This window comes from Pseudomonas extremaustralis (assembly GCF_900102035.1).
In the GTDB taxonomy this organism is placed as follows: domain Bacteria; phylum Pseudomonadota; class Gammaproteobacteria; order Pseudomonadales; family Pseudomonadaceae; genus Aquipseudomonas; species Aquipseudomonas extremaustralis.
The window spans coordinates 3,847,262-3,902,787 of the sequence record NZ_LT629689.1; the positions used below are offsets into that span (position 1 = coordinate 3,847,262).

Annotated in this window: 54 protein-coding genes, 3 pseudogenes and 1 riboswitch (1 of these 58 cut by a window edge); of the genes and pseudogenes, 24 read left to right on the forward strand and 33 right to left on the reverse strand. The window is 60.0% G+C overall.

What is annotated here, in order from left to right; translation table 11 throughout:
* Positions 1-577 precede the first annotated feature (577 nt).
* The 4 genes from BLR63_RS17755 to BLR63_RS17770 all read right to left on the reverse strand — a co-directional run bounded on the left by BLR63_RS17755 (position 578) and on the right by BLR63_RS17770 (position 8,800).
* On the reverse strand, positions 578-3,307 hold the full coding sequence (locus tag BLR63_RS17755; RefSeq protein ID WP_010565705.1) for a LuxR C-terminal-related transcriptional regulator: 2,730 nt from the start codon (positions 3,305-3,307) through the stop codon (positions 578-580).
* Between the two features lie 225 nt (positions 3,308-3,532).
* Positions 3,533-4,897, reverse strand: a complete 1,365-nt coding sequence (locus BLR63_RS17760; RefSeq protein WP_010565706.1) for a DUF1329 domain-containing protein — start codon at positions 4,895-4,897, stop codon at positions 3,533-3,535.
* Positions 4,898-4,926: 29 nt separating this feature from the next.
* Positions 4,927-6,786 (reverse strand): DUF1302 domain-containing protein, encoded by a 1,860-nt coding sequence (locus BLR63_RS17765; protein WP_010565707.1) that lies wholly within the window; start codon positions 6,784-6,786, stop codon positions 4,927-4,929.
* Positions 6,787-7,117: 331 nt separating this feature from the next.
* Positions 7,118-8,800, reverse strand: coding sequence for a fatty acid--CoA ligase (locus tag BLR63_RS17770; RefSeq protein WP_010565708.1), 1,683 nt, complete (start codon positions 8,798-8,800; stop codon positions 7,118-7,120).
* 366 nt (positions 8,801-9,166) lie between these two features.
* Here BLR63_RS17770 and BLR63_RS17775 point away from each other — a divergent pair, with 366 nt between their 5' ends.
* The gene (locus BLR63_RS17775; protein ID WP_042947021.1) at positions 9,167-10,321 is read left to right on the forward strand and encodes a DUF2515 family protein; all 1,155 of its coding nucleotides are present in this window, start codon (positions 9,167-9,169) and stop codon (positions 10,319-10,321) included.
* A complete protein-coding gene (locus BLR63_RS17780; RefSeq protein ID WP_081480373.1) occupies positions 10,321-10,950 on the forward strand; it encodes a hypothetical protein in 630 nt (209 codons plus the stop codon). Before BLR63_RS17775 ends, BLR63_RS17780 begins: the two co-directional genes overlap by 1 nt.
* Before the next feature lie 134 nt (positions 10,951-11,084).
* Here BLR63_RS17780 and BLR63_RS17785 read toward each other — a convergent pair whose 3' ends face one another.
* Positions 11,085-11,717, reverse strand: a complete 633-nt coding sequence (locus BLR63_RS17785) for a LysE family translocator (protein ID WP_010565710.1) — start codon at positions 11,715-11,717, stop codon at positions 11,085-11,087.
* A gap of 84 nt (positions 11,718-11,801) precedes the next feature.
* Between BLR63_RS17785 and BLR63_RS17790 the strand changes: the two genes are divergently transcribed.
* The 3 genes from BLR63_RS17790 to BLR63_RS17800 all read left to right on the forward strand — a co-directional run bounded on the left by BLR63_RS17790 (position 11,802) and on the right by BLR63_RS17800 (position 14,641).
* Positions 11,802-12,767, forward strand: coding sequence for a 2-hydroxyacid dehydrogenase (locus BLR63_RS17790; RefSeq protein ID WP_010565711.1), 966 nt, complete (start codon positions 11,802-11,804; stop codon positions 12,765-12,767).
* Between the two features lie 30 nt (positions 12,768-12,797).
* Positions 12,798-13,796, forward strand: a complete 999-nt coding sequence (locus BLR63_RS17795; RefSeq protein ID WP_010565712.1) for a class I SAM-dependent methyltransferase — start codon at positions 12,798-12,800, stop codon at positions 13,794-13,796.
* Between the two features lie 50 nt (positions 13,797-13,846).
* A riboswitch (yybP-ykoY riboswitch) is annotated at positions 13,847-13,968 on the forward strand.
* An 88-nt stretch (positions 13,969-14,056) separates the two neighbouring features.
* Entirely contained in the window at positions 14,057-14,641 is a 585-nt protein-coding gene (locus BLR63_RS17800; protein ID WP_010565713.1) for a TMEM165/GDT1 family protein, read from the forward strand.
* 54 nt (positions 14,642-14,695) lie between these two features.
* Here BLR63_RS17800 and BLR63_RS17805 read toward each other — a convergent pair whose 3' ends face one another.
* A complete protein-coding gene (locus BLR63_RS17805) occupies positions 14,696-15,514 on the reverse strand; it encodes a M48 family metallopeptidase (RefSeq protein ID WP_010565714.1) in 819 nt (272 codons plus the stop codon).
* A 1,407-nt stretch (positions 15,515-16,921) separates the two neighbouring features.
* Here BLR63_RS17805 and BLR63_RS32395 point away from each other — a divergent pair.
* A pseudogene (locus tag BLR63_RS32395) lies at positions 16,922-16,978 on the forward strand (hypothetical protein); the annotation flags it as partial.
* A 201-nt stretch (positions 16,979-17,179) separates the two neighbouring features.
* Positions 17,180-17,884 (forward strand): methyl-accepting chemotaxis protein, encoded by a 705-nt coding sequence (locus tag BLR63_RS32400; RefSeq protein ID WP_390896529.1) that lies wholly within the window; start codon positions 17,180-17,182, stop codon positions 17,882-17,884.
* Here the strand turns inward: BLR63_RS32400 and BLR63_RS17815 are convergent.
* From BLR63_RS17815 to BLR63_RS17825, 3 genes are read right to left on the reverse strand one after another with little or no spacing between them, the layout of a single operon-like run.
* Positions 17,881-18,501 (reverse strand): SOS response-associated peptidase, encoded by a 621-nt coding sequence (locus BLR63_RS17815; RefSeq protein ID WP_010565716.1) that lies wholly within the window; start codon positions 18,499-18,501, stop codon positions 17,881-17,883. The genes BLR63_RS32400 and BLR63_RS17815 overlap by 4 nt on opposite strands.
* A gap of 36 nt (positions 18,502-18,537) precedes the next feature.
* Complete coding sequence (locus BLR63_RS17820) at positions 18,538-18,798, reverse strand: putative signal transducing protein (RefSeq protein ID WP_010565717.1); 261 nt, start codon at positions 18,796-18,798, stop codon at positions 18,538-18,540.
* Between the two features lie 11 nt (positions 18,799-18,809).
* A complete protein-coding gene (locus BLR63_RS17825; protein WP_010565718.1) occupies positions 18,810-18,992 on the reverse strand; it encodes a CPXCG motif-containing cysteine-rich protein in 183 nt (60 codons plus the stop codon).
* Positions 18,993-19,125: 133 nt separating this feature from the next.
* Between BLR63_RS17825 and BLR63_RS17830 the strand changes: the two genes are divergently transcribed.
* Positions 19,126-20,289, forward strand: a complete 1,164-nt coding sequence (locus BLR63_RS17830) for a 1-acyl-sn-glycerol-3-phosphate acyltransferase (protein WP_193384743.1) — start codon at positions 19,126-19,128, stop codon at positions 20,287-20,289.
* A 3-nt stretch (positions 20,290-20,292) separates the two neighbouring features.
* Here BLR63_RS17830 and BLR63_RS17835 read toward each other — a convergent pair whose 3' ends face one another.
* Positions 20,293-20,550, reverse strand: coding sequence for a hypothetical protein (locus BLR63_RS17835; protein WP_010565720.1), 258 nt, complete (start codon positions 20,548-20,550; stop codon positions 20,293-20,295).
* Positions 20,551-20,733: 183 nt separating this feature from the next.
* Between BLR63_RS17835 and BLR63_RS17840 the strand changes: the two genes are divergently transcribed.
* Entirely contained in the window at positions 20,734-20,943 is a 210-nt protein-coding gene (locus BLR63_RS17840; protein WP_010565721.1) for a hypothetical protein, read from the forward strand.
* Positions 20,944-21,000: 57 nt separating this feature from the next.
* Here the strand turns inward: BLR63_RS17840 and BLR63_RS17845 are convergent, their stop codons facing one another.
* Positions 21,001-21,585, reverse strand: a complete 585-nt coding sequence (locus BLR63_RS17845; RefSeq protein ID WP_010565722.1) for a YajG family lipoprotein — start codon at positions 21,583-21,585, stop codon at positions 21,001-21,003.
* Between the two features lie 195 nt (positions 21,586-21,780).
* Between BLR63_RS17845 and BLR63_RS17850 the strand changes: the two genes are divergently transcribed.
* Both BLR63_RS17850 and mqo read left to right on the forward strand, forming a co-directional pair.
* Entirely contained in the window at positions 21,781-22,014 is a 234-nt protein-coding gene (locus tag BLR63_RS17850; RefSeq protein ID WP_010565723.1) for a hypothetical protein, read from the forward strand.
* 727 nt (positions 22,015-22,741) lie between these two features.
* Positions 22,742-24,250, forward strand: a complete 1,509-nt coding sequence (mqo, locus tag BLR63_RS17855) for a malate dehydrogenase (quinone) (protein WP_010565724.1) — start codon at positions 22,742-22,744, stop codon at positions 24,248-24,250.
* Between the two features lie 173 nt (positions 24,251-24,423).
* On the opposite strand, the gene BLR63_RS17860 is transcribed toward mqo, so the two are convergent.
* From BLR63_RS17860 to BLR63_RS17880, 5 genes are all read right to left on the reverse strand, one after another.
* Positions 24,424-24,711, reverse strand: coding sequence for a PA4642 family protein (locus BLR63_RS17860; protein ID WP_010567712.1), 288 nt, complete (start codon positions 24,709-24,711; stop codon positions 24,424-24,426).
* 107 nt (positions 24,712-24,818) lie between these two features.
* Positions 24,819-25,304: a hypothetical protein gene (locus BLR63_RS17865; RefSeq protein WP_010567711.1), complete on the reverse strand. Its 486-nt coding sequence runs from the start codon at positions 25,302-25,304 to the stop codon at positions 24,819-24,821.
* A 35-nt stretch (positions 25,305-25,339) separates the two neighbouring features.
* The gene (locus tag BLR63_RS17870) at positions 25,340-25,807 is read right to left on the reverse strand and encodes a WbuC family cupin fold metalloprotein (protein WP_010567710.1); all 468 of its coding nucleotides are present in this window, start codon (positions 25,805-25,807) and stop codon (positions 25,340-25,342) included.
* Between the two features lie 3 nt (positions 25,808-25,810).
* Positions 25,811-26,368: a hypoxanthine-guanine phosphoribosyltransferase gene (locus tag BLR63_RS17875; protein ID WP_010567709.1), complete on the reverse strand. Its 558-nt coding sequence runs from the start codon at positions 26,366-26,368 to the stop codon at positions 25,811-25,813.
* Between the two features lie 258 nt (positions 26,369-26,626).
* Positions 26,627-28,000 (reverse strand): IS1182 family transposase, encoded by a 1,374-nt coding sequence (locus BLR63_RS17880; protein ID WP_003458619.1) that lies wholly within the window; start codon positions 27,998-28,000, stop codon positions 26,627-26,629.
* Positions 28,001-28,099: 99 nt separating this feature from the next.
* On the opposite strand from BLR63_RS17880, the gene upp reads away from it, so the two are divergent.
* Together upp and BLR63_RS17890 are read left to right on the forward strand one after the other, a co-directional pair.
* A complete protein-coding gene (upp, locus tag BLR63_RS17885) occupies positions 28,100-28,738 on the forward strand; it encodes a uracil phosphoribosyltransferase (protein WP_010567708.1) in 639 nt (212 codons plus the stop codon).
* 2 nt (positions 28,739-28,740) lie between these two features.
* Positions 28,741-30,015: a uracil-xanthine permease family protein gene (locus tag BLR63_RS17890; protein WP_010567707.1), complete on the forward strand. Its 1,275-nt coding sequence runs from the start codon at positions 28,741-28,743 to the stop codon at positions 30,013-30,015.
* A 62-nt stretch (positions 30,016-30,077) separates the two neighbouring features.
* Here BLR63_RS17890 and hisC read toward each other — a convergent pair whose 3' ends face one another.
* The 10 genes from hisC to BLR63_RS17940 all read right to left on the reverse strand — a co-directional run bounded on the left by hisC (position 30,078) and on the right by BLR63_RS17940 (position 38,076).
* The gene (gene hisC / locus BLR63_RS17895) at positions 30,078-31,130 is read right to left on the reverse strand and encodes a histidinol-phosphate transaminase (RefSeq protein WP_010567706.1); all 1,053 of its coding nucleotides are present in this window, start codon (positions 31,128-31,130) and stop codon (positions 30,078-30,080) included.
* 3 nt (positions 31,131-31,133) lie between these two features.
* Complete coding sequence (gene hisD, locus BLR63_RS17900; RefSeq protein ID WP_010567705.1) at positions 31,134-32,459, reverse strand: histidinol dehydrogenase; 1,326 nt, start codon at positions 32,457-32,459, stop codon at positions 31,134-31,136.
* A 127-nt stretch (positions 32,460-32,586) separates the two neighbouring features.
* Positions 32,587-33,222, reverse strand: a complete 636-nt coding sequence (gene hisG / locus BLR63_RS17905; protein ID WP_010567704.1) for an ATP phosphoribosyltransferase — start codon at positions 33,220-33,222, stop codon at positions 32,587-32,589.
* A gap of 173 nt (positions 33,223-33,395) precedes the next feature.
* Positions 33,396-34,661 (reverse strand): UDP-N-acetylglucosamine 1-carboxyvinyltransferase, encoded by a 1,266-nt coding sequence (gene murA / locus BLR63_RS17910; protein ID WP_010567703.1) that lies wholly within the window; start codon positions 34,659-34,661, stop codon positions 33,396-33,398.
* A gap of 23 nt (positions 34,662-34,684) precedes the next feature.
* Positions 34,685-34,924: a BolA family protein gene (locus BLR63_RS17915; protein ID WP_010567702.1), complete on the reverse strand. Its 240-nt coding sequence runs from the start codon at positions 34,922-34,924 to the stop codon at positions 34,685-34,687.
* A gap of 114 nt (positions 34,925-35,038) precedes the next feature.
* The gene (locus BLR63_RS17920) at positions 35,039-35,344 is read right to left on the reverse strand and encodes an STAS domain-containing protein (RefSeq protein ID WP_010567701.1); all 306 of its coding nucleotides are present in this window, start codon (positions 35,342-35,344) and stop codon (positions 35,039-35,041) included.
* On the reverse strand, positions 35,341-35,991 hold the full coding sequence (locus BLR63_RS17925) for an MlaC/ttg2D family ABC transporter substrate-binding protein (protein ID WP_010567700.1): 651 nt from the start codon (positions 35,989-35,991) through the stop codon (positions 35,341-35,343). Before BLR63_RS17925 ends, BLR63_RS17920 begins: the two co-directional genes overlap by 4 nt.
* Positions 35,992-36,002: 11 nt before the next feature.
* The gene (gene mlaD / locus BLR63_RS17930) at positions 36,003-36,470 is read right to left on the reverse strand and encodes an outer membrane lipid asymmetry maintenance protein MlaD (RefSeq protein ID WP_010567699.1); all 468 of its coding nucleotides are present in this window, start codon (positions 36,468-36,470) and stop codon (positions 36,003-36,005) included.
* The gene (gene mlaE, locus BLR63_RS17935) at positions 36,470-37,267 is read right to left on the reverse strand and encodes a lipid asymmetry maintenance ABC transporter permease subunit MlaE (RefSeq protein WP_010567698.1); all 798 of its coding nucleotides are present in this window, start codon (positions 37,265-37,267) and stop codon (positions 36,470-36,472) included. Before mlaE ends, mlaD begins: the two co-directional genes overlap by 1 nt.
* Positions 37,267-38,076 (reverse strand): ATP-binding cassette domain-containing protein, encoded by an 810-nt coding sequence (locus BLR63_RS17940; protein WP_010567697.1) that lies wholly within the window; start codon positions 38,074-38,076, stop codon positions 37,267-37,269. The genes mlaE and BLR63_RS17940 overlap by 1 nt, the downstream gene beginning before the upstream one ends.
* A 311-nt stretch (positions 38,077-38,387) precedes the next feature.
* Between BLR63_RS17940 and BLR63_RS17945 the strand changes: the two genes are divergently transcribed.
* The 10 genes from BLR63_RS17945 (at position 38,388) to BLR63_RS17990 (ending at position 45,397) form a co-directional block, all read left to right on the forward strand.
* On the forward strand, positions 38,388-39,362 hold the full coding sequence (locus tag BLR63_RS17945) for a KpsF/GutQ family sugar-phosphate isomerase (RefSeq protein WP_010567696.1): 975 nt from the start codon (positions 38,388-38,390) through the stop codon (positions 39,360-39,362).
* On the forward strand, positions 39,363-39,887 hold the full coding sequence (locus tag BLR63_RS17950) for a KdsC family phosphatase (RefSeq protein WP_010567695.1): 525 nt from the start codon (positions 39,363-39,365) through the stop codon (positions 39,885-39,887).
* Positions 39,888-39,895: 8 nt separating this feature from the next.
* Positions 39,896-40,468 carry an LPS export ABC transporter periplasmic protein LptC gene (gene lptC, locus BLR63_RS17955; protein ID WP_010567694.1) on the forward strand — a complete coding sequence of 191 codons (573 nt, stop codon included), beginning with the start codon at positions 39,896-39,898 and terminating at the stop codon, positions 40,466-40,468.
* Entirely contained in the window at positions 40,455-40,988 is a 534-nt protein-coding gene (gene lptA / locus BLR63_RS17960; RefSeq protein WP_042947753.1) for a lipopolysaccharide transport periplasmic protein LptA, read from the forward strand. The genes lptC and lptA overlap by 14 nt, the downstream gene beginning before the upstream one ends.
* Positions 40,988-41,713: an LPS export ABC transporter ATP-binding protein gene (gene lptB / locus BLR63_RS17965; protein ID WP_010567692.1), complete on the forward strand. Its 726-nt coding sequence runs from the start codon at positions 40,988-40,990 to the stop codon at positions 41,711-41,713. The genes lptA and lptB overlap by 1 nt, the downstream gene beginning before the upstream one ends.
* Positions 41,714-41,898: 185 nt before the next feature.
* Complete coding sequence (locus BLR63_RS17970) at positions 41,899-43,392, forward strand: RNA polymerase factor sigma-54 (RefSeq protein WP_010567691.1); 1,494 nt, start codon at positions 41,899-41,901, stop codon at positions 43,390-43,392.
* 75 nt (positions 43,393-43,467) lie between these two features.
* On the forward strand, positions 43,468-43,773 hold the full coding sequence (gene hpf, locus BLR63_RS17975) for a ribosome hibernation-promoting factor, HPF/YfiA family (protein ID WP_003171804.1): 306 nt from the start codon (positions 43,468-43,470) through the stop codon (positions 43,771-43,773).
* 10 nt (positions 43,774-43,783) lie between these two features.
* Positions 43,784-44,248 (forward strand): PTS IIA-like nitrogen regulatory protein PtsN, encoded by a 465-nt coding sequence (ptsN, locus tag BLR63_RS17980; protein WP_010567690.1) that lies wholly within the window; start codon positions 43,784-43,786, stop codon positions 44,246-44,248.
* 2 nt (positions 44,249-44,250) lie between these two features.
* Positions 44,251-45,108, forward strand: coding sequence for an RNase adapter RapZ (rapZ, locus tag BLR63_RS17985; protein WP_010567689.1), 858 nt, complete (start codon positions 44,251-44,253; stop codon positions 45,106-45,108).
* A 16-nt stretch (positions 45,109-45,124) separates the two neighbouring features.
* On the forward strand, positions 45,125-45,397 hold the full coding sequence (locus BLR63_RS17990) for an HPr family phosphocarrier protein (RefSeq protein WP_010567688.1): 273 nt from the start codon (positions 45,125-45,127) through the stop codon (positions 45,395-45,397).
* 35 nt (positions 45,398-45,432) lie between these two features.
* Here the strand turns inward: BLR63_RS17990 and BLR63_RS17995 are convergent.
* The 3 genes and pseudogenes from BLR63_RS17995 to pmbA form a co-directional block, all read right to left on the reverse strand.
* Positions 45,433-45,611 (reverse strand): annotated as a pseudogene (locus BLR63_RS17995) (ZIP family metal transporter); the annotation flags it as partial.
* 31 nt (positions 45,612-45,642) lie between these two features.
* Positions 45,643-45,903 (reverse strand): annotated as a pseudogene (locus BLR63_RS18000) (FagA protein); the annotation flags it as partial.
* Between the two features lie 149 nt (positions 45,904-46,052).
* The gene (gene pmbA / locus BLR63_RS18005; RefSeq protein ID WP_010567686.1) at positions 46,053-47,399 is read right to left on the reverse strand and encodes a metalloprotease PmbA; all 1,347 of its coding nucleotides are present in this window, start codon (positions 47,397-47,399) and stop codon (positions 46,053-46,055) included.
* 108 nt (positions 47,400-47,507) lie between these two features.
* Here pmbA and yjgA point away from each other — a divergent pair, with 108 nt between their 5' ends.
* Positions 47,508-48,029: a ribosome biogenesis factor YjgA gene (yjgA, locus tag BLR63_RS18010; RefSeq protein WP_010567685.1), complete on the forward strand. Its 522-nt coding sequence runs from the start codon at positions 47,508-47,510 to the stop codon at positions 48,027-48,029.
* Between the two features lie 45 nt (positions 48,030-48,074).
* Here the strand turns inward: yjgA and tldD are convergent, their stop codons facing one another.
* The 4 genes from tldD to rng form a co-directional block, all read right to left on the reverse strand.
* Positions 48,075-49,517, reverse strand: coding sequence for a metalloprotease TldD (gene tldD, locus BLR63_RS18015; RefSeq protein ID WP_010567684.1), 1,443 nt, complete (start codon positions 49,515-49,517; stop codon positions 48,075-48,077).
* A gap of 16 nt (positions 49,518-49,533) precedes the next feature.
* Positions 49,534-50,382, reverse strand: coding sequence for a carbon-nitrogen hydrolase family protein (locus BLR63_RS18020; protein WP_010567683.1), 849 nt, complete (start codon positions 50,380-50,382; stop codon positions 49,534-49,536).
* Between the two features lie 48 nt (positions 50,383-50,430).
* On the reverse strand, positions 50,431-54,246 hold the full coding sequence (locus BLR63_RS18025; RefSeq protein ID WP_010567682.1) for a YhdP family protein: 3,816 nt from the start codon (positions 54,244-54,246) through the stop codon (positions 50,431-50,433).
* Positions 54,247-54,321: 75 nt separating this feature from the next.
* A protein-coding gene (gene rng, locus BLR63_RS18030; RefSeq protein WP_010567681.1) for a ribonuclease G crosses the window boundary here: on the reverse strand, positions 54,322-55,526 show its 3' portion. 253 nt of this gene lie beyond the right edge of the window; the window shows 1,205 of its 1,458 coding nt (coding positions 254-1,458); the start codon falls outside the window, past its right edge; its stop codon occupies positions 54,322-54,324.

The following is a 55,526-nucleotide window of genomic DNA, read 5'->3' on the forward strand; positions in this document are numbered from 1 at the left end:
TTTTTCAACAGAGTCGGCCGATTTCTGCCCTTCGTGAACGGCAGCTTCGGGTTGATTTACACCGGTCAGGCTCGGCCAGCGGACTGGTCAAATCCGATGCAAACAACTGGTCAAGTCGAATGCAAATGGGTGGTCAAGTCCATGCAATTACTCAAAGATGGACGATTCGCTGCTGATCGTGGTCGTCCAGCCATAACCCTGCCCATGATCCATCGCCACCAGTCCTGAGGAATATTGATAGCCGCTCGTTTACTCTGGGATCTTCGCAGGCCGTCCATCGAGCAGTATCGGCGGAGTCCGGAACGTGAAAGGCGGTGATAGCGCTGTTGTTGTATTCAGGTTCGGGATGCAAAGTCATGTAGCGGCCCCCGGTAGAGTTTGAAAAGCGTTACGCAATGAGTTTGCAAGGTGTCTAAAGAATCCGGGGCGATTCAGAGGGTCGGCTTTGCGGTGTTCATGAACGGTCCTTTCGTGCAGGTGCAGTGTGGTTTTCTGAGGGGGCTATTAGAACAGAGTGGGGCTGCTGCGCAGCCTGACACGAGCAACAACAAGCTCGTCAGCCATGGAAAATCGCACGCTAACCGATCAACTTCAATTCCTGCGCCCTCGCCACCGCCTGGGTGCGCCGCTCTACCCCCAACTTACTGTTGATATGGCTCGCATGGGTCTTGACCGTGTGCAGGGAAATGAACAACCGGTTGCTGATTTCCTGGTTCGAGCAGCCCTGGGCGATCAACTGCAGCACCGCCATCTCCCGGGCGCTCAAGGCCTCATGGCTGGGTGACGCATCCATGACGACAACGGCAGGCAGAAGCGCCAACAGGGTCTGGTTGAGTAACCCACCGGGTTCCTTGCCGAGCTGCTCGCGCATCCAGTCCGGATGTTTTTCCAGCAGCCGCTGGAACGGTTGCAGCGCCCCTCCCGCGCCCGCCTCAAGGGCCTGGGCGAGCACCGCGCTCGCTTTGGCTTCGTGGCCGCTTTCCAATAACAACTGTGCCTGTTGGGTCAGGGCCATCAGGGCAATCATCTGGCGCCCGCTGTTGTGAGCCTGTTGCGCCAGTGCTTCGAGCCGTTGCAGCGCCGCTTCAGGTTGATGGCGAATGGCATCCAGTGTCGCCTGTTGCAACCCGATATGTTGCGGCAGGTGCGGGTGAAACTCCGGTGCGGCAGCAGCGTGGTCACCGTTGTAGGTTTGCCCCAGACGCGTCAGCCAGGCGTCGGCCAGGTCGGTGCGGCCCTGGGCCAGCCATAGCTCGCACTTGATCAGGGTAATCATCGCTAGGTAGTAGATCGGCGGCACGTCCCAGATATGCATCAAGCGCTCGGCCTCGGCAAGCTCGGCGAACGCGTTGGCAAAATCGTTGCGGCGCCCTTCGAAGCTGGCGATCACGCAATGCCCGATCAGTACGCTGATGTCGCGGCATGCGCGGGCTTCGACGAGTCCGGCGCGCAGGCTGGCAAGCCCCGCCTCGGGCTGCAAGCGCACCAGCAACAGATACCCTTCATAGAGCGACAAGCGTGCGCGCACGGCATACAGCCGCTGAGGCGCCAAGCCATGCAGGCGTTGCAGGCCTTGGCGCACTTCATCCAGCGAGCGCAGGATTTCGCCCCGCGCCTGCAACACCCGCGCGCGGTCGTAATGGGCCAAGGCTTCGAACAGCGGGTTGCCGACGCGCTGCGCCAGTTCCAGGGATTCACGATTCAAGCCACGGGCGCGCCATAGATCGCCGTCGACGATCGCTAGGTTGGACAGGGTCGACAGGCACATCAGCCGCTGGCCATAACGCCGCTGCGGCAGGCTGTCCAAGGCTTCGCTGCAATAACGCTGGGTCAGCTCGCGATCACCTCGCCCCCGGGCGACGATCCCGCTCAGCGCCAGCCACTGTGCCAGCATCGACTTTTGCGCGGTGGCCGACGGCGCCGGCAGGAAGCGACTGAGGTAGCCCGACAATTCCTCGGCCGCATCCAACTGACAGGCCAGGCCCAACGCCCAGCTATAAAGCACGATCAAGCGCGGCGTGCTGATCAGCAGGCTGTCGGGCAAGTCCATTTTCCAGCGCAGCAGCATGCCGACGTTCTGCTCGGCCAGCAGTTGTTCCTCGGACAGGTTCTGCACCAGGTTGGCCGCCACATCCAAATGGCCCGCACGCAACGCCTGCTCCACCGCTTCGTCGATCAGGCCCTGGGCATTGAACCAGCGGCATGCGCGCAGGTGCAGGCTGGCAGCGGGTAACACGTTGCTGCTCGCGCGACGGGTGCGCAGCAGGTCCGAGAATAAATGGTGATAACGGTACCAGTGGCCCTGATCGTCCAAAGGCACCAGGAACACCTGATGGGAATGCAGGTAGCGCAGGATTTCGGCGCTGTCGTGGGCTTCACGCACGGCGTCGCACAGCTCGCTGCAAAAGCGCTCCTGGGACGCGGTGTCGAACAAAAACGCCTGCACCTCGGCCGGCAGGCAGTCGATCACCTCTTCCAGCAGATAATCGCGGATCAACCCTTCGCCACCATGCAGGCTTTGTGGCAACGCGCCTTCACTGCCGGCTTCGGACGCGGCCAGCAGCCAGAAGCGCAGGCCGGCCACCCAGCCTTCACTGCGGCGGATCAGATTGTCGAGGGCCTCGCCACGCAATGAACTGCTGTGGCGATCCAGCACGGCCAGGGATTCGGCATGGGTCAGGCGCAGGTCCTGCTCATGCAGCTCCAGCAAGTGCCGCGACAGGCGCAGCCGCGCCAGGTGCCAGTCCGGGCGTTGGCGACTGGTGACCAGCACCACCAGGCCATCGGGCAAATGGTTGAGGAAAAATTGCAGGCAACGGTCAAGCACCGGCCCCTGGGCCAGATGGTAGTCATCCAGCACCAGCAACAGTGGCGCGCGGGTGGACAGGTGCACGGTCAGCTCATCGAGCAGGCCATCGAGCCATTCTTCAAAGGCAAAGGGTTGGTGACGCTGGCGCATTTTCAGCAGGCCCAGGGATTGGGCGCCGAGTTGCGGGAAGTATTGCTGCAAACCGTCGAGCAGGCGCTCGAGGAAACGTCCGGGGTCGTTATCCCGCGGGCTCAGGCCCAGCCACAGGCTTTGCCAATGGGCCGGCAGGCCCTGGCAGAACTCCACCGCCAACGAACTCTTGCCGAACCCTGCTGGCGCGCTGACGAGCAGCAGGCGTCCTTCCAGTCCAGTGCTCAACCGCTCGCACAAGCGCGGTCGCGGCACGTAGCCATCAGGCAGCGGAGGTCGGTAGAAACGCCCTTCCAGGGGCGGAATGACCGCGCTGGCAGGCCTTTGGATTCGGGACAGATCAGTCATCGCCGGGCTCTTGTAGAAGGCTGTTGTCGGCATTGCAGATGTCCGCAGACTAGCGGTAAAAGCGGCAGGTTTGTAGAGCTTTGCAACATTTGCCTGAAAAAGAACTACGACAAGAAATGTGAAAAGGGGCTTGCTCCCGACTGCGCTGGGTCAGCCAATGGATTTATTGGCTGTCAGACCGCTATCGGGAGCAAGCCCCCTCCCACATTTGGCTATGTGTGCAGCTTAGCGAACACCGTCCTGGCGCAGGGCCGCTGGGGTGAAGTCGCTGGTGGTGGCGGTGAAGCCAAAGTCATACGCCTGCTTCTCTTCGTTCTTCATGCCCAGGGCCAGGTAGCGGCCGGACTGCAGATCGTAGAGGGTTTCCAGGGCATACCACGGCACTTGTTTGTCGTAGTAGTTCTCGGCGTGGGCTTCGGCGACGCGCCACAGTTGGCCACGACCGTCGTAGTGATCGATCACGGCCGCTTGCCAGGTGTCTTCGTCGATGAAGAAGTCACGTTTGGCGTAGATGTGGCGCTGGCCTTCCTTCAGGGTAGCGACCACGTGCCAGACGCGGCGCAGCTCGTAGCGTGCCAGGTCCTGGTTGATGTGGCCGGCCTTGATGATGTCGACGTATTTGAGCTTCGGATCGTCGATCTTGTAGCTGTTGGAGGCGATGTAGATTTCCTTCTTGCCTTCCAGTTTCCAGTCGTAGCGGTCCGGCGCACCGTTGTACATGTCAAGGTTGTCGGAGGTACGCAGGCCATCGGCGGCGGTGCCCGGCCCGTCATAGGACACTTGCGGCGCCCGGCGCACACGGCGCTGGCCGGCGTTGTAGACCCACGCCGAACGCGGTTCCTTCACCTGGTCCAGGGTTTCGTGGACCAGCAGCACACCACCGGCCAGGCGCGCCGGCGCGGTCACTTGCTGTTTGAAGTAGAACAGCACGTTGCCGGGGTTTTTCGGGTCGAAGTCCTTCATCTTGTCGCGGAACACGAACTGGTCTTTGAAGTACACCAGGCTGAACGAACCGTTGGTCTGCGGCGTGGCCTGGGTCACCAGGCGCGTCACGCTGCCGCCGCGATAGCGGGTGATGTGGTTCCAGATAACTTCCACGCCACTTTTAGGAATCGGGAACGGCACGGCGGTTTCGAAGTTTTCCAGACCGTTGCCGCCGGACACCAGATTGGTATGGGTGGCGTTCTTCTTGATGGCGGCGAACACATCGGCCGGCACGGTAGCGCCGCGATGGGTCGGGTAGACCGGCATCTTGAAGGTTTCCGGGTAACGCTTGAACATCGCGTACTGCCCCGGCGCCAGCTTGTCTTTGTATTGCTCGACGTTCTGCGCGGTGATGATGAATTGCGGTTGTTCATTGGCGTAAGGGTTGGCCAGGAATCCACGGGCATCGACGGCGCCGGCGTTGGTCGGCATAGGCGACCATTTAGGGATGGTCCCCGCTGCGTTACCGGCCATTTCGGCGCCCATCGGGGTCAGAGTCGTGCCGAGTTTGGCCGCTTCATCCGCCGAGACTGCGGCCATGACGTTGCTCGCCAGGATCGACAGCCCAAGCACACCGATGTGCAACAGACTTTTGGTTATTTTCATGTTCTGGTTCTTCCTGAAATGCAATGTGCTTAGAAGTTCACGCCGAGGCTCAGAGCAACGAAATCGCGATCATTCACCGTCGAGAAATCACCGCCGAAGAAGTTGGTGTAGTTCAGGCTGGCGGTGTAGGTGTTCTGGTATTCGGCATCCAGGCCCAGGCTGATGGCTTTGCGGCCCTCTTCGAAGTTGGCGCCCGGACCTGGGGAGTAACCCTTGACGTCGTGGGACCACGCCACGTTTGGCTTGAGGTTCACGCCGGCGAAGACGTCCGGGTATTCCCAGATGGCACGGGCGCGGTAGCCCCAGGAAGTGGCAGTGGTGAAGCCATCGTTGTTGCAGTTGGTATTGAGGCTGGCGGCATTAGCCAGCCCCCCACCCTGAGCAGTCGAGTTATTCAGCGCAGTACAGAAACCGCCAGGCAACGTACCGGGGCCGAATACCGGATCACGCCCGTAACGAGCCTCGGATTTGCTTTCCAGCCCGCCCACGTGTGTCACACCGATTTCAGCGACGGTGGTCAAGCGGCTGGCGCCCATCACTTGGTCGAAGAAGTGCGTGAACGTGGTCTGGAACTGAGTGACTTCCTTACGGTTGTAGCCATGCAGATCCTGGCCCGGACTGCCTTTGAGCACCGAAGCATTACCGTAGCCTGGCAGCGGTGTGACACCGGCATAGAGGATGTCGGTGGTGCTCAATTGCACAGGAGCATTCGGGCGATAGCTCAACTCACCGCTCCACGCCGTGCCTGTCGGCAAGGTGGTGGAGAAGCTCAAACCATAAAGGCGAATGTCTTCAGGGTATTCGACGAAATAGTTGGAATTACCCGCGACAACCAGCGGACGCAACGTGCCTGGAAGCCCGATAGGCCCCGTGTAAGCAGACTGTGGCGCGCCCTGCGCACTGAAAATCGGCGCACGGCTGTGGTAGTTCATGAAGTACGCACCGAACTCGGTGTCCAGCGGCTCGAAGTTGTAATGGAAGGCAACACCGAATTGGCCGCTATCGCGCGCGTCACGATCCGCCCCACGACGAACGAGGACGCCCTCGTTATTGACGTCCACACCATTGGCGGCAAGACCTGGGAGGACAGCCCCCGGCAGGAAGCGTCGACTGTTGAGCACCCGCAGGTTGTCACTGCAGCCATCGGAAATAACATCAGGCTGAGAGAAGAACGTCCCGCAGTTATCCGTAACGGTCTGGTCCCATTCCAACTGATAGAACGCTTCCGCCGACAGGTTATCGGTCAAGGTTTGCGACACATAGAACATGTTGACCGGAATCAGGCCTTCCTTGATTTCGGCGCCCGGACGACGGAATGCAGACACGTCGATCGGGTTGATGGAGTTGATGCCGCCGCCGATGAAGGTACTTTCCCCCCAGCTCACCACCTGCTTACCGAAGCGCACAGCCCCCGGTTGATCGGCAATCGAATAGTTGTGATAAACGAACGCATCGAGAATCTGGCCACCAGAAGACTTGGCACCCTCCTTGCGGTTGTTATCGCTGATGTCCTTGAACTCCCGACTTTCATCCTTGAGTTCAAAGTCATACCAGTACTTGCCGCGCACAAACACACCGGTATCGCCGTACTTCAGTTCCAGGTCATGGATGCCCTTGAAGATCTTCGAAAACGTTTCGCCGCGCTTGAAGTTCAAGTGGCCGTCATCCGAGGTCTGGGACAAACCCTTGCCGCCGTTGTTCACGCCGATCAGGTCGCGGTTGGGCTTGGCTGTGGACCAGCTCGCCCCCACGGAAAGCGACGAGTCAAAACTCCCTTCGATTTCACCGATATTGAAACTGACGCCGAATGCGGGCCCGGCGAGCGTAGAGGCGAGACTGACGGCCAGGGGCAATCTTGCCCGGCGCCAGAACTGGTTTACTGAGGTCATCGACGCTACTCCATGTGCATTATTGTTATGGCAGTGAGTTCTTTCTGTGATGCATGTAACGGCCGGAATACAACGATTCCAATGCCGCTCGGCAACCGAGCCCCCATGGCCCGAAGCGAAACATCCGTGAAAAACTCTGGAAGGGACTATAGCCAGCAGGGGGGTAGCGCTTGATCCCTCTAAAGTGTGATTTGCATCAGCAACCCGTCTGCCACAACCCTTTCGCCACGTCGGCGAGGGCCGACGCGGCAAGGATGGCTGAAAACTGGCAAATCACAAGTGAAGGCGCGAGATAGAGCGTTGCCGTGCCACGAGGGCACGGCAAATCCACTCAGAGGGTAGAAAGGAACGTACTGTTGTTGGCCTGCCATTCGATGATGTCAACGCGGATACGCTTTTTGTCGAGCTTGCCGACACTGGTCTTGGGAATTTCCGTAACAATAGCGATCTGGCTCGGAATCGCCCACTTACTCAAATGGCCCAACTCCACGAACGGCTTGAGGTGTTCCTTGAGCTCACGGGCCCCAATCACATGGCCATCACGCAGCACCAGCAATGCAAACGGGCGCTCGCCCCACTGCGGATCAGCGATGCCCACCACCGCTACTTCGCGTACCGACGGATGGCGGCTGACCAGGTCTTCGAGGGCCAGGGATGAGACCCACTCACCGCCGGTCTTGATCACGTCCTTGATGCGGTCGCGGATGTCGATCACCCCGAACGCGTCGAGGGTCGCCACGTCGCCGGTGTGCATCCAGCCGCCTTCCCACAGCTCCGCGCCTTTTTGCGGCTCGTTGTAATAGCCCTCGGTCAGCCACGGCGCACGCAGTACCAACTCGCCCTGGGATTCACCGTCGGCGGGCAGGAAGTTGCCCTCGGCGTCAATGATCGCCGCTTCCACCAACGGCCCAGGCACGCCGGCCTTGATACGGTAAGTGGTGCGCTCGTCCTCGGTGCCGGCGATCAACTCTTCATTGAGGTGAGCACAGGACACCAGTGGCCCGGTCTCGGACATACCGTACGCAGCGGTCAGTTGAATCCCACGAGCCTTGGCGGCTTCGTACAGCGTGCGGTTGAGGGCGCTGCCGCCGATGACGATTTTCCAGCCGCCAAAGTCCACACCCTGGGCCGCCTTGGCGTTGAGCACCATTTGCAGGATGGTCGGCACGCAGTGGGAGAACGTGACCTTCTCCTTGCGCCACAGCTCCACAAGGTATTCCGGGTCGTAGCGACCGGGGTAGACCTGTTTCAGGCCAAGCATGGTCGCCACATACGGCAGGCCCCAGGCATGCACGTGGAACATCGGCGTGATCGGCATATACACGTCGTTGGTGCCCAGCAGGCGCACGCTGTCGACGCAACCCATGATGGTCGCCACCCCAATGGTGTGCAGCACCAGTTGGCGATGGGTGAAGTACACACCCTTGGGATTGCCGGTGGTGCCGGTGGTGTAGAAGGTAGTAGCGACGGAGTGTTCGTCGAAGTCCTGGAAGTCGTACGTCGGGCTGGCAGCGGCCAGCAGGGTTTCGTACTCGCCCACCAGGTTGGGCAACTCGGCGGTCTTGGACTCGCCGTCCGTGAGCAGCAAGGTCTTGTCGACGGTGGTGAGCTGCCCGGCGATAGCCTGGTAAAGCCCCACGAACTCACTGTTGACCAGCACAAAGCGGTCCTCGGCGTGGTTCATGGTGTAGAGAATCTGCTCCGGCGACAGGCGCACGTTAATGGTGTGGATCACCGCGCCGATCATCGGGATGGCGAACATGCATTCCAGATAACGGTGGCTGTCCCAGTCCATTACGGCGACGGTATCACCCGCCTTGACCCCGGCTTCGGTGAGCACATTGGCCAGGCGCGCGACCCGTTCGATCAGGGTCGGATAGGTGTAGCGCAGCTTGTCGCGATAGATGATTTCCCGGGTTTTTTCGTAACGGGCGCCTGACATCAACAGGCGTTTGATCAACAGCGGGTATTGGTACGCACCTTCGGCGGGCGGGATAACACGGGTCTGCAACATACGAATCCCTTTTTATGACTGCACGGTCTTGGCTTGAAGACCTGCACTGTAGAGACGTTATGTGTCGGCCAAATCAGCCAAAGGAATGATTTGCAGGGTCTGGAGAATGCTAGCTTTGCGCCAGCATCAAAGCCTGGTAGCGACCTGATCTGGAGAGCTTTTTGATATCGACCACGCTCATTGATGAAGCCGTATTTGCACCATTCTTACCTTGACTGACGCCCATATCAGCCACTTCCCACCCCCGTTCCGACTGCCTCCGACAGCAACTTCGTATTCTCCGCAGATTCGGCTTTTAACGGTTGCCCCTGCACATTTTGCGGGCTTAGGTTCCTCGCCAACACTGACAACGACGAGGGAATGCACATGACCGACCAATGCATCGCCCCACACGAACTGGATCTCAAGAAACTCTGGGACAGTACCTGCGAACTGTCTGCCTGCAAGCGCATAACCAGCCATGACGGTAGAAACCCGAAAGTCACCATCGAAGTGCCGATACTGACCTGCAGTTGCCTATGGCACAGGTTTCAAAAAGAAGCGGAAGACTGGATCGCCCCCGGCGGCATACTCATCGCCGACCCACTAGCCCGCAACCGCAGGATCAACGCGGCGTATGCGCAATTGTGGCTGGCGGATAACCGCTTTCAATGGGCGGGGTTGGCAGCGTTTGCGTCGAAACAGGTGGGGTGTGGGTTGTTGCATGCTGTCACGCTGGATGAACGAATCGAAGCGGAGAAAAGAGCCTATCGGAAGCTGCAAGACAGTTATCCCAAAGACCTGTACGAGCGCATCGTGACCAATAAATTGCGCCCCAACGTTGAGCTTTGGGAGGCGTGGGACAAGGCCAAGCAGCAAAACCCCGTTCCACTGACAAGTGACCCGCTTTTGGGCGGGCTGATTACCAGGGTTCAGGAAGAGTTGAAATACGTTCATGAAATGCTGGCACTGGGGAATACGGCGCTGTTTCTGGATGTTTATCCGTTGCATCGGTTTTTTATGGTGCGGGGATTTAAAGAAATGGAGGAGTGTTTACCAAACCGCAGAAGCCTAAAAAACAAGGTGATTTGGCCCATTACAGAAAAAGTTGAATTTGGCGTCGCCCAGCGAGAAATCCTTGAAACCTTTGCCTATATCGATCAAGGCAAAATTAGCAATAGCGTTTACGAGATGGCACGGCATGAGCAACTAAATATTCTCCAACCCGCAATGTATGACGTGGAACGCTTTGCACGGCTAATGAGAGGTACCCAAGTGGGTGATGTCATTTCAGTAGTGACGGGTCTATTTTCCGGGCTACCCGAAGAAATACAACTAACGCTAGCCAGTCAGTGCAAAGCACCGGACACTAAAATCACTTTCAGCCAAAACCCTATTGCCGACTTGGCGAACAAAGACCAACGCATGGAGTTTGTATCACGAGCCGCCGAACAATTTGACAGACTGCTTAAAAACCAAACTACTCGCAGCCAATTAAAAGATTCCATTATAAAAATTGCAAATGGCGGAGGAGTAGAATAATGCTCAAATTATGCCTGAGCATCTCATTCGCAACATTGACCATATTGATATTTTATTTCAATCGCCCCCCTGAAAAAAATAACGCTATTTCCTTACACATAGGAAAACCCTACGAAGATGTACTTCGAGACTCAACATTTCCAGTAAAATCCAACACCGCAATGCGCCAAACTACCCCCCTAGTAGAGGATTCAACCTGGATTACCAGCCCAGTTATTGTAAAGTTTGATGACCCTCAACACGGTTTCACCTTACCCCCAACAAAGTTTGGAGCGATAGGCTATAACAACGGAAGGGTCACAACCCTCACTACCTCGCCGATGCTGGAGGCACTACCTTTTGACGAATTGATACCATTATTTAACCACTTACAGGGAGTTCTAAAAAAGTCCGGATGGTTACCACGCAACACTGACCGAAACAGCTGGCTCAAGTTAGATAGCAAACTTGAGAGAGGCGCATTACAGCGCTTACTCTTCGATCAAGCTGAAACAGTGGTACTTCTGATACCTCACAAATACGGTATGTCCCTCAGCGTCAAATGCTACGTGCGTTGCAATGAGCGTGATCCAAACACGGCGAAATATCTAATCGATGTTAGTGTTGGAAAGGATTACAGCAACAGATGAACATTAGCTCAGACATCCAAATACCCGTGCTGGCCCGGAGTATCTATGACACAGGTTTCAAAAAACCGAAGACGCCCCTCCCCGTCGGCAGCGTCCCCCTCGCCGCGGCATCAACACCGTCGCTTGAACAAGCGTTACTTCATGCTGGTAAACGCCAACTTCACCCCAATCGCGATCAGCACCGCCCCCATGGTCCGATCGAACCAATGCCCCATCCGCGCAAACCCGGCGCGTACACGTTGCTGGCTGAACAACATCGCCACCAGGCAGAACCACAACGCCGTGGCCACCGCTAGGTACACCCCATAACCGGCCTGGATCGCCAGGGGCGTCTGCGGGTTGATCACCACGGTGAACAACGAGAGGAAGAACAGCGTGGCCTTGGGATTCAAGCCGTTGGTGACGAAGCCTGCGGTAAACGCCCCGCGCGCAGTGCGCTCGCCCACTTCGCGGTGCAACTCGCCCTCGGCGGCAGGTTTGGCTGGCTGGGCACGCAGGGCCCTGAAGCCGATGTACAGCAGGTATGCCGCGGCCGCCCATTTCAGCGCGTTGAACAGCACAATGGACTGGGACACGATCAAGCCGATCCCCAGCAACGAATAGCCCACGTGCAGGAAAATCGCCGAGCCCACCCCCAGTGCGGTCCAGGTTCCGGCGCGACGGCCGTGGGTCACGCTTTCACGTACCACCACCGCGAAATCCGGGCCTGGGCTGGCAACGGCCAGTAAATGAATCAAGGCCACGGTCAAAAACTCGGCGAGGTACATACGCACTCCATTAAGTAACGGATTATTTCATCTGATAGGCTCGGCAGATTACGCCTTCGAACCCTGTCGCAAAAGGTACAGTTGATGACGAACAATCGCCGCGCCGTCTTCCTTGATCACCCGTCCCTGGACCTGGGGGACCTAGACCTCAGCGAGCTGCGAGACAGCTTCAGCGACTTGCAGCTATTCGCGCAGACCACGCCACAGAATGTGGTCGAACGCCTGCAGGGCGCGCAGGTTGCGATCAGTAACAAGATCACCCTCAACACCGAAACCCTGGAGGCCTGCCCGCAGCTCAAGCTGATCCTGGTGTCGGCCACCGGCACCAACAACGTCGACCTTGAAGCCGCCCGCGCCCACGGCATCACCGTGAGCAACTGCCAGGGCTACGGCACGCCGTCGGTGGCGCAGCACACGATCATGCTGCTGCTCAACCTGGCGACGCGCTTGAAGGACTATCAACGGGATGTGGCCGCCGGCAAATGGCAAGAAGCCAAGCAGTTCTGTCTGTTGGACCACCCCATCGTCGAGCTGGAAGGCAAAACCCTCGGCCTACTGGGCCATGGTGAGTTGGGCAGCGCCGTCGCGCGCCTGGCCGAAGCCTTCGGCATGCGCGTGGTACTCGGCGCGATTCCGGGCCGCCCTGCCCGCGCCGACCGTGTCCCCCTGGATGAGCTGCTGGCGCAAGTGGACGCGCTCACCTTGCACTGCCCGCTCAACGAACACACCCGCGACTTTATCGGCGCCCGCGAACTGGCGCTGCTCAAGCCCGGCGCATTCGTGGTCAATACCGCGCGCGGTGGCTTGATCAACGAACAGGCCCTGGCCGACGCCTTGCGCAGTGGCCACTTGGGCGGCGCGGCGACCGATGTCTTGAGCGTGGAGCCACCGGTCAACGGCAACCCGCTGCTGGCCGGCGATATCCCCCGGCTGATCGTCACGCCCCACAATGCCTGGGGCAGCCGCGAAGCGCGCCAGCGTATCGTCGGCCAATTGGCGGAAAACGCCCGAGGCTTTTTCAGCGGCGCCCCGCTACGCGTCGTCAGTTGATAAACTGCGCCCCTTTTCAAGGAGCAGACTATGGATCCGCGCAGTGAAGTACTGCTTCGCCAGGCCGAACTTTTTCAAGGCAACCTGCTGTTGGTCGGCTTGCCCGCCGACGACCTGCTGGGTCGCCTGCCCAACGCCCACGGCTGGAGCTGGCATGCCGGCGATCAGGCAGCGCTCGACGCACGCTTCCCCGAGCGCAGCCAGTTCGGCGTGAACGCGCCCGAACGCTCGTTTGATGCGGCGGTGATCTTCCTGCCCAAATCCAAGGAGCTGACCGACTATCTGCTCAATGCCGTGGCTTCGCGCCTGCCCGGCGCCGAGCTGTTTCTGGTGGGAGAGAAAAAAGGCGGTATCGAAAGCGCCGCCAAGCAGATGATTCCCTTGGGCAAACCGCGCAAGCTCGACAACGCCCGCCATTGCCAACTGTGGCAAGTCACCGTGGCCAACGCCCCGCAGGCGGTGGCGCTGGAGAGCCTGGCGCAAGTCTTTGACGTACCGTTGGCCGAAGGGCCGCTCAAGGTGGTGAGCCTGCCCGGCGTGTTCAGCCATGGTCGCCTGGATCGCGGGACCGAGCTGTTGCTGGAACATCTGGACAAACTGCCCAGCGGCCATTTGCTGGACTTCGGTTGCGGCGCGGGTGTGCTGGGGGCCGCAGTCAAACGTCGCTATCCGCACAACACCGTGACGATGCTGGATGTGGATGCCTTTGCCGCCGCCAGCAGCCGCCTGACCCTGGCCGCCAATGGTCTGGAGGCCGAGGTCCTGACCGGTGACGGCATCGATGCAGCGCCGATGGGGTTGAATGCGATTTTGAGCAACCCACCGTTCCACGTGGGGGTTCACACCGATTACTTCGCCACGGAAAACCTGCTGCGAAAAGCGGCGAAACACCTGGCAAAAGGCGGCGAACTGCGACTGGTCGCCAACAGTTTCCTGAAGTACCAGCCGTTGATCGAAGAGCATCTGGGCGTGTGTGCGGTCAAGGCCGAAGGCAATGGCTTTCGCGTCTACCGCGCCAAGCGCGGCTGACGGACGTTTGAAAAAGAAGGCTTGCCGAATGGATTTTGCCTAGGCAGAATCCGCTCCGTCCTAGGGGAGTAGTCTCCCACGAGCGCCATGCTCGTCCGGCATACGTCAACATACTTGGTCAACAGACCATGGCGTATGCGACCCAGGAGTCCGCATAGACGGACCGGGGTTTGACAAGACCTATGACACGCACACCTTACCCGGGGCGGGAAGGCTGTACGTGTCATAGCCGTGTCGACCCGCCCCTGGAAACCTACCTGATGCTGGATTCATTACTCGTTCCTACCGCAATCGTTGCCTTGGCCGAAATCGGCGACAAGACGCAACTGCTCGCACTCATTCTCGCCGCCCGCTTTCGCAAGCCCTGGCCGATCATCGCCGGCATTATCGCCGCGACCCTGGCCAACCATGCGGCCGCCGGTGCCGTGGGGGCCTGGTTTGGCAGTTTCTTCTCGGATGCGGTGTTGCACTGGATCCTTGCGGCGAGCTTCTGCGCCACGGCGCTGTGGACCCTGGTACCGGACAAACTCGACGATGACGAAGCCAGCACCTCGCGCAAATTCGGGCCGTTCCTGACCACGCTGATTGCGTTCTTCCTCGCTGAAATCGGTGACAAGACGCAGATCGCCACGGTGATGCTGGCGGCGCAATATCCAGAGCTGTGGCTGGTGGTCATCGGCACCACCCTGGGCATGTTGATTGCCAACGTACCGGTGGTGCTGGCGGGGAATTTCGCCGCGGAGAAACTGCCGTTGACCTTGATTCGTCGACTGGCGGCTTCGGCGTTCTTCATCCTGGCGATTGTCGCGGTGTACAAGGCCATGCAAAGCAGCGGTTGGATCTAGCAGATGAGCTTGCCGGCGATGGCGCTCTTGAAGGCGCTATCGCCGGCAGATCAATCAGGGCTTCTTGGCCTGCTGGTACAACGGCATCACTTTCGGAATCGCCGCCTGCAACGAGGCGATCCGGCTGTCGGAAGCCGGGTGAGTGCTCATGAACTCCGGCGGTGCGCCTTCCGAAGCCTTGGCCATCTTGTTCCACAACGTGATCGCGGCGTTCGGGTTGTAGCCGGCACGGGCCGCCAGCTCCAGGCCGATCAGGTCGGCTTCGTTTTCATTGCTGCGGCTGTTGGGCAAGGTCATGCCGTAGTTGGCCACCGTATCAGCCAGCGCCAGGCTGTCCTGGCCCAGGCCGAATAACGCACCGGCCCCCTGCTTGGCCATCTCGATACCGTAGGCCTTGGACATCGCTTCACGGCCGTGTTCACGCAAGGCATGGGCGATTTCATGGCCCATGACCGCAGCCAGTTCGTCATCGGTGAGCTTGAGGTTATCGATCAACGCGCTGTACACAAAGATCTTGCCGCCAGGCCCGCAGTTGGCGTTGATCTCATCGCTTTTGATCAAATTCACTTCCCACTTCCACTGCGCCGCATCGGGGCGGAAGGTAGGCGCCTGGGCGATCAGACGATTGGCGATCGCCTGCACGCGCTTGGCGTTGGTGCTGGTCTTGTCCACCAGGCCTTTGCCGCTGGCTTCGCCCAGGGTCTGCTGGTAGGACTGGGCATACATCTGGTCGACTTCCTGACTCGACAGCATGCTGAACATGTATTGCTTGCGCTCCACGCCGACAGCACCGCCGCTGGTGGTGTTGACCGACTGACACCCGGCCAGCGACACCGCTGCCGCCAACACGCTTACCGCCAATGATTTCTTCATAAACCCTCTCCCTGAAAACCAGGCCCGTATCCTAGGCGCTCATATGTATCGACGCCATATACAACAGACGTGTAACTGTTGATTTTCAGATACATCCCACACCGCCCGGTAACGACGGCGAGCATTGCGCTCGAGCCACCTCAGCGTATTTTTCGGGGCGATCCCTAATGCCCGGCGGCCCCATAGCCGATACCACAAGGTGGCCCCTCTCTTTCTGCGTCCGGAGCTTTCATGAAATTCAAGTCGATTCAGTTTTCTGTCGCAGCACTGGCCGGGGCCATTGTCCTGAGTGTGGTCGCGGTGCTGGTGCTCTACGCCTTGTTTACCGGCGCGCGGACTCAGGCGATGGTGCAGGAACGCACCCAGCAGCAATTCGAGCAGATCATCGAACAGCGCCTGACATCCCTGGCGCAAACCCAGGCCACGCTGATTCAGCGTGAACTGGAAGCGCCCCTGGTGACGGCCAAAAGCCTGGCCACCGCCAATGCCCTGCTCGACATGAAAGACGCCAAGGGCGCCCCGGCCCTGCAGATCAGTCGCGAGCAACTGATCAACCTGCTGCACGAAACCGTGGCGCGCAACCCGAAAATCCTCGGTGCCTATATCGGCTGGGAACCCAACGCTATCGATCACAACGACGCTGCCTATGTGAACAGCGCCGTCATCGGCCTGGATGCCAATGGCCGCTTCATCCCCTGGTGGTATCGCAACGCGGATGGAAGCCTGGGCCTGGATAAACTCGCCGACGTGACCGACCAGAAAATGCTCTCCACCGGCGTACGCGCCAGCGAGTACTACCTGTGCTCCAAGGAAAGCCAAAAGCCCTGCGTCATCGACCCCGCTCCCTATCAGGTGGGCAGCGCCATGGTGATGCTCGCGTCGTTTATCGAGCCGATCATGATCGACGGCGCCTTCCAGGGCATCGTCGGCGCCGACCTGTCGGTGAACTTCATCCAGGACATGCTCACCAACGCCGACAAAACCCTCTACAACGGCGCCGGCGAGCTGGCGCTGATCTCCAGCAACGGACGCCTGGTGGCCTACACCAAGGACCCCGGCAAGCTCGGCGAAAAGGCCAGCGACCTGCTCGACAGCAATGAAATCGCCAACCTCGCCCAATCGAAAATCGGCGAAGTGCGCTACGACATCGACAGGGAACACGGGCATATCGAGCTGTTCCTGCCATTCGGCATCGGCCAGACCGATGCGCGCTGGACCTTGATGATCCAATTGCCCCTGGACGCGGTGATGGCCGATTTGCAGGAACTGCAAAGCGAGCTGCAAGCTCAACGCAATACCGACATTTTCGGCATGACCATTGCCGGCCTGCTGGTGGCCGGTATCGGCTTGCTGGTGATCTGGCTGGTGGGCCACGGCATCGCCCGACCGCTCAAACAAATGGTGGCGATGCTCAATGACATCGCCGAGGGCGAAGGCGACCTCACGCGGCGCCTGACCAGTGACCGTGCCGATGAGCTCGGCGCGATCGCCGCTGGGTTCAACACCTTCCTGATCAAGTTGCAGGGCATGATCACTCAAGTGGTCAGTTCGGTGCAGAAGGTCAGCGACTCGTCGGAGCACACCGCTGACATCGCGATTCGCACCAACCAGGGCGTGCATAAACAGATGGTAGAAATCGACCAGGTGGCCACTGCCGTGCATGAGATGACCGCCACTGCACAAGACGTCGCACGCAACGCCACCCAAGCCGCACAAGCCGCCAGCCACGCCGACCAGGCGGCCAGCCAGGGCATGCGCATCGTGCGCGATACCTCCACGTCCATCGGGACACTCGCCGAGGAAATCGGCAAAGCCGTCGGCGTGGTACAGGCCTTGGCCAAGGACAGCGAGAACATCAATGCCATCCTGACCGCGATTCGCGCCATTGCCGAACAGACCAATCTGCTGGCGCTCAATGCCGCCATCGAGGCCGCGCGGGCTGGCGAGCAAGGCCGTGGCTTTGCCGTGGTGGCGGACGAAGTGCGCAACCTGGCGCAGAAAACCCAACAGGCCACCGGAGAAATCCAGACCATGATCCAGCAGTTGCAGCAGGGCACGCGGGACGTGGTGCGGGTGATGGAGGACAGTCAGCACCGCACCGATGAAAGTGTGCAACACGCGGCCAAGGCGGCCGAGGCGCTGGAGACCATCAGCCAGGCGGTGTCAGTCATCAACGACATGAACACCCAGATCGCCAGCGCCGCCGAGGAGCAGAGCGCGGTGGCCGAAGACATCAATCGCAACGTGATCAATATCGGCCAAGTGGCCAATGAAGTGGCGGGCGGCGCGGATGAGTCCAGCGCGGCCAGTGCGGACCTGACCAAGCTGGCGGAGCAACAGCGGCGGTTGATCAATCAGTTCAGAGTCTAGGCCGGGGTCAGGCACTCCGGCCCATTGAGCTTGGGATCGTTGACCAGATTGGCCAGGACCCGCTCGCGCAACGCGACCGGTTCACTGGCCAGCAACCCCTGCAACACATGCAATGGCGTTTCGGGATCGAGCCAGGCTTGCTGCCCCGCCGCGTCCAGAATCAGCGGACGGCGCTGACTCTGAGCGGCCTGGGTCACCACCGCCGTACTCAGCCATACCTGCTCCTGCACCGGATACGCCTCCCAGATCGCGGCGAAAAACAACGTCGAGCCCTCTCCCGGCGTCAACCAGTACGGGCGCTTGCGCTGGGTGCCGCGCCATTCATAGAAACCGTTGGCGGGCAGCAGGCAACGGCGCTGGCGAAACGCCTCGCGGAACATTGGCTGTTCGGCCAGGGTTTCGGCGCGGGCATGGGCCGGCGTGCGGGAAAGGTCCGTCAGCCACGGCGGCGTAAGGCCCCAGCGCGCCCGCGCCAGGGTGCGATGGCCTTCGCTCAGGCGCTGGATCAGCACCGAATCATTCGGGGAGATGTTCCACTGGGCCTGTTGGTCGGCCGGAAAACCCGGCAACGCAGCAAAAGTGGGGTTCCAGCGAAACAGGGCATAACGTCCACACATGGGGCAACACGACTCTTGGGTAAACCGACCGACAGCCTAACAGACCAGTACGTCCGGGAAGCTGTCGGGTTCATCGCCGCGCATCGGCTGCGCGTCCATGTAGGCGGTAATCAGCGCGCGGGCGTCGGCGGCCCGGTCGTTGTCCACCTCCAGCCCCAGCAGGCCGAATATCGGCAGTTCGCCAGTACCGCCAAGCAGATGGCGGCCCACCAGGTGCGCCTCGATCCCCTCGCTGGCGAGCATCTGCTGGAGCAACTCGCCTTCCATCAGGTTTTCCGGTTCATAGATTCGCTGCATGGGCGTACCCGCTATTCATTCTCGGCATGGACGTCAAGCATCCATTCGTGACCGTCCGTTTGCAGGGTGAAATTGATCGGCCGGCAACACACCGGGCAATCCTCGATGTAGGACTGATCGCCGCCGGAAAGATCCAGCACGGCTTCGACCGGCTCACCACAATAAGGACAATCGTACGACTCGGTTTCCAGCATCGCAGCCTCCACGGTGACTTGTGCGTATAATCGCCGGTCTATTTACAGGGTTATCGTTCGGCCGAGCCCATTACTCAGGCCGCGCCCTGGCATTTCTTCTACTTACCCTAGCCGTTTCTAACAAGAGAGCATGATGGGCGAATTCGATACCATCCGACCTTACAACGACAGCGAAGTCCCGGCAGTGCTGGCACGGCTGTTCAGTGACAAGGCCTTTCTGGACATCCTGACCCACTTTCGCTTCCCGCGCTTTGCCGGCGCCCTGGGCTGGCTGCTCAAGCCAATGATCGCCCGCAAACTGCGCCGTGAGTTCGCCGGCGTCACCACCGTGGCCACGCTGCAGGATAAAGTCGAGTACTACGTCGACCACACCATTGACCGGGCGACCGACGGCGTGACCTACACCGGCGTCGAGCAGCTCAAGTCCGGCACCGCCTACCTGTTTCTGGCCAACCACCGCGATATCGTGATGGACCCGGCCTTCGTCAACTACGCCGTTTACCACGCCGGCCTGCCGACGCCGCGCATCGCCATCGGCGACAACCTGCTGCAAAAGCCGTTCGTCAGCGACCTGATGCGCTTGAACAAGAGCTTCATCGTGCACCGCTCGATCACCGGGCGAAAGGAGAAGATGGCGGCCTACAACCTGCTGTCGGCCTACATCAACCATTCGATCCTCAATGACTGCCAATCGATCTGGATCGCCCAGGCTGAAGGGCGCGCCAAGGATGGGGACGATCGCACCGAGTCGGCGATCCTCAAGATGTTTCACGTCAGCCGCAAGGACGAGCCGTTCGCCGAGGTGATCCAGTCGCTGAACCTGACGCCGGTGTCCATCAGCTACGAATACGACCCCTGCGACGCCGCCAAGGCCCGCGAACTGTATATCCGCGCCACCACCGGCACCTACACCAAGGCGCCGGGGGAAGACGATGTCAGCATCGCCTTGGGCATCACCGGCTACAAAGGCCGGGTGCATGTGAACTTCGCGCCACCGATCACCGAGCGTTTCGAAGACACCAAGCTGCTGGCCGCCGAAATGGACCGGCAGATTCTCGGCGGTTATCGATTGTTTCCGGTGCACTACCTGGCCTATGCCCAATGGGCTGACGCCGACCCGCAATTGCAGGTACCGAAGGCTGCCGAGCTATTCCCGGCCGATGAGTTGGCCAAGGCAAAGGCAGAGTGGGAGCGACGCTTGAACGAATGCCCGGCCGAGCACCGTCCGTTCCTGATGGTGCAATATGCAACACCGGTACGTAATCAGTACCGCGTCAAAGCCGGGATTGCACTGTAGGACTTACAGGCGGGTGCTGAGCCAGGAAGCGGCCAGCGCCAGCACAAGGCAGGCGAACCCGATGCGGTAAGCCACACGGTGCGCCCGTTCGGTGCGCACATCCAGAAACAACATCGGTTGGTCGATCGCGCGGTCTTCGCTTTGCGCGGTCAGGTCGGCCATCGCGCGCTGTTCGCGCAGACGGGTGATGAGCAGCAGTGCCGCGCCAGGGCAGGCCACCGCTAGAGCGACAACGTTGAACAGTAGTGAGCGCAGCGCCATGGTAAACCTCAGTAAAACAGTGTCTTGGTATCGATTCAGATACAAACCTGAACGATAGTGGCCTCCGGCGCCTGAAACGCTCCCTCCCGCATTGATGGCTAATGTATCCAGTAATTTACGGCGTCACCTGAACGTCACCTTAACAGTCCACTCTGTGGCCCTTCGAACGTTCGGGAGCTTGTCATGCTGCACGCGCACAACCAGGATCGGCTGTATCTGATTGCCCCCAGCGAGGAACAAGAGGCGCTGGTCGGCTGCCTGGCGTTCAACGTCCAGGATCGCCACTGGCTGGTGTATTGCGCCCTGGGCGGACACCAGCATGCGGACTTGCCGGAGGCCGATCTGTTGACCGGGGTGAGCCTGCTGGACTTCTGTATTGACACTGCGGCATGAAACTGAGGACGAAAAAAAACCGGGCCCATGGGTGAGCCCGGTTTTTTCAGCCAGCGGTTATTGCGAACTGAGCAATTGACCGATGCTTGGGTCTTTGAACAGGCGGGTCAACGCATCACTCAGCACGTCGCTGACCAGCTTGGTGTTGGTTTCCTGGTTCGGCGCCATGCCGAAGCGCTGATTGAGCGATGCGCCGTAGCGGCCGCTGTAGCGACGGGTGCCGGCGGTGACGTCAGACTTGAACGTCGCACCGATGGAAGCCTCGGTCACATACAGGCCTTCTTTGGGCGACTGGTACTTCAACTCGGCCAGGGTAATGGTCAACTGAGGCGCACCTGGCGAGTTGGCCGGGGTGAAACCCAACAGACGCACGGCGGCTTCTGCCTGGGCCTGCAGCTTGGGCAGCACGTCCTGACCGTTCACCGACACAAGGGCGGTTTCCGGGTACAGCCCGCCACGGGAACCCAAGGTTGGCGATGGACGACCGTCCACCACACGCACCGACACTGGCTGACCATGGCCTACCGGGGCCAACTGCGTCGTGAGTTTCGGCTCGGGGCTCAGTTGTTGCGGGCTGTTGGCGCAGCCAACCAGGGTCAAGCTGGTCACAGTGATCAAACCGAACAACAGGCGTTGCAACATGCTCTTCTCTCCAGAAATCGGGTACCGACAGCCCGGCAGTATAGCGGGGCGCCGCGGCGGGGAACCAGCGCCAGTTAAAACCTATGACCCGCGCCCGCGGTAGCGGTTCGATGTCACCGATATGTCACAGCCGTTACATGGTCTCGTCATCCGGGATAGGCATGCTTGGCCTCAATCTGAAGGAGGTCTATCGCCATGCATTTTCTCTGGTCCCTGTTTGCCAGCAAACCCGCCGTTCGCCAGTTCGCCCTGCTGGATGCGCAAGGCCGCTGCCAGGCGTTCAAAGAATGCGGCCAGCCTCCCGTCGGTGAGGGCTGGGTGGAAATCGAAGAAATTCGCCTGAGCTGGATGCATCGTCCCCTGCCGGCCCATGCCCGTGTCAGCCCACGCCCGGCACGCTCGCCCCGTCACCAACCATTGACCGCCTGACCGAACACCTAATAAAAGTCACAAAACCCGCCCATTTCCCTGACGTTCTTCGCTACAATCTCCCCCCGATTATAAGGACGTCTCCTGATCGGGCCTCGCAACATCGTTAATGCCTCGGCATCAACCCCCCCAGATCGCCCACAGAGAGCCGCCCACACAGATCGAGTGAAGCGGGTGCGCTTGCCGTTTACGTTGCAAACACCCCGTCTTGACCGAATCTGCCAGAGCTGCCATTGCGCTCGGCCACTTGAGTTGTTTGCCCGTATTGCCGCCTGTCGGCAAGGTTGTCCGGGCCAGGTGCCAGGCTGGGGCAGCCCTTTTTTGAGGTTCACGTCTTCAAAAGAGCGTGAAAAAACGGGTTTTCACAACTTCACAAGAGTGTGGCGAGCAAATGAATAGTTTGGCGTTTGTACAAGCACGATCAGCGTCTGAAACAGCCCAATCACACAGGAACGAGCACGCCTTAAAAACCGGAGCTTGAGCCTGTCCGCTACGGATTGGTTGCACGCATCGCACGCTTTGACCATAAGTCGAATTGCCACAGGCGCCCATGAATGCGTTCATAGGCAGATTAGCCCGGCAGGAAGCGTGTGCTGAAGTTGCAAAGAATTGCGAATCGGACATGGCGATCCTGGCCATGGGTAACCTGGGGCAACACGTGAACCGCCCCGTCACTCCTGGCAGCCATGCCGTCAATTTGGTGCTGCAGATTTTGGAGACGCGTTAAATGGCGCATAACGAAGCAGTCGACGTAGTACTGGTAGGGGCCGGCATCATGAGTGCCACCCTGGCCGTGCTGCTCAAAGAGCTCGACCCCGGTCTCAAGCTGGAAGTCGTTGAGCTGATGGATTCGGGTGCCGCGGAAAGTTCTAACCCGTGGAACAACGCCGGTACCGGCCACGCCGGGCTGTGTGAGCTGAACTACACACCGCAGGCCGCCGATGGTTCCATCGACATCAAGAAAGCCGTGCACATCAATACCCAGTTCGAGGTGTCGAAACAGTTCTGGGCGTACCTGACCAAAAAAGGCACGTTTGGCTCGTCCAAATCCTTTATCAGCCCGGTGCCGCACCTGAGTTTCGTGCAGGGCGAAAAAGGCGTGGCCTACCTGCGCAAGCGCTTTGAAACCCTCAGCAAGCACCATGCGTTCTCGGACATGCGCTACACCGAAGACCGCAACCAGATGGCCGAGTGGATGCCGCTGATGATGCCGGGCCGCCCGCTCGACGAAAAAATCGCCGCCACCCGCGTACAGAACGGCACCGACGTCAACTTCGGCGCCCTGACCAACCAGCTGCTCAGCCATCTGACCAGCTCGGCGGACGCCCACGTCAAGTACAGCAAGCGCGTCACCGGCCTCAAGCGTAACGGTACCGGCTGGACCGTGAGCATCAAGGACGTCAACAGCGGCAACAGCCGCGAAGTGGACGCCAAGTTCGTGTTCCTCGGCGCCGGCGGCGCGGCCCTGCCGCTGTTGCAGGCCTCGGGCATCGAAGAAAGCAAAGGCTTCGGCGGCTTCCCGGTCAGCGGCCAGTGGCTGCGTTGCGACAACCCGGAAGTGGTCAAGCACCACCAGGCCAAGGTCTACAGCCAGGCCGCCGTGGGTTCGCCGCCAATGTCCGTGCCGCACCTGGACACCCGCGTGGTCGATGGCAAGAAGTCCCTGCTGTTCGGACCTTACGCCGGCTTCACCACCAAGTTCCTCAAGCACGGCTCGTTCCTCGACCTGCCGCTGTCGGTACGTGCCGGCAACATCGGTCCGATGCTGGCCGTGGCCCGCGACAACATGGACCTGACCAAGTACCTGGTCAGCGAAGTGATGCAGTCCATGGAACAGCGCCTGGAATCCCTGCGCCGCTTCTACCCGCAAGCCAAAGCCGAAGACTGGCGCCTGGAAGTGGCCGGCCAACGGGTGCAGATCATCAAGAAAGATCCGAAGAAAGGCGGCGTGCTGCAGTTCGGCACCGAGCTGGTCGCGGCCAAAGATGGTTCGCTGGCCGCACTACTGGGCGCTTCCCCAGGCGCATCGGTGACCGTGTCGATCATGCTGGAACTGATCGAGCGCTGCTTCCCGACCAAGGCGGCCGGTGAGTGGGCAGCCAAGCTGCATGAGATCTTCCCGGCCCGTGAGAAGGTCCTGGAGACCGACGCCGAGCTGTACCACAAGATCAACGCGCAAAACAACATCAGCCTGGAATTGGTTGAGCAAAGCAGCGAGGCCGAAAGCTTCGCTTGAGGCCTGCGCCTGTAGGAGCGAGCTTGCTCGCGAGAATGGTTAACGATAACGCGGCGTGTCTGGTTTGACGTGGCGTTCTCAGGTTCTTCGCGAGCAAGCTGGCTTCTACATGAAGACATAAAAACGCCCCGCTCTCGTAATGAGAGCGGGGCGTTTTTGTATGTCCCGGGTAATCAGCCGCGGGCGTTTTCGATCAATTCGATGTACTCGGCGGCGTTGCGCTGGTCTTTGATCAGGTCGACAAAGGTCTGACCCTGTTCATCCTTGCCGTCGAGGTCCAGGCCGGCTTCCTTGAAAAAAACCAGGAACCGCTCGAAGTCGTCGATACGCAAGCCACGGTAGGCCTTGATCAGTTTGTGCAGGGACGGTGAAGTCTTGTCGACCGGTTCAAAGGCCAGGAATAACTTGATCTGGTCGTCGCCAATCTCGTCACCAATCACCTGTTTCTTATCTTTACGCATTACCGACTCCAGCCTGCAGACATTTACACGGGGCTTGAAGTCTACCTGCGAGGGGCGCACTGCGGAAGCGCTGAGAACCACTGTGGGAGGGGGTCTCAGCGTTCTCCCTACTTGGCGCGCACAGCGCCGGTGTGCAGATCCGCCCAGATATGCCCGTTGGCATAACTGAGGAATTGCACATACACCGTGTCATTGCGTAGCAGGTCGACAATCACGCGGTATTGGGCCACGGGATAAGACAGGGTCAGTGTCCTGGTCGCATCATCGAAGGCCGGCTTTTTCAGGCTTTTGCTTTCGGCATCGAAGTTGAGCACCACTTGGGCGATGGTCGCACCTTTGTTCAGGGGCTTGCCCTTGAGGCGGATCATCAGCGGCGAGGTGACCGGGATCGGTTGCTGGCTGGATTGGCGCTGATTGCCCACCACCACCGCGAACTCGGTGACTTGCAGCAACTGCTGCTGGTCAGGCTTTTCAGCGCGCAGGGTGAGGTCATCCGGCGGCAGGAATTGGCCGTGCATCGGCGCGGGCGCCGCAGCCAGCGGCAAACTGAGGGTCAGCGCCAAGGCGGCGCAGGTACGTATCAACAGGCTCATGGGCCGCTCCGTGCGAGATAGCCCAGCACTGTAGCTCAATCGAACTGGGCAAGCATCCAGCGTTGATACTCGACCACACCCGCATCGCCTTCGCGGGGCGCCCAGTCCGCCAATTCGCCATCGCCGACCGGCCGATAGGGCCCGGCCTTGCACTCGAACATCACCGTATCAGGCGCCAGCACCACCAGGCCGTGGAATACCCCCGGCGGCAGATCGACGCCCGAACACTCGCCGCCCGCCTGCATCACGCGCTTGGCGATCACTTCACCGCTGTCGCTGAACACCAGCACACCCAGGCGCCCCTGGAGCACCAACAGGGTTTCCGCCTTGTCCGCGCTCAGATGCCGATGGGGCGGCACGTAGGTGCTGGGTTGCAACCCCACGGCCAAACGATGGCAAGGTTCTTCCATCTGGTGGAAGTTGTGGTGGTGACGACCGCGAGGGCTGGCACCCGCCTTCTGGGCCAATTCGGCAAACAGGGTCTGATCAAGAAAGCGGGTCATGGCTTACATCCCTTTGACGGCGTAAATCCCATTGGCGTTGCGCCAATAGCCTTTGTAGTCCATGCCGTAGCCGAAGATATAACGGTCGATGCACGGCAGGCCGACGAAATCGGCTTTCATTTCCGGGCGCGCCTTGCGGTCGTGGTCCTTGTCGATCAGCACAGCGGTGTGCACTTTGCGCGCGCCGGCGTGTTTGCAGAAGTCGATGATCGCGCCCAGGGTGTGACCTTCGTCGAGGATGTCATCGATGATCAGCACGTCGCGGTCGATGAACGAGACTTCCGGCTTGGCTTTCCAGAACAGGTCGCCGCCGCTGGTTTCGTTACGATAGCGGGTAGCGTGCAGGTAGGACGCTTCCAGCGGGAAGTGCAGATGGGTGAGCAATTTGCCGGCGAAGATAAGGCCACCGTTCATCACGCAGAACACCACCGGGTTGGTGTCGGCCATTTCGCGGGTGATCTGCGCCCCCACCTTGGCGATCGCCTCTTCGACTTGCGCTTCGGTATACAGGCAGTCAGCCTCGCGCATGATTTGACGGATATGCTCGAGATCAGCGGACATGGCGCTCTCCAAGGGGGTGCTGTGGCAAGAAAAGCGGGCAAAGGTACGCATGTGAGGCGCAACGTTCAAGCCTTAATGGACTAACGTGCTAGATGTCTATAGGACAACACCCTCGGATAGATTAATCTAGCAGCCTGTCGGACTTGAATTCATAAATGGACAGAGCGCGACAAAGACAAAGCGAATTGCCCACTATTTGAGCGTTTTTAACCGGTTGTTGCCCTGAATTTCCTGAATTCGAGCGGATTCAGCCTCTGTTCACGCATTTTGAACGGAATGCGGGCGCAACGTGGCCATGCGTTTCAAGTTCCACGCCAGGCACACCAGGGTCCATTCGTTCTGGACATTCGCCAGACCGCGCAGCAGGAACTGACGGAAGCCCATCACCGACTTGATGATTCCGAATACCGGTTCCACCGTCTGCTTGCGCTGCCCATAGGCCGCGCGCCCGGCCTTGGTCTTGAGTCGGTGCTTCATTTTGTCGACCGGACTGGTCGGCTCCGATGACGCTGCCGGCTCTTCGAAACGCTCGCGCCAGTGCCGATGGTGGGCGTCGCGGCCCACGGCAATCAGGGGCTCGATCCTGGCGGCCTCGCAGGCTTCGACATTCTTCTCGCTGAAGTAGCCGCTATCGGCCAGGAATTTCTCCGGCTGGTTCAGCTCCTCGGGAAGCGCTTGAAGCTTGGCCAGCATCGGTACGACCTGTTCCTTGTCGTTGCCCGCCTGGGTCACATGCGGCGCCATGACCAACATGGATTCGCTATCGACCAGCGCTTGGGCGTTGTAGCACTGCTCGAAGCCGCCACCAGCCACCTTCATGATGCGCGACTCTTCGTCGGTCAGGTTGATCTGGTCGTCCGGGCGCGGGCCCACCTGCGGCGGCTTCGGCGGTTTGCCTCCAGGCTTCTTGCCGTTGGCCTTTTCCTTGGCCTCGCGCTTGTCCAGCTTGGCTTGATACTCGGCCTGCTCGCGCTCGAGGCGTTCCTTGGCCCGCGCTTCGATCTTGGTCTTGGCTTCTGCTATGGCGGCCAGGCGGTCTTCGCGCCGCTTGATCTCGTCGGGCAGACTGACCCCGTCGGGGAGGTCGCTCTGATCGGCCGCTTCTGCCAGCTTGAGCATCTCCTGGACCTCGGCCTTTAGCTGGGCCTCGATCTTCTCGGCGTGAGCATAGGACAGGGCGCTGTGCCGCGAGGCATTGGCGTGGATCTTGGTGCCGTCCAGACTGACCGTGCCAAAACGCGAGACTTGGTTCTCGCGCGCGATTTGCAGTACCTGCACAAAGGTCGCGGCGAACTGCTCTCCGTGGCGACGGCGGAAGCTGGCCAGGGTGTCGTGATCCGGGTGCTGGTCGCAGGCGATAAACCGGAACGCCAGGGAGTCATAGCTGGCTCGCTCGATCTTGCGGCTTGAATACGCACCCGTGGCATAGCCGTAGATCAGCAACGACAGCAACATAGCCGGATGGTAGGCAGCGCTGCCACGGCCCGCATAGACGCTCTCCAGCTTCGACAGATCCAGGCCCTCTACGACCTCCACCACGTAGCGCGCCAAATGTGACTCGGGCAGCCAGTCCTGCACCGACGGCGGGAGCAAGTAGTCGATTTCGCGGTTTATCGGTCGAAAGCGGCTCATACAGTCAGGTTCCAGGAGCGATGCGCAATTCTACCGGCGAGGGGAAAAGTCCGACAGGCTGCTAGGCCGGTTTTTTTGCCCGCCGCCGGAGCCTTTCCCATGCCCACTCGCGAGATCCGCCACCCGCTGATCCGACACAAACTCGGCCTTATGCGCCGCGCCGACATTAGCACGAAGAACTTCCGCGAGCTTGCTCAGGAAGTCGGAGCGCTGCTCACTTACGAAGCCACCAAAGACTTGCCCCTGGAAACCTATGAAATCCCAGGTTGGGCCGGTCCCGTCCAGGTCGAGAAAATCGCTGGCAAGAAAATCACCGTGGTGCCGATCCTGCGCGCCGGTATCGGCATGCTCGAAGGCGTCCTCAGCCTGATCCCGGGCGCCAAGGTGAGTGCCGTGGGCGTGGCCCGCAATGAAGAGACCTTGCAGGCCCACACCTACCTGGAAAAACTCGTACCGGAAATCAACGAGCGGCTGGCGATGATCATCGACCCGATGCTCGCCACCGGCAGCTCCATGGTGGCCACCATCGACCTGCTGAAAAAAGCCGGTTGCAAGGACATCCGCGCCATGGTGCTGGTGGCCGCGCCCGAAGGCATCGCCGCCGTCGAGAAAGCTCACCCGGATGTGCAGATCTACACCGCCTCCATCGACGAACGCCTGAATGAAAACGGCTACATCATCCCAGGCCTGGGCGATGCCGGTGACAAGATCTTCGGCACCAAGCAGAAGGACGCGTGAGCATGCAGGATGAATTCAACGACCCGCTTTGGCGCCAGATCCTGTCTGGCGCACAAATGCTCTTCGTAGCATTTGGCGCGCTGGTGTTGATGCCGCTGATCACAGGTCTTGATCCAAACGTCGCACTGTTCACCGCAGGCCTGGGCACGCTGTTGTTCCAGGTGGTGACAGGGCGGCAGGTGCCGGTATTCCTGGCATCGAGTTTTGCCTTCATCACCCCGATCATTCTCGCCAAGGGCCAGTTCGGCCTCGCGGCGACAATGGGCGGGGTGATGGCAGCCGGCTTCGTTTATACGTTCCTCGGCCTGGCAGTGAAGATCAAGGGCACCGGTTTTATCGACCGCTTGCTACCGCCGATCGTCATCGGGCCGGTGATCATCTCCATCGGCCTGGCCATGGCGCCGATCGCCGCGAATATGGCGATGGGCAAATCCGGTGACGGCGCCGAGCTGATCCATTACCAGACCGCGATGATGATCTCGATGCCAGCCCTGCTGACCACCCTGATCGTGGCGGTGTTCGGCAAAGGCATTTTCCGCCTGGTGCCGATCATCTCCGGCGTGCTGGTGGGCTTTGCCATGTCGTTCTACTTTGGCGTGGTCGACACGGCAAAGATCGCCGCAGCGCCGTGGTTCGCCCTGCCCCACTTCACCGCGCCGGAGTTCAACTGGCAGGCGATCCTGTTTATCGTCCCGGTGGCCCTGGCCCCGGCGATCGAACATATCGGCGGTGTGATTGCGGTGGGCAGCGTGACCGGTCGCGATTACCTGAAGAAGCCTGGCCTGCACCGCACCTTGCTCGGTGACGGCATTGCCACCACGGCCGCCGGCCTGTTTGGCGGCCCGCCGAACACCACCTACGCCGAAGTGACGGGCGCGGTGATGCTGACCAAGAACTACAACCCGAAAATCATGACCTGGGCAGCGGTGTTTGCCATCAGCCTGGCGTTTATCGGCAAGTTCGGCGCGCTGTTGCAAAGCATCCCGGTACCGGTGATGGGCGGGATTCTGTGCTTGCTGTTCGGCTCGATTGCCGCGGTGGGGATGAACACGTTGATCCGCCACCGGATCGACCTGGGCGAAGCGCGCAATCTGGTGATTGTGTCGGTGACCCTGGTGTTCGGCATTGGCGGTGTACTGGTGGGTACCGGCACCGGCCCGGATGACTTCGGCCTCAAGGGCATCGCCCTGTGTGCGGTGGTAGCGATTGGCTTGAACCTGCTGCTACCGGGCAATGATGGCTGGAAGAACAAGAAATCGGACGAGCCATTGCTGTAATTCGTAACACAACCCAATGTGGGAGGGGGCTCGCCTCCTCCCACATTTGATTTCAGCGTCGGTTAAAGCTGGCCCAGGCCATCAACCAACGCCTGGTTCTGCTCAGGCGTGCCGATACTGATCCGCAGGAACTGGGCAATCCGCTCCTGCTTGAAGTGCCGCACGATTACCCCTTGCTCACGCAACTTGGCGGCCAGGCCGGCCGCATCGTGCCGAGGGTGGCGGGCGAAGATGAAGTTGGCTGCTGACGGCAACACTTCAAACCCCTTGCCTTCCAACTGCGCGACCAGCGTGTTGCGGCTGTCGATCACCCACTGGCAGGTCTTTTCGAAGTATTCACGATCCTCGAACGCCGCTGCTGCGCCGACAATCGCCAAACGATCCAGCGGATAAGAGTTGAAGCTGTTCTTGACCCGCTCAAGCGCTTCGATAAGGTCCGGGTGGCCAACTGCCAGGCCCACGCGCAAACCGGCCAACGAGCGCGATTTGGACAGGGTCTGGGTCACCAGCAGGTTCGGGTAGCGATCCACCAGGCTGATCGCGGTTTCGCCGCCGAAGTCGATATAGGCCTCATCGACCACCACGACCGAATCCGGGCTGGCCTTGAGGATCTGCTCCACCGCCTCCAGCGCCAATACGCAGCCGGTCGGCGCGTTCGGATTGGGGAAGATGATCCCGCCGTTCGGCCTGGCGTAGTCCGCCACACGGATCTGGAACTGTTCATCCAGCGGCACCGGGTCGGACTCGATGCCATAAAGGCCGCAGTACACCGGATAGAAGCTGTAGCTGATATCCGGGAACAGCAGCGGCAAATCGTGTTGGAACAAAGCGTGGAAGATGTGCGCCAGGACTTCATCGGAACCGTTGCCCAGAAACACTTTGCCCGCATCGACGCCGTAATACTTGGCCACGGCCTGCTTGAGCAGGTCGCTGTTGGGGTCCGGGTACAGACGCAGGTTATCGTTCAACTCGGCCTGCATCGCGGCCAGCGCCTTGGGCGACGGACCGTAGGGGTTTTCATTGGTGTTGAGCTTGACCAGCTTGGTCAGCTTCGGCTGCTCGCCGGGCACGTAAGGCACCAGGTCCTTGACGAAGGGGCTCCAGAATTTGCTCATGTCTCAGTTCCCCTTCTTGTCTTCAAGGATGCGGTATTCGGCGCTACGGGCGTGGGCGCTCAGGGATTCGCCACGGGCCAGCACCGAGGCGGTCTTGCCCAGTTCGGAAGCGCCTTGTGGCGAGCAGAAGATGATCGACGAACGCTTCTGGAAGTCATACACCCCCAGCGGCGACGAGAAGCGCGCAGTGCCGGACGTCGGCAACACATGGTTGGGGCCGGCGCAGTAGTCGCCCAAGGCTTCGCTGGTGTGGCGGCCCATGAAGATCGCACCGGCGTGGCGAATCGACGGAAGCCAGGCCTGGGGGTCGGCCACGGACAGCTCCAAGTGCTCCGGCGCAATGCGGTTGGCCACTTCGATAGCCTGTTCCATGTCACGCACCAGAATCAGCGCACCGCGACCGTTGATCGACTTCTCGATGATCTCGGCGCGGTCCATGGTCGGCAGCAATTTATTGATGCTGGCGGCGACCTTGTCGAGGAACTCGGCATCCGGGCTGACCAGGATCGCCTGGGCGTCTTCGTCGTGCTCGGCCTGGGAGAACAGGTCCATGGCGATCCAGTCCGGATCGGTCTGGCCATCACACACCACGAGGATTTCCGAGGGGCCGGCGATCATGTCGATACCGACCTGGCCAAATACATGGCGCTTGGCAGTAGCAACGTAGATGTTGCCGGGGCCGACCACCTTGTCGACCATCGGCACGCTTTCGGTGCCATAGGCCAACGCCGCGACAGCCTGGGCACCGCCGATGGTGAACACGCGGTCGACACCGGCGATACAGGCGGCGGCCAGCACCAGCTCGTTGATTTCACCGCGCGGAGTCGGTACCACCATGACCACTTCGGTCACGCCAGCCACCTTGGCGGGAATCGCATTCATCAACACCGACGACGGGTACGAAGCCTTACCGCCCGGCACGTAAAGACCGGCACGGTCCAGCGGCGTGACCTTCTGGCCCAGCACGGTGCCATCGGCCTCGGTGTAGCTCCAGGAATCCTGTTTCTGTTTTTCGTGGTAGCTGCGCACCCGCGCCGCCGCCAATTCCAGGGCTTCGCGCTGAGGGACAGTGATGCGCGTCAGGGCAAGCTCCAGGCGCTCGCGCGGCAGGATCAGATCCGCCATGGACTTGACGTCCAGGCCATCAAACTGGCGGGTGAAGTCCACCAGCGCAGCGTCGCCACGCTCGCGCACGGCCTTGATGATGTCGAGTACCCGCTGGTTGACCGAGTCGTCGGACACGCTTTCCCAGCTCAGCAAATGATCCAGATGGCGGGCGAAATCCGGGTCGGCAGCGTTGAGTCGGGCAATTGCAGTGGACGTGGTCATAGCGAGGGCCTCATAGGATTGGCAAAAACTCAGGCGCCCTAAACTAGCAGTCGTTTCCGCTTGGGCACCTGAGAATTCTGGCTATGAGGCGGATAGACGGGCGCAGCTTTTCAGCTACGCGGGTTGGTCAACCGCGGTGTCGAGACTCCACTGCGTTGCGCAGGGTGTCGATCAACGCCTGGATACGGGCGTGCTGCATCTTCATCGATGCCTTGTTGACGATCAGCCGGGAGCTGATGTCGGCGATGAAATCCTGGGGTTCGAGACCGTTGGCACGCAGGGTGTTGCCGGTGTCGACCACGTCGATGATCTTGTCGGCCAGGCCGATCAGTGGCGCCAGCTCCATCGAACCGTAGAGCTTGATGATGTCGACTTGACGGCCTTGTTCGGCGTAGTAGCGCTTGGCGACGTTGACGAACTTGGTGGCCACCCGCAGGCGACCTTTAGGCTCGACGTCACCGACCCGGCCGGCGGTCATCAGCTTGCACAGGGCAATGCGCAGGTCCAGCGGCTCGTACAGGCCCTGGCCACCGTACTCCATCAGCACGTCTTTACCGGCGACGCCCAGGTCGGCCGCGCCATGTTCAACGTAGGTCGGCACGTCAGTAGCCCGCACGATCAACAGGCGAACGTCGTCCTGGGTCGTGGGGATGATCAGCTTGCGGCTCTTGTCCGGATTCTCGGTCGGCACGATGCCCGCTTCAGCCAGAAGCGGCAAAGTATCGTCAAGGATGCGGCCCTTGGACAGTGCGATGGTCAACATGGGAAACGTCAGTCCTTTATCAGGCTATTGCTGTCCGGTCGCAAACGGCGCCAGACACAGATCGAGGCCATTACAGCCTCGATTTGAAACAAATCAATCAACCGCAAACCGTGGCGAGGGCACTTGCCCCCCAGCGGGAGCAAGCGCCCTCGCCACAATTACCGCCCCTGGGACTAGCCCGGTACGCGGCGGATCTTAGCGCCGAGCATCTGCAGTTTTTCTTCGATGCACTCGTAGCCACGGTCGATGTGGTAGATGCGGTCGATCAGCGTGTCACCTTCAGCGCACAGCGCGGAGATTACCAGGCTGGCCGAGGCCCGCAGATCGGTGGCCATGACCGGGGCGCCCTTGAGCTTGTCGATGCCGGTCACGATGGCCGTGTTGCCTTCGACCTGGATCTTCGCGCCCATGCGGTGCAGTTCGTACACGTGCATGAAGCGGTTTTCGAAGATGGTCTCGATCACGGCACCGGTGCCTTCGGCAATTGCGTTCAGGGAGATGAACTGCGCTTGCATGTCGGTCGGGAACGCCGGGTACGGGGCTGTCCGTACGTTGACGGCTTTTGGCCGCTTGCCGTGCATGTTCAGCTCGATCCAGTCTTCGCCGGTGGTGATTTCAGCGCCGGCTTCCTTGAGTTTTTCCAGTACGGACTCAAGGATCGTCGGATCGGTGTCCTTGACCTTGACGCGGCCACCGGTGACGGCGGCGGCAACCAGGTAGGTCCCGGTCTCGATGCGGTCCGGCATCACCTTGTAGGTGGCCGAATGCAAGCGCTTCACACCTTCGATGGTGATGGTGTCGGTGCCGGCGCCACTGATCTTGGCGCCCATGGCGATCAGGAAGTTGGCCAGGTCGACCACTTCCGGCTCTCGCGCGGCGTTTTGCAACACGCTGCGGCCGTTGGCCAGGGCCGCGGCCATCATGATGTTCTCGGTACCGGTCACGCTGACGGTATCAAAGAAGAAGTTCGCGCCACGCAGGCCACCTTCCGGTGCTTTGGCCTTGATATAGCCGCCTTCGACGTCGATGGTCGCACCCATGGCTTCGAGGCCACGGATATGCAGGTCCACCGGACGCGAGCCAATGGCGCAACCGCCAGGCAGAGCCACTTCAGCCTCGCCGAAACGGGCAACCATAGGGCCCAGGACCAGGATCGACGCACGCATGGTTTTCACCAGTTCATACGGGGCGATCAGGGTCTTGATGGTGCGTGGATCGATTTCGACGGACAGTTTCTCGTCGATCACCGGCTCAATGCCCATGCGACCGAACAACTCGATCATGGTGGTAATGTCGTGCAGGTGCGGCAGGTTGGCCACCGTCACCGGGCCATCACACAGCAGGGTCGCTGCCAGGATCGGCAAGGCGGAGTTTTTCGCACCGGAGATGCGGATCTCGCCATCAAGGCGGGCACCACCGGTAATAATCAATTTATCCATAAGAATCTCGACGCCTTGGGGGCTCAGGTGCGCTCGGCCCAGGCCGCGCGGCTGAAAAATTTCATAGTGACCGCATGGATGCTGCCATCGGTGATCCACGGGTTCAAATGGGCATAGATCTGCTGTTGACGCTTGACCGGGCTCAATGCCGCCAGTTCATCGCTAATCACGTTCAGCTGGAAATTGCAGCCTTCGCCTTCAACCGCAACCTCAGTATTCGGCAGCTTTCCTTCAAGGAAGCTCTTAACTTCTAGGGCCTGCATGCTCAACCTCTATCGGCGCCCAGTGCGCGCGGGTCGCACATCATACAAAAAAGCCCCGCGCCTGCGAACCCCGCATAGCAGGACTCTGACGGGGGGCCTTTTCGATAATGTGTATTAAGGATGCGCCAACAGCTCCGTCAGACCGGAAACCTCGGCAATTTCGCGCATGTCATCGGGCAACGCACGGATGCTGACTGGCTTTTTTGCGGCCTCGGCATCACGTATGAAGCACAGCAACAACGACAGGCCAACACTGCTGGACTTGGTGACCGCCGAGCAATCGATCACCAGCGCAGGCGCAGTGCTGGACTCGATCAGGGCCTGGCCCTGCTTGCGCAGGTCAGGCCCGGTGCGGTAATCCAGCACGCCGCTGAGGAACAGCTCGCCGGCATCGCCAAGACGAACGGCCGACTCACTCATTGCGCTGGCTTCCCGGCAGCTTTTTTATCGGTCTCTTCCTTGGCCTTGGCGACCTCACCAGCCCAACCATTGATGGTCTTGTCCAGGTCATTGCCATTGCGCTGCATCGCGTCGGCGAACTGATCGCGGAACAGCTTGCCAATGTTGATACCGTTGATGATGACGTTACGCAGTTTCCACTCGCCGTTGATCTTCTCCAGGGTGTACTGCACCGGGTAGATCGCGCCGTTGTTGCCCTTGACGGTCATGCCAACGCTGGTGCGGTCGTCCGACTCATCCTTGGCAGGGTCGACGGTGATCCCCTGGTTGTTGTACTCGAGCAGGGCGTTGCCATAGAACTGGAACAGGCCCTTCTTGAAGTTATCCTGGAACCGTTTCATTTGGTCAGGAGTGGCCTTGCGCGAATACTTGACCGTCATGATGCTGCGGGAAATACCTTCGGCGTCGACCACCGGGCCGACGATAGTGTTCAGCGCGTCGTAAAACTTACTCGGGTCTTGCTTGTACTGCTCTTTATTGGCAGTCAGGTCAGCCAACATCTTGTCGGTCGTTCCCTTTACCAGATCGTGCGCAGAACCTGCCGCGTTCGCCATCAACGGCAGTGCTGCAAGCAGCACAAGAAGGCCACGTCGCAAGGTAGAGATCATGTACAGATTCCTCATTTGGCGTCTTTATTGACCGTATTGAGCAGGAATTTACCGATCAGGTCTTCAAGCACCAGTGACGACTGCGTGTCGTGGATGGTCGAGCCATCCTTGAGCAGGGCTGTTTCCCCACCCACACTGATACCGATGTACTTTTCGCCCAGCAGACCCGCGGTCAGGATGGATGCAGTGGAGTCGGTCGGCAGGTTATTAACCTTCTTGTCCAGTTGCATTGTCACTCGCCCGGTGAAGCTGTCGCGATCCAGATCGATTGCAGTGACCTTGCCGATGGTGACACCGGCCATGGTCACCTTAGCTCTGACAGTCAAACCGGCGATATTGTCGAAGTATGCGTAAAGTTTATAAGTATCGGCAGTGGGGCTGCCCGATAGGCCACTGACCCGCAGGGCCAGCAACAGTAAAGCCAGGATGCCAGCCAGCAAGAAAAGGCCGACACCGATTTCCACAGTGCGGTTTTGCATCAGAAATCTCCAAACATCAAGGCGGTCAAAATGAAGTCAAGGCCCAGTACCGCCAACGAGGCGTACACAACGGTCTTGGTGGTGGCGCGACTGATCCCTTCTGAAGTGGGCTCACAGTCGTAGCCTTGGAATACGGCGATCCAGGTCACTACAAAGGCAAAGGCGATGCTTTTTATGATGCCGTTGAGCACGTCGCCACGGAAGGCTACGCTGTTTTGCATGTTGGCCCAGTAGGAGCCGTCGTAGACACCCAACCAGTCAACCGCCACCCACGAACCGCCCCAGATCCCCACAACGCTGAAAATCATCGCCAGCAGCGGCAGGGAAATGAAACCGGCCCACAGGCGTGGGGCAACGATGTACTTGAGCGGGTCCACACCGATCATTTCCAGGCTGGACAGCTGCTCGGTGGACTTCATGTTGCCGATTTCGGCGGTCAGTGCGGAACCTGCGCGTCCGGCGAACAACAACGCAGTCACCACCGGCCCGAGCTCACGCAACAGCGTCAGGGCAACCATCTGCCCCACCGCCTGCTCCGAACCATAGCTGGAAAGGATATTGAAGCCCTGCAACGCCAGCACCATGCCGATGAATACCCCGGAGACCACAATGATCACCAGGGACATCACTCCCACCGAATGCAACTGTTTGATCAGCAGGCCGAAACTGCCACCAATGCCGCCGCGACCGAGCAGGGCGTGGAACAGGAAAATCGTCGAACGGCCCAGCACCTCGATGATATCGATGCCGGAGCGACCGAAAAGGCGAACCTTCTCGATAAGAGATGTCTTGCGCATCAGCGCTTCCCCAGAAGATCTAAGCGGTAATCCGCTGCCGGAAAGTGAAAAGGCACAGGGCCGTCAGGATCGCCGGTCATGAATTGGCGAATGCGCGGGTTGTCTGCATTCATCAATTCTTCAGGCGTGCCCTGGCCCAGCACCTGACCATCACCTACTACATACAGGTAGTCGGCAATGCTCGCGGTTTCTGCAAGATCATGGGACACCACAATGCTGGTTATCCCCAACGCGTCGTTGAGCAGGCGGATGAGGCGCACCAGTACGCCCATGGCGATGGGGTCCTGGCCGACGAAGGGTTCGTCGTACATGAGAATCTGTGGATCGAGGGCAATGGCCCGCGCCAGGGCGACCCGACGCTTCATGCCGCCGGACAATTCATCGGGCATCAGGTCAAGCGCACCACGAAGGCCCACCGCCTGCAGTTTCAGCAACACAATGTCACGAATCATTTCATCGGACAGTTGGGTATGCACCCGCAGCGGAAACGCCACGTTCTCGAAGACATCGAGATCAGTGAACAGCGCGCCGCTCTGGAACAGCACGCCCATGTGCTTGCGCGCATCGAACAGCTCGCTGCGCGACAACGTCGGCAGGTTCTGACCGTTGACCCACACTTCGCCGGCATTGGGACGAAGTTGCATGCCCATCAGGCGTAACAGGGTGGTCTTGCCGCAACCGGAAGGCCCCATGATGCCCGTGACCTTGCCGCGGGGAATGCGAATATCGACGTTATTGAAGATGCTGCGCGTCCCGCGCTTGAAGGTCAGTCCCTTCAGCTCGACCGCGTAGGCGTTATCGGCACTCATCTAAACTCCTTGGGATGCAGCCTTTCACTCAGACACCACGCATGCGACAAACGTTTGCAACGGTAGCGCAACAGATAGCCACATAGGCTGGGCGGACCGAACTGGCGGCGAACTATATCACTGCTAGGACAACGCCCCCAAGACCGGAACAGCGCTTGTTCAGACCCTAGACAGGGAAAAAACGTTGCGGGGCATGTTACCAAAGAGGGAACCTCAGGCGCCTGACGACGAAAGCCTGACGAACTTGCGTGAGGGAATTGATCATTACCGCTATAATCGCCGACTTTTCGTCAGGCTATACGATTTCAGACATGAGCCAATCCAGCGACCTTATTCAATCCGCACAACGCACCATCCGCCTAGAGCTTGAAGCCGTAGAGGGCTTGCTGCCCCATATCGACGCGGATTTCGTACGCGCCTGCGAGATGATTCTGGCCAGCAAAGGCCGCGTTGTCGTAGTGGGCATGGGCAAGTCGGGCCATATCGGCAACAAAATCGCCGCCACCTTGGCCAGCACCGGGACCACGGCATTTTTCGTGCACCCGGCCGAGGCCAGCCATGGCGACATGGGCATGATCACCAAGGATGACATCATCCTGGCGCTGTCCAACTCCGGCACCACCAATGAAATCGTGACCCTGCTGCCGCTGATCAAGCGCCTGGGCATCAAGATGATCAGCATCACCGGCAATCCGGAGTCGACCCTGGCCAAGGCCGCCGAGATCAACCTGAATGTCCACGTGACCCATGAAGCCTGCCCGCTGAACCTCGCGCCCACCTCCTCCACCACTGCTGCCCTGGTCATGGGTGACGCCCTGGCCGTGGCGTTGCTGGAAGCCCGTGGCTTTACCGCTGAAGACTTCGCGTTTTCCCACCCGGGTGGCGCCCTCGGCCGTCGCCTGTTGCTCAAAGTGGAAAACGTCATGCATTCGGGCGATGAATTACCCCACGTCCAGCGCGGCACCTTGCTTAAGGAAGCGCTGATGGAGATGACACGCAAAGGCCTGGGCATGACCGTCATCCTGGAAGCCGACGGACGCCTGGCCGGAGTGTTCACCGATGGTGACTTGCGTCGCACCCTGGACCGCACCATCGATATCCACACCGCCACCATCGACACAGTGATGACGCCCCACGGCAAGACAGCGCGCCCCGAAATGCTGGCGGCCGAAGCCTTGAAGATCATGGAAGACCACAAGATCGGCGCACTGGTGGTGGTCGATAGCGATGACCGCCCGATTGGCGCCCTGAACATGCACGATTTGCTGCGTGCGGGAGTGATGTAAATGACCAGCGACCTGTTACAACGCGGCAAGCACATCAAGCTGGCTATTTTCGACGTTGACGGCGTACTGACCGATGGTCGCCTGTACTTTCTCGAAGACGGCAGCGAATTCAAGACGTTCAATACCCTCGACGGCCAGGGCATCAAGATGTTGATGGCTTCGGGCGTGCAAACGGCGATCATCAGCGGCAGAAAAACTCCCGTTGTGGAACGCCGCGCACAAAACCTGGGGATTCCTCACCTGTATCAAGGCCGTGAGGATAAACTGGCGGTTCTGGACGAGCTTCTTGGCCAACTCAACCTAAGCTACGAGCAGGTCGCCTACTTGGGCGATGACTTGCCCGACCTGCCGGTGATCCGTCGCGTGGGCCTGGGCATGGCCGTTGCCAATGCCGCGGCGTTCGTTCGCCAGCACGCCCATGGCATCACCGCCGCGCGCGGTGGCGAAGGTGCAGCCCGCGAGTTCTGCGAGTTGATCCTGCGTGCCCAGGGCAGCCTTGAAGCGGCCCACGCCGCCTACCTATAGAGCGTTTTATGCTGAGCAAAAAGATTCGCAACTTCCTGCTGTTCGCAGTCATCGCCGCGTTATTCCTGGCGGTGGGCTACTGGAATATCAGCCCGGAGCGCTTTCTCGACCAGCCTGCAGCGCAGGTCGACGAAAGTGCAATCGACTACTACGCCACCAACGCCAAAAGTGTGCAGTTCCTGCCTGACGGCAAGTTGCAGTACGAGATGACCTCGGACAAGGTCGAGCATGTGAAGGCGACCGAGGTCACCCTGCTGACAAACCCGGACATGAATATCTATCGCGGCACCGAGTTTCCATGGCACGTCACCAGCAAGCGCGGCGAGGTCAACCCGGACGGTACCGAAGTAGAACTGATCGACTCGGTGCGCGTTGCGCGTACCGATGCCAAGAACCGCGACACGGTGATTACCACCAGCCGCATGACCGTATTCCCGCAGAAGCAATATGCGCAGACCGAGCAAGACGTTAGAATCGACGGCGCTGGCGGTGTATCGACTGGCAAGGGAATGAAAGCGTATTTGAAAGAAAGCAGGATACACCTGCTATCGAACGTAAGAGGACAGTATGAGGCTCGTTAAAACTCTCCCTATTTTGCTCAGTCTGGGCGCAGCACTGGGAAGCGTGAGCGCCTGGGCTCTGCCGAACGATAGCCAGCAACCGATCCATATCGCAGCCGACGATGCGCAACTGGATGACAAGCAAGGCGTTGCCACTTATACCGGCGCCGTGATCATCACCCAGGGCTCGATGAAGATTACCGGCAACACGGTGACACTGACTCGCACCTCATCCGGTGACATTGACGTGGTCACTTCGGTCGGCAACCTGGCTTACTTCGAGCAGAAGCAGGCGGCCACCGACACTGCCCCGATGAAAGGCTACGGTAAAACCATCCAGTACCACGCTCAGCAAAACCGCATTGTCCTGATCGACCAGGCCAAGGTGCTCAGCCCCGATGGCAACTCCACGGAAGGTGAAAAGATCACCTATGACACCGTGAAACAGATTGCTAACGCCGGTCGTGCCAATGGCAACAAGGTCACCGCGCCGCGCCCACGTATCGACATGGTTATCCAGCCGAAGAAGAAGGCCGAGTAATGGCAACCCTGAAAGCCCAGCATCTGGCCAAGGCCTACAAAGGCCGTCAGGTCGTGCGCGACGTCAGCCTGTCGATCGACAGCGGCCAGATCGTCGGCCTGCTCGGCCCTAACGGCGCCGGCAAGACCACTTGCTTCTATATGATCGTCGGGCTGGTCCAGGCGGATCAGGGGCGCGTCCTGATCGACGACCTGGATGTCAGCCACCAGCCGATGCACGGTCGCGCCCGCGCTGGCATCGGCTACCTTCCGCAGGAAGCATCGATTTTTCGCAAACTGTCGGTAGCCGACAACATCATGGCGATCCTCGAGACCCGCAAGGAACTCGACCGTGACGGGCGTCGCAAGGAACTGGAAAGCCTGCTCCAGGAATTCCACATCAATCATATTCGCGACAACCTCGGCATGAGCCTGTCCGGTGGCGAGCGTCGCCGCGTGGAAATTGCCCGGGCCCTGGCCACCAACCCCAAGTTCATCCTGCTGGACGAACCGTTTGCAGGCGTCGACCCGATCTCGGTAGGCGACATCAAGCAGATCATCCACCACCTCAAGGCCAAGGGCATTGGCGTGCTGATCACCGACCACAATGTCCGTGAGACCCTCGATATCTGCGAAACCGCGTATATCGTCAACGATGGACAGCTGATTGCCGAAGGCGATTCCGCGACCATCCTTGCCAACGAACTGGTCAAGGAAGTGTACCTGGGTCACGAGTTCCGCCTGTAACTACCGTGGTGTCACGGCCGTTCGCCAAGGCGCGCGGGAGTCAATGAAAACCTCCGGATTTTTATTGTTACCGCGCTCTAGGCAAAGCCCCCGATATCAGGCATATAATTTGCTTATGTTTGGCGCTCACGCGCCCTGTCGTGGATGGCGCATTGCGCCGGCGAATAAGGTGTTAAGCCCCTGCCATGAAACCATCGCTAGTCCTGAGAATGGGCCAGCAGCTGACGATGACACCGCAGCTGCAACAGGCCATCCGCCTGCTCCAATTGTCGACCCTGGACCTGCAACAGGAAATCCAGGAGGCCCTGGAGTCCAATCCGATGCTCGAACGCCAGGAAGAAGGCGACGACTTCGATAATGCAGACCCACTGGCTGACAACATCGAGCAAAAACCCAACTCCGACGTACAGGAACCCTCCTACCAGGAAACCGCCCCGACGGTGGACAACCTTGAGGAAGGCGACTGGAACGAACGCATTCCCAACGAACTTCCCGTAGACACCGCCTGGGAAGACGTCTACCAGACCAGCGCCAGCAGCCTGCCCAGCAACGATGACGACGAGTGGGATTTCACCACCCGCACCTCCGCCGGCGAGAGCCTTCAGAGCCACTTGCTTTGGCAATTGAACCTGGCGCCGATGTCCGACACCGATCGCCTGATCGCCGTAACCCTGATCGACTGCATCAATAACCAGGGCTATCTGGACGAAACGCTCGAAGAAATTCTTGAAGCCTTCGACCCGGAACTGGACATCGAGCTGGACGAAATCGAAGCCGTCCTGCACCGCATCCAGCAGTTCGAGCCCGCAGGCATCGGCGCGCGCAACCTCAGCGAGTGCCTGTTGCTGCAATTGCGCCAGTTGCCCGCCAAAACTCCTTGGCTCGTTGAGGCCCAGCGCCTGGTCACTGACTACATCGACCTGCTGGGCAGCCGCGACTACAGCCAGTTGATGCGCCGCATGAAGCTCAAGGAAGACGACCTGCGCCAGGTCATCGAGTTGGTGCAAAGCCTCAACCCACGCCCAGGCTCGCAGATCGAGTCCACTGAAGCCGAATACGTCGTGCCCGACGTGATCGTGCGCAAGCATAATGAGCGCTGGCAGGTGGAGTTGAACCAGGAGTCGGTGCCACGCCTGCGGGTCAACCCCCAATATGCCGGCTTCGTGCGCCGCGCCGACACCAGCGCCGATAACACCTTCATGCGCAACCAGTTGCAGGAAGCGCGCTGGTTCATCAAGAGCCTGCAAAGCCGCAACGAAACCCTGATGAAAGTGGCCACCCAGATCGTCGAGCACCAGCGCGGCTTCCTGGAATACGGCGACGAAGCGATGAAACCCCTGGTTCTGCATGACATCGCCGAAGCGGTGGGCATGCACGAATCGACGATTTCCCGGGTAACCACGCAAAAATTCATGCATACCCCACGGGGTATATATGAGCTGAAATACTTTTTCTCCAGCCACGTCAGCACCTCCGAAGGCGGCGAATGCTCGTCCACGGCGATCCGCGCGATCATCAAAAAACTGGTTGCCGCGGAAAATCAGAAAAAGCCGTTGAGTGACAGCAAGATCGCTGGTTTACTGGAGGCACAAGGCATTCAGGTCGCCCGTCGAACCGTCGCCAAATACCGCGAGTCCCTAGGGATCGCGCCTTCCAGCGAGCGAAAGCGTTTGATGTGACGGGCGGGCCACAGCGTTCCAGTGGCAGGCGTTCTTGCCTGCCGCTTTATGCACTGGCAACGAAGGAGAAGCTGTATGCAAGTCAACATCAGTGGACACCAGCTGGAAGTCACCAAGCCCCTGCGTGAGTACACCGAGAGCAAGCTGAACAAGCTTGCGGGGCATTTTGACAAGATCACCAACGTGCAGGTCATCATGGAGGTCGATAAGCTCAAACAGAAAATCGAGGCCACCCTGCACGTACCGAATGCCAAGCTCGTCGCCAATGCTGAGCATGAGGACATGTATGCGGCGATCGACTCGCTCTACGACAAGCTGGACCGCCAACTCATAAAGCATAAGGAAAAGAATCTGCACCTGATGCAAGGTACAGGTCGTTAACTCTCCCCCCATGATCCGACTTGAAACCATCCTGACCCCCGGCCGTTCACTTGTGAATGCGCCGGGCGGCAGCAAGAAAAAAGCCCTCGAACAAATTGCCAACCTGATCAGCCGCGAAGTGCCTGAGCTGGAGATGCAAGATGTATATGAGGCTCTTATTGCCCGTGAAAAACTCGGCTCCACAGGTTTTGGTAACGGCATCGCCATTCCCCACTGCCGCCTGAAGGGCTGCGAGACACCTGTCAGCGCCCTGCTGCACCTGGAAGCTCCCATCGATTTCGACGCCATCGACGGTGCCCCGGTCGACCTGCTGTTTGTACTGCTGGTCCCACAGGCAGCCACCGATGCGCACCTGGAACTGCTCCGGCAGATCGCCAGCATGCTTGACCGCAAGGACGTACGCGACAAACTGCGCAGCGCCAGCAGCAATGAGGCGCTGTACCAGGTTGTACTGGATGAACAGAACGGGCGGTAATCATGCGTTTGATCATCGTCAGCGGCCGCTCCGGGTCGGGTAAAAGCACCGCCCTCAATGTTCTTGAGGACAACGGTTTCTACTGCATCGACAACCTGCCCGCCGGCCTGTTGCCGGAACTGGCGGAACGCGCATTGATCCACACAGAATTGGCGCAGCCGCTGGTCGCCGTCTCGATTGATGCCCGCAACTTGCCCAGCCATCTCGAGCGATTCCCGCAGTTACTCGAGGAAGTACGGGCCAAGCACATTCATTGCGATGTGCTGTACCTGGATGCCGACGAAGAGACTCTGCTCAAGCGTTTCTCCGAGACCCGTCGAAGACACCCCCTCAGCAGCCCTCATCGCTCCCTGGCCGAAGCCATCGAAGACGAAAGCAAGCTGCTCGGTCCGATCATTGACCTCGCCGACCTCAAGATCAATACCACCAGTCTTAACCTGTACCAACTGCGTGACGCCATCAAGCTGCGTCTGCTGAACCAGCCGGAGCCCGGCACGGCGTTTCTGGTGGAGTCCTTTGGCTTCAAGCGCGGCATGCCGGTGGATGCCGACCTGGTGTTCGACGTGCGCTGCCTGCCCAACCCTTACTGGAAACCGGAACTGCGTGAGCAGTCCGGGCTGGACCAGCCTGTGGCGGATTACCTGGCGGCGCAACCGGATGTGGAGGAGATGTTCCAGGACATCTCCAGCTACCTGCTTAAATGGCTGCCGCGCTTTGCCGCGAGCAACCGGGCCTATGTCACCATCGCCATCGGCTGCACCGGCGGCCACCACCGCTCCGTCTACCTGACCGAACGCCTGGGCCAGATGCTGCAACAAACCCTCAAGAACGTCCAGGTTCGCCACCGCGACCTTAGCTGAAAGGAACACCCCCGCGATGCCCGCTCTGGAAATTGAAATCATCAACAAGCTGGGCCTGCACGCCCGCGCCTCGGCCAAATTCGTCGGTGTTGCCGGGCAGTTTCCCTGCCAGATCCGCGCCGGGCGCACACCGGAATCCATGGTCGACGGCAAGAGCATCATGGCCATGATGATGCTGGCCGCCGGCAAAGGCACCAAGATCCACTTGAGTACGGAAGGCGAGCAAGAACAGGAAGCGATGGATGCCTTGGTAGCGCTGATCAACAACTACTTCGACGAGGGTGAATAACCCCTCCATGAGACAGGCGTGAAACCTCGAAGGCTTCACCCCAGTGCGGTATCCATCACCATCATCAAACAGAACCCGATGCACAGCCCCAGACTGGCGAGCTTCTCGTGACCGTTGCGTCGCGATCAGGGATCACTTCATGAGTCACCACCAACAGCATCACGCCTGCAGCCAGTGCGAGTCCCAAAGGCAACAGCATCTCAGCCAGGCGCAGAGCACGACAAATCCAAAACAGCGTCGGGGATTAGCGGGCGCCAGGCCTGATCCAGGCACAATGAGCGCCAGTGCCACGGCAATGCGATATCACTGGCGGTATCGATCAGCAGGCGCAATGACGTTTCTGCGATCGTCCACGGATGGGTGGCGGTACAGCACGCCAGATATCGCCCCTCATTGAGGTAATGTTCGATCAAGCGAGGCTCGTTGGGATCGAGGCCGCAACGGATCTGACGACTCATCCAACGCCAGCTCTCCAGATAAGGATCCTCATGCAGGATAGAACTCATGATCCGCACCCGCTCAGAAATGATATTTACTATTAAATAATACTAAGAATCAAAACAAGACTGGCCAGCTAATCTGCCTTGGTAAGCAGCCATAAAAAAAGCGCGCTATCTGTAAGATGGCGCGCTTTTTTCGTGAAGCGAGAGAAGAATTAACTGCCCGCGACCGTCATCCGCTCGATCAATACCGAGCCTGTGCGAATGTTGCTGCGCAGTTCCAGATCATTGCCCACGGCAACAATCTGTTTGAACATATCGCGCATGTTGCCGGCGATAGTGACTTCCTGGACCGCGAACTGAATCTCGCCGTTCTCGACCCAGAAACCCGCCGCACCACGGGAATAATCGCCTGTGACCATGTTCAGGCCCTGGCCCATCAACTCAGTCACCAGCAGGCCACGCCCCATGCGACGCAACAGTGCTGCCTGGTCCTCATCGCCATGGGTCACGAACAGGTTGTGCACGCCACCAGAGTTGGCGGTGCTTGGCAGGCCGAGCTTGCGACCGGCATACGTACCGAGTACGTAAGACACCAGTTCGCCCTTCTCGACGAACGGCTTGGCATAGGTGGCCAGGCCATCGCCGTCGAACGCCGAGCTGCCCATGGCGCGCATCAGGTGCGGACGCTCATCGATGGTCAGCCATTCGGGAAACAGCTTCTGACCCAGCGCGCCTTCCAGAAACGATGACTTGCGGTACAAATTGCCACCGGATATCGCCCCCAGGAAACTGCCGAACAAGCCACCGGCCAGCTCAGCCGAAAACAGCACCGGCACTTCACAGGTCGGCACCGGGCGCGCCCCCAGGCGGCTGGCGGCGCGTTGCGCAGCACGCCGGCCGATGCTGACCGGATCGGCCAGCAAGTCGCCTTGCCGGTTGACGTCGTACCAGTAATCGCGCTGCATCTGGCCATCGGCCTCGGCGATCATCACGCAGCTCAAACTGTGGCGAGTGGACGCGTAACCGCCGATGAACCCATGGCTGTTGCCATACACACGGCATCCTTGATGGGTATTCAATGTGGTGCCATCAGCGTTCTTGATGCGGGCATCGGCATCGAACGCCGCAGCTTCGCAGATCAAGGCCTGCTCGATGGCTTGCTCAGGCGTGATGTCCCAGGCGTGGAACAGATCAAAATCCTGCAGGTCCTTGGCCATCAACGCTTTGTCGGCCAGGCCCGAGCTTTCATCTTCGGACGTGTGCTTGGCGATCGCCAATGCCGCCGCCACCGTCTCGCGAATCGCCTCCGCGCCACTGGCCGAAGTGCTGGCCGAGCCTTTGCGTTGGCCGACGTACAAGGTGATGCCAAACCCCTGATCGCGGTTGAATTCGACGGTTTCCACTTCCCGCTGACGCACCGAAGTCGACAGCCCCTGCTCCAGCGACACAGCCACCTCGCAGGCACTGGCCCCCTGGCGCTTGGCCTCGGCAAGAATCTGCTCGACTTGTTCCTGCAGTGCCGGTAACGCTTGCGGACCGACGCTTTGGGCTGCACTCATGGTTTTCTCCACTCAAATTCTGCTTTCGGTTAAGGCCATCGAGCGACCGGGCCGGACAAGCGGCCCCCGACTGGTTATCATGGCGGCGTTTCTTTGCGGACTGCCACCATGGTTGATTCTTACGACGACTCCCTCGATGGGGAGAAAAGCAAAACCCAGGTCAAACGCGAGCTGCATGCGCTGGTTGACCTCGGCGAGCGCCTTACAACGCTCAAGCCTGACTTGATTGCAAAACTGCCACTGACCGACGAAATGCGCCGGGCCCTGGCGGATGCGCCCAAGCACACCGCGAATATCGCGCGTAAACGGCACATCATGTTCATCGGCAAGCTGATGCGCGATCAGGACACTGACGCCATTCTGACCTTGCTCGATCAACTCGATGCCTCCACTCGCCAGTACAACGAACGCTTCCACAACCTGGAACGTTGGCGTGACCGCCTGATCTCGGGCGATGACGCGGTGCTGGAGAAATTCGTGCTGGACTACCCGGACGCGGACCGCCAGCAACTGCGTTCCCTGATCCGTCAGGCCCAGCACGAACTGGCGCAAAACAAGGCGCCGGCCACCAGCCGTAAAATCTTCAAGTACATCCGTGAGCTGGACGAGACTCAACGCGGCCTGCGTTGATCCTCTTCCCCGGGTGGCGATCTTCGCCACCCGAAGCTCCCGCTCTTACGACCCCGTGCCACCCACGGTGATCGCATCAATCTTCAAGGTTGGCTGACCAACGCCCACCGGCACCGACTGCCCATCCTTGCCGCACGTGCCCACGCCGCTGTCCAGCGACAGGTCGCTGCCGACCATCGACACCTTGCTCATGGCTTCCGGCCCGTTACCGATCAACGTAGCGCCTTTGACCGGCGCGGTAATCTTGCCGTCTTCGATCAGGTACGCCTCGCTGGTGGAGAACACGAATTTACCGCTGGTGATGTCCACCTGGCCGCCACCGAGGTTGGCGCAGTAGATCCCGCGTTTCACCGAGGCGATGATTTCCTCCGGGTCGCTTTCGCCCGCGAGCATGTAGGTGTTGGTCATGCGCGGCATTGGCAGGTGCGCGTAGGATTCGCGACGACCATTACCAGTGCGGGCCACGCCCATCAGGCGGGCATTGAGTTTGTCTTGCATATAGCCCTTGAGCACGCCGTTTTCGATCAACGTGGTGCACTCAGTGGGAGTGCCTTCGTCGTCAATGCTCAGCGAGCCACGGCGACCGGCCAGGGTGCCGTCGTCGACAATGGTGCACAGCTTGGACGCAACCATCTCGCCCATGCGCCCGCTGTAGGCCGAACTGCCCTTGCGGTTGAAGTCACCTTCCAGGCCATGGCCCACGGCTTCGTGAAGCAATACGCCGGACCAGCCGGAGCCCAATACCACCGGAAAGGTGCCGGCAGGCGCAGGAATGGCTTCCAGGTTGACCAGCGCCTGGCGCAACGCTTCACGGGCATAGCCCATGGCGCGGTCCTCGGCGAGGAAATAACGGTAGTCGGTACGCCCGCCGCCGCCATGGCCACCGCGCTCGCGGCGTCCGTTCTGCTCGACGATGACACTGACATTGAAACGCACCAACGGCCGCACATCCGCCGCCAGGCTGCCATCGGTGGACGCCACCAGGATACGCTCCCATACGCCAGCCATGCTCACGGTGACCTGCTGGATACGCGGATCAAGGGCACGGGTAGCGGCGTCGATACGCTTGAGCAGATCGACCTTTTCCGCGCGGCTGATCACCTCCAGGGGATTATCCGGTGCGTACAACTGAGCCACGTCCTGGGTGCTGAATGCCTGCACCGTGCCGTTCTGGCCGGCGCGGGAAATCGAACGGGCGGCACGGGCGGCCAGGCCGAGGGCTTCCAGGGTGATCGCGTTGCTGTAGGCGAAACCGGTTTTTTCACCGGATTGCGCACGCACACCCACACCCTGGTCGAGGTTGAAACTGCCTTCCTTGACGATGCCGTCTTCGAGGGCCCAGGACTCGGAAATCTGCCCCTGGAAATACAGGTCGGCCGCGTCGATGCCTGGCCCGGCCAGATCGCCGAGCACGGTTTGCAAGCTTTCGATGGTCACGCCACCGGGTGCCAGAAGGTGTTCACTGACTGAGGACAACAACTCGCTCATAGGTTTGGCCTTAAATTCATCGTTCTGATGCAGGCCGCTGTGCGCCCTGCGAGAAAAAGCGCCGATGGTTGACCACCGGCATGCGCGCCCGTATCGACGCCTGTTCACTGCTGTCGCGTTCGGCCAGCAACACCGCTTCGCCTTGATCCTGTTGCGCCAGTATGCGCCCCCACGGGTCGACAATTGCCCCATGACCGAAGGTTTCCCGTGGCCCCGGATGCACGCCACCCTGGGCAGCCGCCAACAGGTAGCACTGGGTCTCGATAGCCCGCGCGCGAATCAACACATCCCAATGCGCGGCACCGGTCACGGCGGTGAAAGCCGAGGGTGCGCTGATCAATTCAGCCCCCGCCGCGCGCAACTCGCTGTACAACTCAGGGAAGCGTAGGTCGTAACAGACCGTCAGGCCCAACCGACCGACCGGCGTTTGGGCCACTACCACATCGCTTCCGAAAGCATAGTCATCGGATTCGCGATAACGGCCTCGGGCATCCGCCACGTCGACATCGAACAGGTGCAGCTTGTCGTAACGGGCGACGATCTCGCCCTGATCATCGATCAACAGCGAGCACGCATTGGGTTTTGCGTTCGGATGGTCCTTGGGCGGCAACGGCAATGTACCAGCCACTATCCATAAGGTGAGGTCGCGGGCGGTCTGTTTCAACCATGGCAGGATCGGACCTTCACCCAACGCCTCGGCGCGACCGATATCGGCCACGTCGCGACGCCCCATGGCCGCGAAGTTTTCCGGCAGCACCGCCAGCTTCGCACCACCGGCCGCGGCTCGCTCCAGCAAACGCCGGGCCTGGGCCAGGTTGGCCAGCACATCGCTCTGGCTGACCATCTGAATTACCGCAAAGGACATGGGCCGACACTCCGTAAAAGGCATGCGGCCATGCTACTCCACAGGCTCTCAGTTTGGCTTTTCAAATGGCTTGTCGAAGGTGATTTTCGGGTCCTTCCAGGGGCCTTCCACCTTGTACTGCACGCTGGCGAAGCGCGCCACACGGTCACCGATCAGCTTGTCGATCAGGAACAAGGCACCACCAATAGCCGGCGCCCCCACGATCAACGCCGCAATCGGCAGGTTATTGGTCACCGGCAGGGTCACCAGCAGCTTGGCGTCGACACGGTCAGCGACCAGGTCCAGGGTGCCATTGAGCTCCAGATTGGTCGAAGGCCCGGTCATTGTCACGGGCTCACGGGTCACGAATACACCGTTACTGGCCGCGAGCAAGCCTTTGACCCGGTCATAGCTCAAGCCTTTACCGAGCAAGTCAGAGAAGTCCAGGCGCAGGCGGCGACCGATGGAGTTGAAGTTAAGCAGACCGAACACCCGCAGGGCCTGGGCACCACCTTCCACTTCAACGAACTGGCCGTTACGGAATGACGCGTCCAGGCTACCGGAGAAGCGCTTGGGCCCGACATAAGCCGGCGACCCCGGCCAACGCCCGTCCACATCCAGGTGGAACTCCTCGCTGGTAACGGTGGGCGCATACCCCCAGCCCTTGAGCACATCGCCGATATTCTTGCCATCCAGGCGGCCTTTGTACCAACTGGCGCCGCTTCCCGGCGCCCCTTCCCACCCGCCAGCGCCCTTGAGCTGCATGCCCTTGAGCCCCAGATCCAGGTTATTGAAGGCCAGCCCCTTGGCGGTAGGTCGGATTTTCAGCGACCAGGCGCCTATCAGATCAGGTCCCTGGAACAGTTGGTCGACGGCGATATCCAGTGCCGGAATGTCCTTGGGATCGACATCGGCCAACGGGTCCGGCGCATTTTCGTCAGCCTGCACCGTCGGGTCCACCGCCGGCAATTTCACGTATTGCAGGTTGATCGCAATCGGCGCGCCCTTGGCGTCCGGCAGGTTCGCCGAGCCTTTGGCTTGCTGGCTGGCAAGCTGCAAGCCCCAGGCGGTCGGCTTACGCTCCAGTTGCAGGCTGACCTGATCGAATTGGGTGCCAAAACCGGTCAGCTTACCCACCTTGAAATCCGCACCACTGAGCAACTGCTTGGCACTCCCTCCCGGATCGTTGCCGGCATAGCGGTCTACCAGTTTTTTCCACGGGTCGATGTCCAGCTCCGACAGCACACCCCGGATACGCAGGCCCTTGCCAGCGGGCAGCACGGCATCGCCGTCGCCGAGGAACAACTCGCCGCGGCCCTCATTGAATTTGCCCGACGGCGCAGCAAAGGTGAAGTTCGCCAGTTCGCCATAATCGAACCAGTAACGCCGCTCGGCGCCCTGCAGGGTCATGCGGAACGTACTGTCACGCCCTTGGCTGGCCGGCATGCCGAAGGGTGCCGGCAGCTCAACCGCCACACCCTTGAGGTTGGAGTTGACCATCAACTGGCTATCGGCGCCGTCCAGATTGACCTGCAACTGGTAAGGAATATCGCCGGAAACCGGCAGTGGCTGGCTGATTTTCAGCCAGTCGGTCAGCCGTTTGACCGTAACCTGGCCCTTGGCGATGACACGGGTGCTCATCGTACCCGGCTTGCCATCGGCAAAAATTTGCGCAGAGATCGGCCGGTCGAACGCCTGGGCCGTAATGTTCTGCCCACTCAAGCCCTTGGCGCTATCAAAGCGGAAGTTACCCTTGAGCTGGGTCAGGTCCAGGGCCGGCTCAGCCAATTGCAGGCGGGCTTTGTCAGTCTGGAAATCCACGACGATCTTCGGCTCAGTGCCCTTGGCCAGCGGGATATCCAGATCCAGCTGGCCTTGCAGGTCGCCCTCGCCCTTCCAGCCGGCGAAGGTCGAAGCCGTCCCTATCGGCGCTTCCTGGAGAATCTTCAGGCCATCACCCAACCCACCGGAAAACCCGCCCGTGAGCAGCAGGTGAGTGTCCTTGCCCGCAGGTGCGTGAGGAATATTGACGTAGACGTCCTTGACTTGGGTGTCGAGCAACTGGCCCTCGCTGGCCAGGATGCGCACGCCGCTCTCCTCGACAAATACTTCGCCATTGACCTTGCTTACATGGGGCCAACCCGGCTGGAACGCCAGTTCGGTGTCATGCACCTTGAAGAACAGGCTGATATTGCGCGAAGCCGGCAGCGCGTTGTGGTTCAACGAGCCTTGGTATTGGAAGAAACCCTGATCGACCGCACCTTTGAGAATCGCCGTGCGCAGCCATTCGTCCAAGGCAGGGCTCAGCACCGCTGGCAGGTATTTGGGGGTAAAGCGCCCATCGCCATCGACCATGCCGACCCGCAGGTCCATGTAGTCTTCCTGGCTCGCGTCGAAATGCAGGCGGATCAGGAAATCGGCCGCCACCTTGCCCTCTTCCCCCAGTACCTTGATGTAGGGGGCGATCAGGGTGAAGCCTTCCTTATCCAGCTTCCAAGTCAGGCGCGCATTGGCCTGGATGTACTGCCAGGGCTTGGCGAAGATCGGATCCAGGTGCAAGGAAAAGTCCTTGCTGTCCATGCGCAATTCACCATGGCCCAGGTCGCCACTGATACTGCCGGAAACGTTGCGCGCGGCCGGTGCGCCGAAATACGCATCAAAACCCACGCGATCAAGGTTGGCGGCAAAGCTGACTTTCTGGTCGGTCGTGTCCTGGGGACGGAAATCCACCAACACATTACGCAACAAGCCGGTGGCCTTGAGATGTTCGATGGTTTTGGCGAAGCCCTCAGGTAACGGGGCCAATGCATTCAACAGCGGGGTAATCGGCGTCAGGTCGAGGCGATCGGCCTGCAACTTCCAGGTTTCCAGGTCCGTGTCAGTGGCCAGCGTTTGCTGCAATTGCAGGCGTGATTCCCAGCGGGTCTCGCCGAGGTTCATCGCCAGCGAGTCGAACATCACCTTGAGGCCGGCGTCACTGCGTTGCAGGTAGGCGGTCAGGGCAAGGTTTTCGATATGCACGGGCTGACGGTCGGCGTAGCTGCCCTTCACCTGTGGCGAGTTGAGGCGCACCACCGCGCTTTGCACGGCACCCTTTGCCCACGTCAGCCAGAATTCGCCACCGGCCTTGAACTGAGTGAGTTTCCACTGCTGCGTCAGCCTGGCCGGGACCCACTTTGCCCAGTCGCTCTGGGGCAGGCTCAGGTAGGCCTCGACTTCGCCGTCCTTCCACTGGCTGGCGAGAATACGGCTGTGCAGGCTCAGGGCCAGGGGCTGGCCGTCGGGCAGGGTCATGCGGGCGTCCAGACGCTGGCGGGTAGCACCGGTTTGCAAGCTCAGACCCACGTAGGTCAGGGTCAGCGGAGCCTGATCGAACGGTTGCAAGGTCACTTGGCTGTCGAGCAAGGACACGCGCTTGATCATCTGCATGCGCTTGAGCAGTTGCTCCGGCTCCAGCGGCTGGTCATCCGGTACCGGCAAGCCTTGCAGCGCCCAATGACCGTCCTTGTCTTCCTTGACGCTCAGTTGCAGCCCACTGACTTCAAGGTGCGCAAGGCGGACCTCGCGGGCCATCAGGCTGGCCCAGATATCAGGCACTACTTCGACCTGATCCAGGCGCAAGGCACTGTTACCCTGGCCGACCATGACATCGTGCGCCAGCAGTACGGGCGCGAAACCGCTCCAACGGCCTTCCAGGCTACCGATTTGCAAGGGCATATCCACCGCAGCCTGGGCCTTTGCCTGGATTTGCGCACGATATTCTGCCACTAGCGGGGCCAATTCACGCCCCAGGCTCACGTAGAGCGCTGCCAATACCAGCAGCAAGGCACACAGCCCCAGGCCCCAACGGGTCAAAGCGGCAAAAAAGCGTATCAGACGCTCCATGTCAGGCGACCCTCAAAACAGTAGTCGGACGGCAGATCAAGGTCTGCCGGTCTCGTAGAAATAAACGAATGCGGATCAGAGCAGCACCACGTCGTATTGTTCCTGGGAATACATGGTTTCGACCTGGAAGCGAATCGTGCGCCCGATAAAACCCTCGAGCTCAGCGACGTTGCCCGACTCTTCATCCAGCAGCCGGTCGACCACTTTCTGGTTGGCCAATACTCTATAACCTTCGGCCTGGTAGGCCCGCGCCTCCCGTAAGATTTCCCGGAAAATCTCGTAGCAAACCGTTTCCGGGGTTTTCAACTTACCGCGGCCCTGACAACTACTGCACGGCTCGCACAGTACCTGCTCCAGGCTTTCACGGGTGCGTTTGCGGGTCATCTGCACCAGGCCCAGTTCGGTAATGCCGATGATATTGGTCTTGGCGTGATCGCGTTCCAGCTGCTTCTCCAGGGTACGCAGTACCTGGCGCTGGTGCTCCTCATCTTCCATGTCAATGAAATCGATGATGATGATGCCGCCCAAGTTGCGCAGGCGCAGTTGGCGGGCAATCGCGGTGGCCGCTTCGAGGTTGGTCTTGAAGATGGTTTCTTCGAGGTTGCGATGACCGACAAACGCCCCCGTATTGACGTCGATGGTGGTCATGGCTTCCGCCGGATCGACGACAAGATAACCGCCGGATTTGAGCGGAACCTTGCGCTCCAGGGCTTTCTGGATTTCGTCTTCGACGCCATACAGGTCGAAGATAGGCCGCTCGCCAGGGTAATGCTCCAGGCGGTCGGCAATTTCCGGCATCAGTTCGGCGACGAATTGCGTAGTACGTTGGAAGGTTTCACGCGAGTCGATGCGAATTTTCTCTATCTTCGGGCTGACCAGGTCGCGCAGGGTGCGCAAGGCCAGGCCGAGGTCTTCGTAGATGACACTGGGGGCGCCGACGGTCTTGATCTGGGCGCCGATCTGGTCCCACAGGCGCCGCAGGTAGCGGATGTCCATGAGGATCTCATCGGCGCCGGCACCTTCCGCCGCGGTGCGCAGAATAAAACCGCCGGCTTCCTTGATGCCTTCGGCGGCCACGCAGTCGCTGACCACTTTTTTCAGGCGCTCGCGCTCGGCTTCGTCTTCGATTTTCAGGGAGATACCGACATGAGCAGTGCGCGGCATGTACACCAGGTAGCGCGACGGAATCGACAGCTGGGTCGTCAGGCGAGCGCCCTTGGAGCCGATGGGGTCCTTGGTGACCTGCACCACAAGGCTCTGCCCTTCATGCACCAGGGCAC

Bases quoted from the DNA above. Each gene is read 5' to 3' on its own strand.
- BLR63_RS17770 (WP_010565708.1), bottom strand. From the start codon at position 8,800: ATGTTGCAGACCCGTGTTATCCCGCCCGCCGAAGGTGCGTACCAATAC.
- BLR63_RS17805 (WP_010565714.1), bottom strand. From the start codon at position 15,514: ATGAAGAAATCATTGGCGGTAAGCGTGTTGGCGGCAGCGGTGTCGCTG.
- pmbA (WP_010567686.1), bottom strand. From the start codon at position 47,399: ATGAGTGCAGCCCAAAGCGTCGGTCCGCAAGCGTTACCGGCACTGCAG.
- BLR63_RS17780 (WP_081480373.1), top strand. From the start codon at position 10,321: ATGCTCAAATTATGCCTGAGCATCTCATTCGCAACATTGACCATATTG.
- hpf (WP_003171804.1), top strand. From the start codon at position 43,468: ATGCAAGTCAACATCAGTGGACACCAGCTGGAAGTCACCAAGCCCCTG.
- BLR63_RS17920 (WP_010567701.1), bottom strand. From the start codon at position 35,344: ATGAGTGAGTCGGCCGTTCGTCTTGGCGATGCCGGCGAGCTGTTCCTC.
- murA (WP_010567703.1), bottom strand. From the start codon at position 34,661: ATGGATAAATTGATTATTACCGGTGGTGCCCGCCTTGATGGCGAGATC.
- BLR63_RS17835 (WP_010565720.1), bottom strand. From the start codon at position 20,550: ATGGCGCTGCGCTCACTACTGTTCAACGTTGTCGCTCTAGCGGTGGCC.
- mlaD (WP_010567699.1), bottom strand. From the start codon at position 36,470: ATGCAAAACCGCACTGTGGAAATCGGTGTCGGCCTTTTCTTGCTGGCT.
- BLR63_RS17865 (WP_010567711.1), bottom strand. From the start codon at position 25,304: ATGAGCCTGTTGATACGTACCTGCGCCGCCTTGGCGCTGACCCTCAGT.
- BLR63_RS17765 (WP_010565707.1), bottom strand. From the start codon at position 6,786: ATGACCTCAGTAAACCAGTTCTGGCGCCGGGCAAGATTGCCCCTGGCC.
- BLR63_RS17850 (WP_010565723.1), top strand. From the start codon at position 21,781: ATGCATTTTCTCTGGTCCCTGTTTGCCAGCAAACCCGCCGTTCGCCAG.
- BLR63_RS17875 (WP_010567709.1), bottom strand. From the start codon at position 26,368: ATGTCCGCTGATCTCGAGCATATCCGTCAAATCATGCGCGAGGCTGAC.
- BLR63_RS17970 (WP_010567691.1), top strand. From the start codon at position 41,899: ATGAAACCATCGCTAGTCCTGAGAATGGGCCAGCAGCTGACGATGACA.
- BLR63_RS17950 (WP_010567695.1), top strand. From the start codon at position 39,363: ATGACCAGCGACCTGTTACAACGCGGCAAGCACATCAAGCTGGCTATT.
- BLR63_RS17790 (WP_010565711.1), top strand. From the start codon at position 11,802: ATGACGAACAATCGCCGCGCCGTCTTCCTTGATCACCCGTCCCTGGAC.
- BLR63_RS17775 (WP_042947021.1), top strand. From the start codon at position 9,167: ATGACCGACCAATGCATCGCCCCACACGAACTGGATCTCAAGAAACTC.
- BLR63_RS17760 (WP_010565706.1), bottom strand. From the start codon at position 4,897: ATGAAAATAACCAAAAGTCTGTTGCACATCGGTGTGCTTGGGCTGTCG.
- BLR63_RS17815 (WP_010565716.1), bottom strand. From the start codon at position 18,501: ATGTGTGGACGTTATGCCCTGTTTCGCTGGAACCCCACTTTTGCTGCG.
- lptB (WP_010567692.1), top strand. From the start codon at position 40,988: ATGGCAACCCTGAAAGCCCAGCATCTGGCCAAGGCCTACAAAGGCCGT.
- BLR63_RS17785 (WP_010565710.1), bottom strand. From the start codon at position 11,717: ATGTACCTCGCCGAGTTTTTGACCGTGGCCTTGATTCATTTACTGGCC.
- mlaE (WP_010567698.1), bottom strand. From the start codon at position 37,267: ATGCGCAAGACATCTCTTATCGAGAAGGTTCGCCTTTTCGGTCGCTCC.
- BLR63_RS17755 (WP_010565705.1), bottom strand. From the start codon at position 3,307: ATGACTGATCTGTCCCGAATCCAAAGGCCTGCCAGCGCGGTCATTCCG.
- BLR63_RS17830 (WP_193384743.1), top strand. From the start codon at position 19,126: ATGGGCGAATTCGATACCATCCGACCTTACAACGACAGCGAAGTCCCG.
- BLR63_RS17940 (WP_010567697.1), bottom strand. From the start codon at position 38,076: ATGAGTGCCGATAACGCCTACGCGGTCGAGCTGAAGGGACTGACCTTC.
- BLR63_RS17840 (WP_010565721.1), top strand. From the start codon at position 20,734: ATGCTGCACGCGCACAACCAGGATCGGCTGTATCTGATTGCCCCCAGC.
- BLR63_RS17870 (WP_010567710.1), bottom strand. From the start codon at position 25,807: ATGACCCGCTTTCTTGATCAGACCCTGTTTGCCGAATTGGCCCAGAAG.
- BLR63_RS17890 (WP_010567707.1), top strand. From the start codon at position 28,741: ATGCAGGATGAATTCAACGACCCGCTTTGGCGCCAGATCCTGTCTGGC.
- lptA (WP_042947753.1), top strand. From the start codon at position 40,455: ATGAGGCTCGTTAAAACTCTCCCTATTTTGCTCAGTCTGGGCGCAGCA.
- ptsN (WP_010567690.1), top strand. From the start codon at position 43,784: ATGATCCGACTTGAAACCATCCTGACCCCCGGCCGTTCACTTGTGAAT.
- BLR63_RS17990 (WP_010567688.1), top strand. From the start codon at position 45,125: ATGCCCGCTCTGGAAATTGAAATCATCAACAAGCTGGGCCTGCACGCC.
- rapZ (WP_010567689.1), top strand. From the start codon at position 44,251: ATGCGTTTGATCATCGTCAGCGGCCGCTCCGGGTCGGGTAAAAGCACC.
- BLR63_RS17915 (WP_010567702.1), bottom strand. From the start codon at position 34,924: ATGCAGGCCCTAGAAGTTAAGAGCTTCCTTGAAGGAAAGCTGCCGAAT.
- BLR63_RS17880 (WP_003458619.1), bottom strand. From the start codon at position 28,000: ATGAGCCGCTTTCGACCGATAAACCGCGAAATCGACTACTTGCTCCCG.
- BLR63_RS18020 (WP_010567683.1), bottom strand. From the start codon at position 50,382: ATGTCCTTTGCGGTAATTCAGATGGTCAGCCAGAGCGATGTGCTGGCC.
- hisD (WP_010567705.1), bottom strand. From the start codon at position 32,459: ATGACCACGTCCACTGCAATTGCCCGACTCAACGCTGCCGACCCGGAT.
- BLR63_RS17795 (WP_010565712.1), top strand. From the start codon at position 12,798: ATGGATCCGCGCAGTGAAGTACTGCTTCGCCAGGCCGAACTTTTTCAA.
- hisC (WP_010567706.1), bottom strand. From the start codon at position 31,130: ATGAGCAAATTCTGGAGCCCCTTCGTCAAGGACCTGGTGCCTTACGTG.
- yjgA (WP_010567685.1), top strand. From the start codon at position 47,508: ATGGTTGATTCTTACGACGACTCCCTCGATGGGGAGAAAAGCAAAACC.
- BLR63_RS17860 (WP_010567712.1), bottom strand. From the start codon at position 24,711: ATGCGTAAAGATAAGAAACAGGTGATTGGTGACGAGATTGGCGACGAC.
- BLR63_RS17825 (WP_010565718.1), bottom strand. From the start codon at position 18,992: ATGCTGGAAACCGAGTCGTACGATTGTCCTTATTGTGGTGAGCCGGTC.
- BLR63_RS17800 (WP_010565713.1), top strand. From the start codon at position 14,057: ATGCTGGATTCATTACTCGTTCCTACCGCAATCGTTGCCTTGGCCGAA.
- BLR63_RS32400 (WP_390896529.1), top strand. From the start codon at position 17,180: ATGACCGCCACTGCACAAGACGTCGCACGCAACGCCACCCAAGCCGCA.
- mqo (WP_010565724.1), top strand. From the start codon at position 22,742: ATGGCGCATAACGAAGCAGTCGACGTAGTACTGGTAGGGGCCGGCATC.
- upp (WP_010567708.1), top strand. From the start codon at position 28,100: ATGCCCACTCGCGAGATCCGCCACCCGCTGATCCGACACAAACTCGGC.
- BLR63_RS17925 (WP_010567700.1), bottom strand. From the start codon at position 35,991: ATGATCTCTACCTTGCGACGTGGCCTTCTTGTGCTGCTTGCAGCACTG.
- lptC (WP_010567694.1), top strand. From the start codon at position 39,896: ATGCTGAGCAAAAAGATTCGCAACTTCCTGCTGTTCGCAGTCATCGCC.
- hisG (WP_010567704.1), bottom strand. From the start codon at position 33,222: ATGTTGACCATCGCACTGTCCAAGGGCCGCATCCTTGACGATACTTTG.
- tldD (WP_010567684.1), bottom strand. From the start codon at position 49,517: ATGAGCGAGTTGTTGTCCTCAGTCAGTGAACACCTTCTGGCACCCGGT.
- BLR63_RS17845 (WP_010565722.1), bottom strand. From the start codon at position 21,585: ATGTTGCAACGCCTGTTGTTCGGTTTGATCACTGTGACCAGCTTGACC.
- BLR63_RS17820 (WP_010565717.1), bottom strand. From the start codon at position 18,798: ATGCAGCGAATCTATGAACCGGAAAACCTGATGGAAGGCGAGTTGCTC.
- BLR63_RS17945 (WP_010567696.1), top strand. From the start codon at position 38,388: ATGAGCCAATCCAGCGACCTTATTCAATCCGCACAACGCACCATCCGC.
- BLR63_RS18025 (WP_010567682.1), bottom strand. From the start codon at position 54,246: ATGGAGCGTCTGATACGCTTTTTTGCCGCTTTGACCCGTTGGGGCCTG.